The following is a 55,421-nucleotide window of genomic DNA, read 5'->3' as shown; positions in this document are numbered from 1 at the left end:
CGCAAACTCGGCCGCGCCTTAGAACGTGTTTACGATCTCGCGAGCTAAGGCGTTGCGGCTGAGAAAGCGGAATGGTCAAGCGGTACATGAGCATTTCGAAGTTGTTTTCAACACCGTATCGCCGAAGCGCAGCAGACTTTGAACAGGTTCTTACAAACGCCGCGCCTCCTGCACCCCGCTCAACTCCATCATCCGCGACAGCACCCGGCTGATGTCCTGCACCTGGCGCACCTCCACGGTGAAACGCATGCGGGCGCGAGTGTCTCGCGACAGGGTGTTGACGCCGATCAGGTTCAGCTTCTCGCGCGACAGCACGTCGGACAGATCGCGCAGCAGGCCGGGCCGGTCCATGGCGATGATTTCGATGTCGATGGGGAAGACGCTGCTGCGCTGGTCGCCCCATTCCGCGGCGATCAACCGCTCCGGCGCTTCCACCGACAGTTTTTTCAGCGTCAGGCAGCTCGTGCGGTGAATGGAAATGCCGCGCCCCTTGGTGACGAAGCCCATCACCCCGTCCGGCGGCGCCGGCTTGCAGCACTTGGCCAGCACCGTCATCAGATTGTCCACGCCCTCGATCAACACGCCGCCCGCGTCGTGGCCGCCCTTGCTGGCCTTGACCAGGCTTTCCGGCGCCACGTCCGCCGGCGGCGGCGGCGCGAAGCTGACGATGGCGTTGGACACCACGCGCGTGGTCAGCTCGCCGTGGCCCAGCGCGCCGTACACTTCCTCCAGCTTGTCGTAGCCCAGCTTCTCCGCCAACGCGCCCAGATTGGGCTGCATATGGCTGTGGCGCGCCAGCTCGCGCTCGAACAACATCTTGCCGGTTTCGCGCACGGTGTCGGCGTTGAGCAGGCGGATGTGCTGGCGGATCTTGGAAATGGCGCGATGGCTCTTCACCCAGCCGTCGTGCAGCCAGTTCACCGACGGCCCGCCCTCCTTGGCGGTGATGATCTCCACCCGCTGGCCGTTTTGCAGCGGCGTGGACAAGGGCACGATCTGCCCTTCCACCTTGGCGCCGCGGCAGCGATGGCCCAGATTGGTGTGCACCGAATAGGCGAAATCGATGGGGGTGGCGCCAAACGGCAAGGCCATCACCCGGCCCTGCGGCGTCAGCACATAAATGGTGTCGGCGAACAGCTCGGTCTTGAACGCCTCGGCCAGGCCCTCGCGGTCCGACATCTCCTCGCGCCAGTCCAGCAACTGGCGCAACCAGGAGATTTTCTCCTCATAGGCCGCGTCGCCCTTGCCGCCCTCCTTGTAGCGCCAATGCGCGGCCACGCCGAACTCAGCGTGCTCGTGCATCTCGAAGGTGCGGATCTGCACCTCCACCGCCTTGTCCTCCGGCCCGATCACCGCGGTGTGCAGGCTGCGGTAATTATTGGCCTTGGGATGGGAGATGTAGTCGTCGAACTCGCCGGGAATCGGCTGCCAGGTGCCGTGAATGATGCCCAGCGCCGTATAGCAGTCCGGCAGCCGCTCCACCAGGATGCGCACCGCGCGGATGTCGTAGAGCTCGGAGAAATCCAGCTTTTTCTTCTTCATCTTCTTCCAGATAGAGAAGATGTGCTTGGGCCGGCCGGCCACTTCCGCCTTGACGCCGGCGTTCTTCAACTCCGTGCGCAGGGTGTCCAGCAGCCGGTCGATATAGTCGATGCGCTCCAGCCGGCGCTCGTCCAACAGCTTGGCGATGCGCTTGTAGCTGTCCGGCTCGGTATGGCGGAAGCCCAGGTCCTCCAGCTCCCACTTGATCTGCCACACCCCCAGGCGGTTGGCCAGCGGCGCGAACAGATCCAGGGTCTCGGTGGCGATGCGACGGCGCACCGTCTCATCCTCCACCTCGGCCAGGTAGTGCATGGTCTGAGTGCGCCAGGCCAGCTTGATCAGCACCACGCGGATGTCGGCCACCATGGCCAGCAGCATCTTGCGCATGGTTTCCGCCTGGCGCGCGCGCTCTTCCGGCGTGGACAGCTTGTCGATGCGCGCCAGCTCGGTGATGCGGCGCACGCCGTTGACCCCCTCCACCAGCACCGCCACCGTAGGATTGAAGGTTTCGCAGAGCCAGGGCTGCCAGTCCTCGCGGTAATCCGAAGCGGCGAACATCAAGGTGGCGACGATGGCGTCCGGCAACAGGTTCAGATCCGCCACGATGGCGGCGGCGGCCACCGCGTGACTGAACAAGTCCTCGCCGGTCTGGGCCATGGTCTTGCCGCAGTACAAGGCGCGCGCCTCGTCCAAGGCGCGAGTGAGCATCGCCTGCTCTTCTCCGCTCAGCGAAGAAGACAAGCCCTCCAGCCAGCGTTGCGGATTAGCCGCGTCTGCCAGGGTGTCAGCCATCGAACGAACTACGGAAACCATATCAACCCAGTAACTCAATCAAATCGTGTTTCGACAGCGCTCGGCTACTCGGCCAAACGCAACAACAGCCGGCGCACCGGCGCCGGCACCCCGGCGTCCGGGGCGGCGGACAAGGGCAGCCACTGCCCGCTGTCCTCCATCGCCGCCTCCGCGCGCAACGCGTCCAAGCGCAGCGGCACCGGCGTAATGATCAATCGGTAATGCGTAAACACATGCTCCAGTTCCGGCCAGGCCGGCAACACGTCGCCGTGGCCGTTGCGCGCCAGCCAGTCCTCGATCTGCAACGAAGTCTCAAACTCCGGCAAGGACAGCAAACCGCCCCAAATGCCGCTGGGCGGCCGCCGCAACAGCCACACCTTGTCGCCATGGGTGGCCAGCAACATCACCGTATGGCGCGTGGGCACCGTCTTCTTCGGCCGCGGCGTCGGCAGCTCGCCGGTGCGGCCCTCGCGCGCCGCCGCGCAGCCGTCCACCATGGGACAGACGGTACAGGCCGGTTTGCCGCGGCTGCACACCGTGGCGCCCAGGTCCATCAAACCTTGAGTGTAGGCGCTCATCAGCGCCGCATCCTGCGGCAACAACGCTTCGGCCAATCGCCACAAACGCTGTTCCACCGGCTTCTCGCCGGGGAAGCCGTCGATGCCGAAGCAACGGGTCAGCACGCGCTTGACGTTGCCGTCCAGAATGGTTTCCCGCTGGCCGAAAGCGAAAGAAGCAATCGCCGCGGCGGTGGAACGCCCCACGCCGGGCAGGCGCTCCAGTTGCTGGCGCTCGGCCGGAAAGCGGCCGCCAAACTCGGCCATCACCATCTGCGCCGCCTTGTGCAGATTGCGCGCCCGGCTGTAATAACCCAGGCCGCTCCACAAGGCCAGCACGTCCTCCTGCGGCGCGGCGGCCAGCGCCGTCACGTCCGGAAAGCGGGCGAGGAAGCGCGGGTAATATTCCAGCACGCTTTTGACCTGAGTCTGTTGCAGCATGATCTCGGACAGCCAGATCCGATACGGGTCGCTGACCTGCCACGGCAGATCATGGCGTCCATGCGTTTTTTGCCAGGCGGTCAGGCGCGCGGCGAAGGAGCTGTGCAGCATCGTCTATCATCTTGAATCGAACCGGATATGGTAGCGGAAAGCCTCGCTGTCACCAAGCAGCCTCCGGACAAATAAGTTAAAATCAAAGAATTGCTTAAAAGTCTGCTTACTCAAGGAAGTTCCATGTCCAGTTTCCGTTCCCGCCAGCGTGCCAATATGCGCCGCGAATTCAATAGCCGCGACAATGAGGCCAGTTCGCCGGCAGGCGGAGACAGCCCGGCCGGCAAAAGCCCCGTGATCCAGAAGAAAGCGCCTTCGGCCGACGCCGCGCCGCGCGCGCCCTATTCCGGCCCGCGTCCGGGCAACGCCAAGCCCAATTGGCAAGACCGCGGCCCAGGACAGGGACAAGGCCCGCGCGACGGCGGCAAGCGCGGCCCCTATCAGGGACGCGACCAACAGGCCGGGCGCGACAAGCCGTATGGCAACGACCGCCGGCCGCAAGGCCAGCAGCGCTTTGAGCGCAACGAAGGCCAAGACAGCTTCAATAAGGATCGCTTCAATAAAGAGCGCGGCAACAACTGGCAGCCGCGCAGCTTCGCCCGCGACGGCGAAGAACGCCCGCAAGGCAGCGGCCCCAAGAAGCCCTTCCATCACCGCGAAGACCGCGAACCGCGCGACTACAGCCGCGACCGCGGCCCATCCGGCCGCAAGCCGCTGAACGCCGCCGCGGACGTGGAGCCGGAACGCAAACCGTATAGCCGCGACCGCGGCCCGTCCGGCCGCAAACCGCTGCATCTGGAGCGGGACGGCGAACAAGGCGCGCCGCAGGGCAAGCCGCGCTGGCAGCAACGCGACGGCGAACGCCATGTCGATCAGCCGCGCAAGCCGTTCAATCCTTCCAGCGATCGCGAACAGCGCTTCCGCCGCGACGACGCAGAACAGGCGCCGCGCAAGCCTTGGCAGGAACGCCAGCACAGCGAGCAGCGCGAAGAGGGTCCGCGCAAACTGTTCGGCAAGCCGGCCAATCGCGACAACAACTTCCGTCGCGACGACGCCGAGCAGGCGCCGCGCAAACCGTGGCAAGAACGCCAGCACGGCGACCGCGACAACCGTTTCCGCCGCGACGACGCCGAGCAAGCGCCGCGCAAGCCGTGGCAGGAGCGCGAGCACGGCGACCGCGACAACCGTTTCCGCCGCGACGACGCCGAACACGCGCCGCGCAAACCGTGGCAGGAACGCGAGCACGGCGACCGCGACAACCGTTTCCGCCGCGACGACACCGAACAAGCGCCGCGCAAACTGTTCGGCAAATCCGCCGAACACGACAACCGCAGCCGCCGCGACGACGCCGAAGCAGCGCCGCGCCAGGACCGTCCGCAAGGCGAACCGGCCGAGCGTAGCGAAGGCGGCACGCGCAAGCTGTTCAGCAAGCCGTCCTACCGCGACGACGCCGAACGCGCGCCGCGCCAAAGCTGGCAACAGGAAGAACGCCCGCGCCACGAGCGTCGCGAAGGCGAAGCCCGTCAATTGTTCGGCAAGCCGGGCGCCGGCAGCCTGAAACCGCTGGGCGACCAGCACCGCGTGGAAACCCGCGGCGAGCATCGCCACGCCGACGCGCCGCGCCACGCGCCGACCGAACGCCAGGCCCCGAGCCTGACCCAGGTGCGCGACAGCGTGCTGTCCTTGTTCGCCCCCTGCCCGCGCGGCCTGGAAGCCATCCTGGCCGACGAGTTGCGCGGCCTGGGCGCGCGCGACATCGCCACCGCCGACGGCGGCGTGGCCTTCGCCGGCGACCGCGATCTGCTGATGGCGGCCAACCTGCACAGCCGCACCGCCAGCCGCGTGCTGCTGCAACTGGCCCAGGGCGGCTACCGCAATGAACAAGACATCTACCGCCTGGCGATGAATGTGGACTGGCCGCGCTGGTTCGACGTGTCCAACAGCATCAAGCTGAAGACCGACGCCATCCGCTGCCACTTCAAGAGCCTGGACTTCATCTCGCTGAAGGTGAAGGACGCGATCTGCGACCGCTTCCGCCAGGCTCAGCTGGGCCGGCCCAATGTCGACACCCGCCACCCGGACGTGCGCGTCCACGTCTTCCTGACCGAAGACAGCGCCACCATCTACCTGGACACCAGCGGCGAACCGCTGTTCAAGCGCGGCTGGCGCCAGGAAACCGGCGACGCGCCGCTGCGTGAAAACCTGGCCGCCGGCATCCTGATGCTGACCGGCTACAACGGCAGCCAGCCGCTGCTGGACCCGATGTGCGGCAGCGGCACCTTCCTGGTGGAAGCCGCCGACATCGCGCTCAACCGCGCGCCGGGCCGCCAACGCAAATTCGCCTTCCAGAAACTGCGCGGCTTCGATTCCGCCAGCTGGGAAAAACTGCTGCTGGACGCCCAGCACGCGGAAAAACCGCTGGCCAAGCTGGCGATCAACGGCTCCGACCGCGACCAGGCCATCATCAACGTCGCCAAGGACAACCTGGAACGCGCCGGCCTCTCCGGCCTGGTGGAACTGAAGGCGATGGACGTGCTGGACGCCCGCCCCAACGGCGAAAACGGCATCCTGGTGGCCAACCCGCCCTACGGCGTGCGCATGGACGAACTGGACCAGCTGGCCGAGTGGTATCCGCTGCTGGGCGACTGGCTGAAGGCCCACTTCGCCGGCTGGCACGCCAACCTGTTCAGCGGCGACCTGCGCCTGGCCAAGCTGATCCATCTGTCGCCCAAGCGCCGCACCCCGCTGTACAACGGCTCTCTGCAATGCCGGCTGTTCGTCATCAATATGGTGGAAGGCAGCGCCCGCAAGGAAAAACCGGGCGAGCAGGCTGAAATCATCGAGCAGGACGATCACGCCGCGGAGTAACACCGCGCGCGGACAGCAAAACGGCGAGCCATGGCTCGCCGTTTTTCATGGAGCACTCCCGCGGAGTGCCCCAAGATTGAACCATGCGGTGTTTAAGCCGTTTTGAGGTCCATGGCCTCCGCCCGCTCCTCGATCGCCGCCTCCACCCATTCGTTCAAGCTCTTGGACTCGGCCGACGCCGCTGCCGCCGCCATTTCATGCAAGCGCGGCGCAATGCGCACATTGAATTTTCCCGAATAGGTTTTAAGAGGCTGCAGCCCCTTCTCGCGGCATGCGTCCAGATACACGCGCAGCGATATTTCGGCTTCTCGTTTGAGGCTTGCGACATCGCCTGCATAAAAATCCGCTCCGCCGCTCAAGCCCAGAAACTCGCCGCGAAACATGTCGATTTCCGGGTCATAGCTGATCACAGCTCGGTAGCCTTCAATCTGTAGAATATTCTTCATGGTGTCACCCCGTTGGTTTCCAGCCATTTTCTAATTGCGGCCACCGCTCCCTTGTCCGTATCCGGAGAAGGATGGGGCCGATGAAACACCCTCACCACACCGAATAAGGCAACGCAGATACGCGATCCTTCGCGCTCCTCGATCTCCGCGCCAAGCTCCAAAAACAAAGCCTCAATATCGCTCCACCGGATATTGGCGCTGACTGGACGCGTGAAGATCAACTGCAAGGTGATCAAGTGTTTTCGTTTCACACTCAATTGGTACCATAAATCAGTACCAAAATCAATGTCATCGGATAAGACCGACAACACAGCACAGCTGGACGCTGCCGCTTGACCCCACCCAGCCCATCGGCAACAATCGCCGCGTGCCGTTTCACTTAACGGCGCTTGGGCTTAGCAGCCAAATTGGAATTAGGGCGGGCGCCGCTGCTTAGCAGCCGCGTCCGGAATGCCATTGTCTTGCCATCCGGCGGGCCGTGGCGGGGAGGCCTAGTGCCTGCCGGTTCCCTTTTTCCCGGTCTGCTAACCTCGTCACGCGCCTGCCTGCCCGTTTAGCAGCGAGCAGACAAGCAGGCCACGAAAAAGGAGCGTTCCCCATGTTGGTTCTACCCTTGTTCAGCTATCCCCCGCCCCGCGACACGCCGGCCCGCGCCCCGCTTCCGGAGGCTCAGTCATGAATCCCGTCCCCAGCCTCATCGAACTAGACCGCCTGATCCAACAGCTGCACGCGCAGCGCCTCTGCGAACCCGAACTGGAACGGCTGGCGCAATGTAGCCGACACGTCCACGACATCTGTCACACCGCCTCGCTGGAGTTGGGCCAGATCAGCAGCGCGCTGGCCGGACTGCTGACGCTGCTGGACCAGTCCGAGATCGAACATCTGGCGCGCGAGCAGATGTATTGTCTGCTCGAGCCCTTCGCTCGTCGTTTGCAACAAGCTTATGAAGCCTTGCAGGAACTGAGCTGATCTCGTCAACGCCCGCCAGCCCTGCCTGGCGGGCAGACTGAGGCGGCAAGCCAAACGAATAAAACCGTCGCAATCCGGACTAACCCATTCGGCATCGCCGTGAGATAATCCCGCCCGGACGCGCGCTTAAAAATCCAGAGCCTTACGCACAGGGCCTGCGCGCCATTGACACCACTCAACGCTGCAAGCACACACCATGCAAACCTCTTTCCTGTCCGCCACCGTCCTGCTGATCCTGATCACCGATCCGCTGGGCAATATTCCGCTGTTCATCGCCGCGCTCAAGCAGGTCAAGCCGGAACGCCGCCGCCGCGTGGTCTACCGCGAATGCCTGATCGCCTTCCTGGTGCTGTCCGCCTTCATGTTCTTTGGCCGCAACTTCCTGGACCTGATGCATCTGACCGATGATTCGATGCGGGTGGCCGGCGGCGTGATCCTGTTCCTGATCGCCATCAAGATGATCTTCCCCGGCGAGGGCAGCGTGTTCGGCGGCGACAAGATGCACGGCGAGCCCTTCATCGTGCCGATCGCCGTGCCGCTGATCGCCGGCCCGTCGGCGATGGCCACCGTGCTGCTGATGTCCACCCGCGAGCCGGAGCGGATGCTGGAATGGCTGGGCGCCCTGACCATCTGCATGCTGGTGACGCTGCTGGTGTTTCTGTTTTCCGGCAAGCTGCAAAAGCTGCTGGGCGAGCAGGCGATCACTGCGCTGGAGCGGCTGATGGGCCTGGTGCTGACCGCGATCTCGATCGAGATGCTGCTGGGCGGCGTGGCGTCCTACATCAAACAATTCCACTGAGCTTCGCGCTCCTAGGCGGCCCAGCCTAACGGTAATGTTTGCGCAGCGTGTCCACCACGCCGTCGCGCTGCATATTGAGCAGCGTCTTGTTGAGCTTCAGCACGATGCGCTCATCCATTCCCGGGTTGCAGGCCAGATACATCTGCACCGTGTTGAAGCTGAACAGCAGTCGGATGGGCAGCCGGTTGGCGGAGGCGATGTAGGCGCCGCTGAACTCGCCGCTGGCCCAAAAGTCGATATGGCCGGCCACCAGCTTTCTGGCGTTCAAATCGTCCGCTCTCGCCAGCTCCAGCTTGAAACCCAGATCGGCCAGATACTGCGACATCCCCGAGCCCTTGTAGCTGCCTATGGTGAAGCCGCGCGCGTCGTCCAGCGCGGCCACCCCCGCCGGGCTGTGAGGGCCGGCGAACAGGCTCCAGGAGTTGCTGACCAGCGGCCCCACCCATTTGAACTGACTCTCCCGGCTGGGCGTGCGCGAAGTCGAGTAAACGCAGCTATTGTCTTCCTGCTGGGCGATGGCGTAGGCGCGCAGCCAGGGCAGCAACTCCATGCTGTACGGGATGCCCGCGCGCTGGAACATTTCGCGCAGGATGTCGGTGGACAAGCCGCCGATCTTGCCCTCCTCCAGCGCGATGTTGAACGGCGGGTAATCCTCGGTCAGCAAACGGATGCGGGGCGATGTCGACTCCGCCCGGCCGCAGACGGCGAGCGCGCCCAGCAACAGGGCGGCGTGGACAAAGGCGAGCTTCATGGCGGCATACCTCCCGCGGAATTCTGACGACGCGTCTTACCAAGCATAGAAGCTGACGGCTGGCCAACAGCGGCGATTTACTTCGTGTTGGGGTTATCCCGCATAGGGATATCGGCAATTCGTCCCCGCGCTTCCTCTTGCTAGCATCCGCAATCATGGGCCGTTAAGAGCCCGCTTTTGATTGCATAACAACTTCGGCCCGCCCCGAGCCGAAGTCAGACAACGCTACAGGGACCGCGATGCAGACCAAAACCCCCCTCTACCAGCGCCTTTATTTCCAGGTGCTGCTGGCCATTTTCCTCGGCGTGATGCTCGGCGCCTTCGTTCCCGATCTGGGCGCGAAGATGAAGCCGCTGGGCGACGCCTTCATCAAACTGATCAAGATGATGATCGCCCCCATCATCTTCGCCACCGTGGTGGTGGGTATCGCCAAGATGGGCGATATGAAGGAAGTGGGCCGCGTGGGCGTGAAAGCGCTGTTCTACTTTGAAGCCGTCACCACGCTGGCGCTGGTGATCGGCCTGGTGGTGGTCAATGTGCTCAAGCCCGGCGCCGGCCTCAATGTGGACCCCAGCACGCTGGACGCGCACTCGGTGGCCAAGTACGCCGCCAACGCCAAGGAGATGAGCAGCATTGATTTCCTGATGCACATCATTCCGGATACGGTGGTGGGCGCGTTCGCCAACGGCGAAATCCTGCAAGTGCTGACCTTCTCGGTGCTGCTGGGCCTGGCGCTGACCAAGATGGGCGACAACGGCAAGACCATCGTCCACATCCTGGACGAGTTCTCCCATGCTTTGTTCGGCGTGATCAATATGCTGATGAAGCTGGCCCCCATCGGCGCCTTCGGCGCGATGGCCTTCACCATCGGCAAATACGGCGTGGGTTCGCTGAAACAGCTGGGTTTCCTGATGCTCTGCGTCTACCTGACCTGTTTCGCCTTCGTCTTCGTGGTGCTGGGCACCATCGCCAAGCTCAACGGCTTCAGCCTGTGGCGCTTCCTGATTTACATCAAGGAGGAGTTGCTGCTGGTATTGGGCACCTCTTCGTCCGAGTCCGCGCTGCCGGGCATCATGAAGAAGCTGGAAAACCTGGGCTGCTCCAAACCGGTGGTGGGCATGGTGATTCCCACCGGCTACTCCTTCAATCTGGACGGCACCTCCATCTATCTGACCATGGCCGCCATCTTCATCGCCCAAGCCACCAATGTGGAGCTGACGCTGGCGGAGGAGCTGGGCCTGCTGGGCGTGCTGCTGCTCACGTCCAAGGGCGCGGCGGCGGTGACCGGCGGCGGCTTCATCACCCTGGCCGCCACGCTGGCCACGCTGGGCGGCAAGCTGCCGGTGTCCGGCCTGGCCCTGCTGATCGGCATCGACCGCTTCATGTCCGAGGCCCGCGCCATCACCAATCTGATCGGCAACGGCGTGGCCACCATCGTGGTGGCGCGCTGGGAGAAGGCGCTGGACGAAGAACGCATGCGCCGCGTGCTGGCCGGCGAGCCGGTGCTGCCGGAGGAGCCGGCCGTCGCGCCGCTGCCGGCGCAACTGGCCGCCGCGGAAGCCGCCCGGTCCTAAGCTTTTGTTTTCCCAGCCCTTACAGCCTGCGTTCGCGCAGGCTTTTTTTATGCTCTTAGCACAGCGGCGGCTTGATTTTGCCGCTGCGTGGTCCACGATAGAAGCATGGGCATTGGGAGACGAGAATGAGCGACTTCATGTTGCAATACGGCGATGAGTTGTTGCCGGTGGAGGGGGACTTTCCCGAAGTGGGCGCCTATCTGCCCAGCTTCATGCTGGTGGGCGACGGCAAGCAGGACGTGTCGCTGGAAGGCCTGGGCGGCGTGCCCAAGCTGATTTTGACCCTGCTGTCGCTGGACGAATACGAGCATGGCGGCCAATACCTGCTGCAGGAGACGCGGCGTTTCCTGGAGCGCTGGCCGCAAATCAGCCTGGCGGTGATCACCGTGGATTCGCCGTCTTCTCTGGCGCGGGCCCGGCGCGAGCACGGCCTGCCCCACGTCACCCTGCTGTCCACGCTGCGCGGCCGCGATTTCCACAAACATTACGGGGTGCTGATCCGCGAATATCCGCTCAGCGGCTACACCGCGCCCGCCCTGCTGCTGGCCGACGGCAGCAACACCATTCATTACGCCGAGCGGCTGCGCAACACCCAGGATCTGTTCGACTTCGACAAGATCAACCACTTGCTGCGCGAAGCCGAGGAACAGGCGCTGGAGGCGCAGCAGGAACTGGAGCATGAGGAGCAGTTGAAGGACGAAGGGCCGTCACAGTAAGCCCCCAATAACGACACGGGCCCGGCCTGCTTGCGCAGCGCCGGGCCCGTTCGCGTTGCAGGGGGACAACGGTTTACGGCAGCACTTCCACCAGCTTGGCGTCCACCTTGGTCGACGTCAGTTCCTTGTCCACTTCGCCGACGATGCGCAGCTTGCTGTTCTGGTCGATCTTTTGCGCCGGCAGGCGTTTCTGGCTGATCTTCACCGTCATGGTGCCGGTGGCGTCGCGGAATTCGTAACGCTTGTGGTCGATCTGACGAACGATCTTGCCTTCCAGGGTGACCGGGGTGTCGTCGGCGGCTTTCTGCGCGGCGGCCACAGTGGTGACGGCGGCCGGCACGCCGGGGCCGGCGAATTCCGCCTGGGCGGCGAAGGGCAGGGACAGCGCGGCGGCGGTGAGCAGAACGGTGATGGTTTTCATGTTTGGACTCCTAGTGTGTTGTCGATGTCTGGATTACAACACGGCAGCCTTAACCGAAACTTAAAGCCAGCTTGTCGCCCAATACGCGCCGGGAAGGCTCCAGATCCACCGCGTAGCCCTGCTTGGCCAATTGCAGCCTATCGCCGTAGTGCCGGCCTTCGGCCTGAATCCGTTGTTCAATGCCTTGCAAGGATTGCTTGAGCGCCGCGCCCAGGCGATCCAGCTTCCCATCCAGCTCCGCGCCTTGGCGATTATTGAATTGCCGGCTGCCCGCGACAATGGCGCCCCAGCGCTGGCAATCGGCGCGCAAAGCGCCCAGATCCGGATACACGCCTTGTTCCAACGCGCGATTGGAGCAGGCGGTCAGCACTTGGGCCAGCGCGGAGGCCTCCTTGGCCGGCCTGGCGTCCAGATAACGCGGGATGACGATGTCCAACGAGGCTTTGACGGGAGTGCTACGAAATAACTGCATGACGGGCTTCCTATTGGCGTTCATGAATCGATGCGCTCAAGCATAGCCCCGCGTCCGCGCCCGCCGCTTGCAAGAAGCGCCGGACAAAACAAAACCGCCCGGCAAGCGGGCGGTTTGAAAGCGGTGAAACAGGGATTAGCTGTTCAGTTCACGCGCCAGGTACAGCCAGGTTTCCACCACGGTGTCCGGGTTCAGGGACACGGTTTCGATGCCCTCTTCCACCAGCCACTTGGCGAAGTCCGGATGGTCCGACGGGCCTTGGCCGCAGATGCCGATGTACTTGCCCTGCTTGCGGCAGGCCTGGATCGCCATGTGCAGCATGACCTTGACCGCTTCGTTGCGCTCGTCGAAGGTGGAGGCGATCGGGCCGCCGGAGTCGCGGTCCACGCCCAGCGTCAGCTGGGTCATGTCGTTGGAGCCGATGGAGAAGCCGTCGAAATGCTGCAGGAACTTGTCGGCCAACACGGCGTTGGTCGGCAGTTCGCACATCATGATCAGGCGCAGGCCGTTTTCGCCGCGCTTGAGGCCGTTGGCGGCCAGGATCTCCACCACTTGCTCGGCTTCGGACAGGGTGCGCACAAAGGGAATCATCACTTCCACATTGGTCAGACCCATCACGTCGCGCACTTTTTTGATGGCGCGGCATTCCAGTTCAAAGCAATCGCGGAAGGATTCGGCCACATAGCGGGCGGCGCCGCGGAAACCGATCATCGGGTTTTCTTCGTGCGGCTCGTACAGCTGGCCGCCGATCAGGTTGGCGTACTCGTTCGACTTGAAGTCGGACATGCGCACGATGACCTTTTTCGGATAGAAAGCCGCGGCCAGGGTGGACACGCCTTCGGCGATCTTGTCCACGTAGAAGTCCACCGGGCTGGCGTAACCGGCGATGCGGTCGCTGATGGTGGCTTTCAGATCCGCCGGCAGCTTGTCGAACTCCAACAGCGCTTTCGGGTGGATGCCGATCTGACGGTTGATCACGAACTCCATGCGCGCCAGGCCCACGCCTTCGTTCGGCAGCTGCGCGAAGTCGAAAGCTAGTTCCGGATTGCCCACGTTCATCATGATCTTGACCGGGGCCTTGGGCATTTTGTCCAGTTCCAGGTCGATCACTTCCACGTCCAGCAGGCCGTCGTAGATATTGCCGGTGTCGCCTTCGGCGCAGGACACGGTCACCTGCATGCCTTCGGACAGCACCTGGGTGGCGTCGCCGCAGCCCACCACGGCCGGGATGCCCAGCTCGCGCGCGATGATGGCCGCGTGGCAGGTGCGGCCGCCGCGGTTGGTGACGATGGCGGCGGCGCGTTTCATTACCGGTTCCCAATCCGGGTCGGTCATGTCGGTCACCAGCACGTCGCCCGGCTTGACGCGATCCATCTCGGACGCGTCCTTGATGGTGCGCACCACGCCCTGGCCGATCTTCTGACCGATGGCGCGGCCTTCGCACAGCACTTGCGATTTGCTGTTCAGGCGGTAGCGGCGCAGGGTGTCCTTGCGGTCTTCCTGCGACTTCACCGTTTCCGGACGCGCCTGCAGGATGTAGAGCTTGCCGTCGTGGCCGTCGCGGCCCCATTCGATGTCCATCGGGCGGCCATAGTGCTTCTCGATGATCAGCGCGTATTCGGCCAGTTCAGCCACTTCGGCGTCGCTGATGGAGAATTGCTGGCGCTCCGCCGGGGACACGTCCACGGTCTTGACCGAGCGGCCGGCTTGCGAGGCGTCGGTGAACTCCATCTTGATCAGCTTGGAGCCCATGGTCTTGCGCAGCACCGCCGGACGGCCGGCTTTCAGCGTCGGCTTGTGCACGTAGAATTCGTCGGGGTTTACCGCGCCCTGCACCACGGTTTCGCCCAGGCCGTAGGACGCGGTGATGAACACCACGTCGTCAAAGCCGGATTCGGTGTCGATGGTGAACATCACGCCGGCCGCGCCGCAGTCGGAACGCACCATGCGCTGCACGCCGGCGGACAAAGCCACTACGTCGTGCTCAAAGCCTTTGTGCACGCGGTAGGAAATGGCGCGGTCGTTATAGAGGGAGGCGAAAACGTGTTTCATCGCATCCTTGACATTGTCAAGGCCGCGGATATTCAGGAAGGTTTCTTGCTGGCCTGCGAACGAGGCGTCGGGGAGGTCTTCTGCGGTGGCGGAGGAACGGACTGCAACGGAGATGTCGGCGCCGCCGGCATCGGCCACCATCTGATCCCAGGCCTCTTTGATATCGGCGTCAAGCTTGGCGGGGAACGGGGTATCGATGATCCATTGCCGGATTTCCTTGCCGATTCGGGCCAGTTCGCTGACATCGTCGATGTCCAGCTTGGCCAGCGCGGCGCTGATCTTTTCGGCCAGGCCGTTGTGCTGCAGAAAATCCCGGTAAGCCTGCGCCGTGGTGGCAAAGCCCCCCGGGACGCGAACCCCGGAGCCAGCCAGTTGGCTGATCATTTCACCAAGGGAGGCGTTCTTGCCGCCTACCTGCTCCACATCGGTCATGCGCAGTTTCTCGAACCAGATGACGTAGTTCTCAGCCATCACTTCACTTCCTGTGTTGGATTGGGACGATAGGGCCGCATTCTAGCCGAATTACGTGCCAGATGCGTAGCGTCTTTTGCAGCGCAACACGGGTTTTCGGCCGAACGAGGACAAGCATTGCAACAGAATCAATAAGTTGACGGACATTCCTGATGAAAATGATTGTCAAAACCGTGTAATTTACGCACTACATGATTGGCCGGCTCTCGCCGCGGGTTTCTTCGCGGCCTTTCAGAGTATAGAATCCCTTGAACCCCGGGCGCCCCAGCAATGCGCGGCAGGCGCGGTTCCGGCCTCGTTCACTCGCAATACAGGTGTTTGCATGCCCCACCATCTCCGCTCCGCCTTCTTCGTTTCCGATCGCACCGGCATCACCGCCGAATCGCTGGGGCACACGCTGCTGACCCAGTTCGACACCGTGGAATTCAAGCGCGAGACCATTCCCTTCGTCGACACCGTGGAAAAGGCGCAGGCGCTGGCCGAGGTCATCCGCCAGGTGTCGGAAACCGATCACCTGAAACCGCTGGTGTTCACCAGCATCATCAACCCGGACGTGCGCAGCGCGCTGCAGGTTGAGAACGCGGTGATGATAGATTTCTTCGATACCTTCATCGGCCAGTTGGAGCAGGAAATCGGCCAGCGCGCCTCGCTGAGCGTGGGCAAGGCCCACGGCATGGTCAACGAGGAGAAGTACGATCACCGCATCGAGGCGGTCAACTTCTCGCTGAACCACGACGACGGCGTCAAATTGAAGGATCTGCACGAGGCGGACGTGATCCTGGTGGGCGTGTCCCGTTCCGGCAAGACGCCGACCTGCCTGTATCTGGCGCTGCAATACGGCATCCGCGCCGCCAACTACCCGCTGACGCCGGAAGACCTGGGCAGCCCGACCTTGCCCAAGCTGCTGCTGCCGTTCAAGGACAAGATCTTCGGCCTGACCATCGATCCGGCGCGCTTGCATCACATCCGCTCCGAGCGCCGGCCGGACTCCAAATACGCCAGCATGGACAATTGCCGCCGCGAGGTGAACGAGGCCGAATCTATGTTCCGCCACCACGGCGTGCCCTTCATCAGCACCACCCACAAGTCCATCGAGGAAATCGCCTCCACCATCATGCATAAGGCGGCGCTGGGCCGACGCTTCTAAGCACCTGTTCACTGCCTGCCGCGCTTCGTGAGACGCGGTGCGGTGGGCGCCGCTTCGAAATGCTCACGTAGCACCGATACATTCCGCTTCCTCAGCGGTTTTCCCTTGTCTCGCTTCTTGCTCGCGAGACTTTGAACCGACGCAAAGCCCAGCCTTCAAGCTCCGAAAACAGCCGGCATCGTCCGGCTTTTTTCATGCCGTCGCGCTACTTCGCCCACAGCCAATATCCATATAGCACTTTGTTTATTATCACTTTTTTACAATTCAGGCCGGAACATATAGCAAGCAAGCGCTCTCCAACAGGCATCTTGAATCCACTGCCGGACTATTCCGATGCATATCGTCGCCATCGCCGCCCCGCCCAGATCCGCCGTCTCGCCGTTGAAGGAAGTGGGCGCCGTCGCTGCCAAGACCGACAGCCGCGCCGCCGCCAGCGACCCGCGCAAGGAGATGGCGGAGTTCCTAGCCCCTCATCCGCAATCTCCCGCGCTCAACGGGGACGCCCCGCCCCGCGGCGAGTCTTTCGAGCGGCTGCTGCGCCAGGCCCAGAGCGCGGTCGGACGCAAGGACGCTTCCCCTTATTCCGAAGACCCGATGCCGCCGGCCGGCAGCCTGCTGCACGTGGTGGCGTGAACGCGGCACTTGACGCTGCTTTGCCCGCCGTGCTCTGATAAAGCCCATGAACTACGCAACCGCATCCGCAACCTTCTTTTGGTGGTGGCGCCTGAACTAAGGCGGCGCCGGCGTTTGCATACCCAAAACCCGGAAGCTGCCGATACGGCGGCATAGGGTTTCCAGCAGTACTCCTCCCCCCGGATCGGCAGTTTCCAACAAGCTCAAGCTTACTGGAGACCACTGTTATGAATCTGGACAGCATCACAGCCAAAGACATCATCCTGACCGGCGACCGCACCACCGGACAATTGCATCTGGGCCACTACGTCGGCTCGCTGCGCAACCGCGTGATCCTGCAAGACCGTTGCCGCCAGTTCCTGCTGCTCGCCGATGCCCAGGCGCTGACCGACAATATGGGCAACTATCTGAAGGTCCGCGACAATGTGCTGCAAGTGGCGCTGGATTATCTGGCGGTGGGCATAGACCCGGAGAAAAGCACCATCTTCATCCAGAGCCTGGTGCCGGAGCTGACCGAGCTGTCTTCCTACTATCTCAATCTGGTCACCGTGGCGCGTCTGGAGCGCAATCCCACCATCAAGGACGAGATCAAGCAGCGCGGCTACGAGCGCGACATCCCCGCCGGCTTCCTCACCTACCCCGCCGCCCAGGCCGCCGACATCACCGCCTTCAAGGCCAGCATCGTGCCGGTGGGCGAAGACCAGATTCCGATGATTGAGCAGACCAACGAGATCGTGCGCCGCTTCAACGGCAGCGTGGATCGGGCGGTGCTGGTGGAAGCGCGGGCGGTGGTGCCGGAGCAAGGCTCGCGTCTGCCCGGCATCGACGGCAAGGCCAAGATGTCCAAATCGCTGGGCAACACCATCACTTTGTCCGCCACGCCGGACGAGATCCGTCAGGCGGTGAAGATGATGTACACCGACCCCAATCACCTGCGCGTGGCCGATCCGGGCCAGGTGGAAGGCAATGTGGTGTTCACCTATCTGGACGTGTTCCATTCCGACACGGAGCAGGTGGCGGAATGGAAGGAGCATTATCGCCGCGGCGGCCTGGGCGACACCGTGATCAAGAAGCAGTTGGAAGAATGCCTGCAGACCTTGCTAGAGCCGATCCGCGCCCGCCGCGAGCAGTACGCGCGCGATCCGGCGGCGGTGATGGCGATGCTGAAGACCGGCACCCAGCGCGCGCGCGAAGTGGCGGCAGCCACGCTGGCCGAGGTCAAGGCAGCGATGGGCTTGAACTACTACTAAGAGCCTTTTTACGATCTGCTGCGCGTCGGCGAGACCGCGTTGAAAACACACTCTTTAAGAGGAGAGCACCGCATGGAACAAGTCTACCAATGCCAAAATCTGGAAGAGGTGCGCGGCCAGATCGACCGCATCGACCGCGCGCTGGTGGCGCTGATCGCCGAGCGCGGCCTTTACGTGCGCCAGGCGGCGGCGTTCAAGCACAGCCGGGAAGAAGTGGAAGGCGGCAAACGCGTCGATCAGGTGATGCGCCGCGTCGAGCGTCTGGCCGGCGAACTGGGCGCCGACGCGGCGCTGACCGCGGCGGTCTACCGCACGATGATAGAGTACTTCATCGCCGATGAAATGGCGGCCTTCCGCGCCAAAGCGGCTGCCGATTGAGGCGGAGGCCGGCTTTCCCTACAATCGCTTCCATCCGCTGACCGCCGGCCGCCCTCCGCGGCCGGCGTTTTTCCCGCGGCCGGAGAACCTGAATGAACAAGATTGCCCTGTTGCTGCTCGCCTGCCTGACCGCGCCCGCGATGGCCGAGGAAGTGGGCGAGGTGTCCACCACCTTCAAGCTGCTCAGCCCCAACGACAAGGTGGTGGTGGAAGCTTTCGACGACCCGGCGGTGCAAGGCGTGGCCTGCTATATCTCGCGCGCCAAGACCGGCGGCTACAAGGGCGCGCTGGGCCTGGCCAAGGACCCGTCCCGCTTCTCGGTGGCCTGCCGCCAGGTGGGCGCGATCAAGTTCTCGCGGCCGCTGCCCAAGCAGGAGCAGGTGTTCAAGGAAGGCGCGTCCTTCATCTTCAAGCATGTGCGGGTGGTGCGCATCGTCGACGCCAAACGCAATACCCTGACCTACCTCAGCTATTCCGACAAGCTGCTGGACGGCAGCCCGGACAATGCGCTGACCGCGGTGGCGGTGCTGGATCAAAAGATCCCGCTGCAACCCTGAAATAAAAGCGATTGATTATTAACGATTTCTTTGCATGACGGGCATCAGCTAAACGGCAGCTCAACGCGCAAGCCGTCATAGCCGACCTCCACGCCGGGCGGACATTCGGCGCTGAGCGCGCCGAATTCCAGCCGGTGGGTCATATGGATCAGCACCGTGCGTTTGGCGCCGATGCGCTCGGCCCAGGCAAAGGATTGCCGCACGCCGAGGTGGGACGGATAGGGGTCGTGGTTCAGGCAGTCCAGGAACAAGAGCTTCAGCCCCTGCAACAAGGGCAGGCTGCTGTCAGGGATGTCCGACACGTCGGTCAGCCAGGCCATGTCGCCGACGCGCCAGCCGAGGCAAGGCCAGGAGCCATGTTGCAAGGGCACGGGCGTCAGCGTGACGCCGCCGCAGTCCACCGGCCCATCCACCTGCTGCGGCAGCAGCACCGGCTTGTCCCACATCTTGGACGGCGGCAGCAGCGCGTAGTCGAAACGGCTCTTGATATTGTCCAGGGTGAAGGCGTTGCCGTAGAGCGTGATCGGCCCCTTCTTCACGTAGCAGAAGGCGCGCAGGTCGTCGATGCCGTTCAGGTGGTCGGCGTGCGGATGGGTGTACAGCACCGCGTCCACCTGGCTCAGGCCTTCGCGCAGCGCCTGCTGCCGCAGGTCCGGCCCGGTGTCGATCAACAGCCCCTGGCCGGCCGCCTTGATATAGGCGCTGGCGCGGGTGCGGCGATTGCGCGGATCCGGCGAACGGCAGGTAACGCAGTCGCAGCCTATGGCCGGCGTGCCGGAACTGGAGCCGCAGCCCAGGATGGTGACTTCAAGCGAACCCAATGGCGTTTCCCAAGTAATAAGGCATCAGCGGCAGCGCTCGGGGCGCTCCGCCTTCTCGCGCACCCAGCCGCCGTCGCAGCGGACATTGCCGTCGGCGTCTTGCTGGCAGCCGCCGCGCGGCTGCTTGGCGCAATACGGATTGCCGTCGCGCGACAGCAGGCAGGCGCCGGGGCCGGCGTAAGTGACGCCGTTGGCGCGCACCACGCCGCCGCCCGGATAAGGCGAGCACAGCACGTTGCCGAATTCATCGATCGCGCATTCGCCCTTGCCGCACATCGCCTGTCCGCGCTGCACCAGGGCGATGCCGCCGTCTTCGGAACAATAACTGCGTCCGTTCAGATTGACGCAATTGGCCCAGGCCTGGGCCGATATCAATATGGCCAGCAAGGCCAGCCCGGACAGCAAGATTCGCTTCATGCGCTTTCTCCGCTTCAACGGCTGGCCTTGGAGAACAGCCGGAAAAAGTTATCGCTGGTGACGCGCGCCACCTCTTCCACCGCCATGCCGCGCAGCTCGGCGATGTGCGCGGCCACATGGCGGACATAGGCCGGCTCGTTGACCTTGCCGCGATACGGCACCGGCGCCAGATACGGAGAATCGGTTTCGATCAGCATCCGATCCAGCGGCACTTTCTGCGCAACTTCCTTGACCTGGGCCGCGTTCTTGAAGGTCACCACGCCGGAGAAGGAAATGTAGAAGCCCAGCTCCAGCGCGGCTTGCGCCACCTCCCAGGTTTCGGTGAAGCAATGCATCACGCCGCCGCACGCCTCGGCGTTTTCTTCCCGCATCAGGCGGATGGTGTCCTCGGCGGACTCGCGGGTGTGGATCACCAGCGGCAGGCCGACGCGCTTGGCGGCGCGGATATGGGTGCGGAAGCGTTGATGCTGCCATTCCAGATCGCCCTTGCACCAGTGGTAGTCGAGTCCGGTTTCGCCTATGCCCACCACCCGCGGGTGCGCGGCCAACGCCACCAGTTCGTCCTCGCTGTACTCTTCCGCCTCCGGGTCGTCCGGATGCACGCCCACGGTGGCGTATAGATTGCCGTGGCTCTCCGCGAGTTCCAGCACTTGCGGATATTTGGGACGGCTGACGCCGATCACCAGCGCGTGGCTGACCTGGTTGGCCTGCATATTGGCCAGCACTTCCGGCATGCGCGCGGCGAGGTCGGGAAAATTGATATGGCAGTGGGAGTCGATAAACATATTTGCGTCAATCAGGCTGCGGCGCGCGGATGCGCGCCGCTAAAACAATCACATGGTATGAGTGGGCCGACTGGAGTTGAGCACGCCGCTGAGCAGGGCCTCGATCTTGTCCTTGGCCTGCTTGCCGGCGTCGCCGGCGACGAACTCGACGCCGACGCCCTGCACCCGGCTGTTGTTGGCGCCGGCCGGCGTCAGCCACACCACCTTGGCTTGCACCGCGATGCGCTGCGGGTCGTCCATCAGGGTCAGCAGCAGGAACACCTCCTCGCCCAGCTTCATTTCCTTATTGGTGGGAATGAAGATGCCGCCGTGGCGCACAAAGGGCATGTAGGCGGCGAACAGCGCGCTGCGCTCCTTGATGTGCAGGGACAGCACCCCGGGACGGTTGGGATTCAGGTCCGGGCGAGTGGCGGAATTGTCCATACTTGGCTAACCCTCTGTGTCAGGCGGCCTTGCCGCTGGCGAATATCTTCAGATAGTCCATCAGCACCGCTTCCAATTGCAAGCGCGTGTTCAAGGTATGCTGGCCGAACGGCGCCAGTTGGTTGAGTGTCTGCTGACACGCCATCAATTGCGCGATGTCGGCGCGCGCCGCCAGTTGCTGCAAGGCGCGCTCCTGATCTGGATAATAGCGGACCAAACCGGCCAGTCTCAAACTCGCCAGATCATGCAGCCACTTCATCAGCCAGCCTATGGGCAGCAACAGCGGCAGTTTCTGCTTGTCCACCGCCTCCGCCAGCTGCAACACATTGGCGAAGCTGGGCTGGCCCAGACCCTGGACGAACTGGCTGCGCAGCTTGGCCAAAGCCGGATCGTGGTCGAACAGCGGCGCGCCGCCGTTATGAGCCAGTTCCAGTTCCGCGTCCGCCACGCCCTGCTCGCGCAGCCAGGCCAGCGCCTGGGCCTGGTGCGGCCGCGTCAGCGGAAACTGGCGGCAACGGCTGCGTATGGTGGGCAGCAAGCGCTGCGGCGCATGCGCCACCAGCAGGAACAGCACCTCGGCCGGCGGCTCTTCCAGGATTTTGAGCAAGGCGTTGGCGGCGGCCGGATTCAGGCTTTCCGCCGGTTCCACCAGCACAATGCGCCGGCCGGCGCGATGCGCGCTCAGGTGGGCGAAATCGATCACATCGCGCACCGCCTCGATCTTGATCACCGGCAGCTTGCGGCTGACTTTCTTGCCCTCGGCGCCCTCCTTGCCTTCCTCGTCCTCGTCGCCCAGCGGCGACAAGCGGCGGAAGTCCGGGTGGGTGCCGTGCCGATACCAGCGGCAGGCCTCGCATTCGCCGCAAGGCTGGTGGCCGGCCTGCGGGCGTTCGCACAGCAGCGACTGGGCCAGGTGTTCGGCGAACTCCAGCTTGCCGATGCCGGCGGCGCCGGTGAACAGCCAGGCATTGGGCAGGCGTTCGCGCTCGGCGTTCAGCCGGGTCCAATCGCCTTCTTGCCAGGGCAGCAGCATCACGCGGCCTCCAGCAGTTTTTTCAGGCAGGCCGCGATGTCGACCTGGATCTCGGCGATGGAGCGGCTGGCGTCCAGCACCGCGAAACGCGGCTGGCCGGCGGCGCGGCGCAAATAGGCTTCGCGCACGCGCACGTGGAAATCGGCCTTCTCCTGCTCGAAGCGATCCAGCTGCCGGGTCTTGGACATGCGCTCGGCCGCCACTTCCAGCGGCAGGTCGAACAGCAGGGTCAGGTCCGGCTGCAAACCGTGCTGCACCCATTGTTCCAGTTCGGCGATGCGCTCGAACGGCACGCCGCGACCGCCGCCCTGGAAGGCGAAGGTGGAATCGGTGAAGCGGTCGGACACCAGCCACTGGCCGGCGGCGAGCGCGGGCTCGATCACGCTGTGCAGCAATTGCTGGCGCGAAGCGAACACCAGCAGGGTTTCCGCGTCCAGCGAGGCCTCGGTGTCCACCGCCAGCAGCAGCTCGCGGATTTTCTCGCCCAAAGGGGTGCCGCCCGGTTCGCGGGTGAATACGGCGTCGACGCCGTGTTGCGCCAGCCAATCGCGGATGAAGGCCAGATGGGTGCTTTTGCCGGCGCCGTCTATGCCTTCCAGGCTGATGAAGCGGCCGCGTTGCTGCTCTAGCGCCATTACTGTCCTTTCTTCAAGATATATTTGCGCACCGCCTGATTGTGTTCGTCCAGCGTTGCGGAGAAATGCGAAGTGCCGTCGCCGCGAGCGACGAAATACAAGGCCTTGGTTTCGGCCGGATTGGCCGCCGCGTCCAGCGCCGCCTTGCCGGGCAAGGCAATGGGCGTGGGCGTCAGGCCGGCGCGGGTATAAGTGTTGTAAGGCGTGTCGCGGCGCAGATCGGCCTTGCCTATCTTGCCCTGGTACAGGCTGCCCATGCCGTAGATCACCGAGGGATCGGTCTGCAAGCGCATGCCCTGCTTCAAGCGGTTGACGAACACCCCCGCCACCATTGGACGGTCGGCGTCTTCGCCGGTTTCCTTCTCAATCAGGCTGGCCATGATCAGCAGCTCGTAAGGCGTGCGGTAAGGCAGCTCCGGTTTGCGCGCCGCCCAGGCCGCTTCCAGCCGCTGCTGCATCGCGCCGAAGGCCTGGCGGTAGAGCTCCGCGTCCTCGGTGTCCGGCGAAAACAGATAGGTGCTGGGGAAGAACAGGCCTTCCGGCTTGGCGTCGCCGAAGCCCAGCCGCCGCATGATCTCCTCGTCGCTCCAGTCCTTGGCCGTATGCTTGATGTCGGGGTTGCGGTCTATCGCCTGGCGGAATTGGCGGAAGGTCCAGCCCTCGATCACCGTCAGGCTGGCCTCGTCCGGGTGGCCGTCGGCCAGGCGGTTCAGGATGTCCAGCATCGATGCCTGACCGTCGAAACGATACAGGCCGGCCTTGATCTTGCGGTCCACGCCTTGCAGGCGGGCCAGGGCCACCATCACCTGACGGCTGCGAACCACGCCCTCCTGCTCCAGTCCCCGCGCCACTTGGCTCAGGGTGCGGTTGGGCCCCACGGTCAGCTTGTAACCGGCTTCCGGCAGGCCAACCGGAATCAGGACCACCCAAACCAGCCAGGCACAGCCCAGCGCAAGGCACAGCAAGAACAGGCGAAACAGAGTTTTCATCATTTGACGGGAAGCATGAGACAGCGCAGCGGGACGATCGCGCATGATACCAGACAAGCCGGCCTGACCGACATGTCAGGCCCGCCCCCCGCAATCAAGCAAAGTTTGCGCCAAATCAACTGTCCACCTTTCCATTTTGCATAGTTTTGCTCGCGTTCTATACCTGATTAAATGGACTGCTTAAATGATGCGAGTCTTTTCATGAAGCCATTCTTCAATCTGGGATGCGCATTGGTGGCCTGGACGGCGCTGGCCAGATTGGCGGCAGTCCGGCAGACCGACAGGGATTTATGGCGCCTGCCGATGGACGCTTTCCGACAAGGAGGGCATCCGCAGCAATTGACTTACCAGCAATCCCCCGCTGCGCTGAACGGCTACCACGCGCTGATCGTGGAGCCTTTGCTGCTGTTGAACCGCCAGCAGGACGGCGGCTGGCAGCTGCTGCAAACCGCGGAACAGGAAAACGCCAACCAGATCATGCGCCGCCAGGTGGCCGCGCTGCTGCAGGCCTGGCCTATCGCGCTGACCGACGTGGCCACCGCCGGCGTGCTGCGCTTGCGCATCGCGGTGGCCGCGCGTCAGTCTCGGATTGCCCAGGACAGCCAGCCGCTGAACAGCAGCCACGTGGCGCTGCAACTGCCTTGCATGGCTTCCAATATAGAACCCTATCTGCAACTGGTGTCCTCGGTGTCCCAATTGGAAGACGCGCTGGGACGGGGCGTGGTCGCCGGCGGCGTCACCATGCAGTCGCAAGCCGAAGCCGCCTCCGGCGACGAAGACGACGGCTGGCGGCAGCTGCTGACCCAGGACTGGTCCCCGCTGCTGCGCCAACAACTGGCGCCGGCGACGCGACGCGGCGCGGCCTCGACGACGCGATAAGCCGCATGAAGACAGTCCGCCCCGTCACAAAGTCGCAACAATATAGAGGGAACGCCGCTTGGCGGCCGCAGTCCATCTCCCACGCAATCTCCACTGAGCCCGCACGATGAAACCATTCTTTAAACTCGCCTGCGCGCTGATGGCTTCCGCCTTGCTGGCCAATATCGGCCACGCCGGGGAGCCGCCGGAGAATCTGGTCCTGCTGCCCAGCGAAGCCTTCCATCCCAACCCTGAGCATGCCGGCCAGGTGCTGTACCTGCAGCCCGGCGTCGATCTGAAACGCTATCACGGCATCCTGATCGAGCCGCTGATTTTCCTGGGCCGCCAAGCGGACGGCCAATGGCTGGCGACGGCGGCGGACGAGCACAACCGCCTAGACGCCTGCTACCGCAACAGCCTGGCCCGGGCGCTCTGCCGCGAGGGATTGCCGGTGGCCGCCGCGCCCGGTCCGGGCATCGCCCGGCTGCGCGTGGCGGTGGGCGACATGCTCAGAGAGCTGGCCGGCCCCAAGGAACGGCGCCCCGTGAAGACCGCCCTCAATCTGGCGCGCTTCGCCGACGACATCGATCCCTATCTGGCCCAGGTGTCCACCGTGGGCCAGCTGGAAGACTCCGAATCCGGGCTGCTGCTGGCCGGCGGCGTCAATCTGCTGGGCAAGGACATGGACCTCGCCAACGCGCAACCGTCCAATGCGGAATGGCTGCAACAGCGCGTCGACCTTTGGAGCAGCCACCACGCGCGGCAGATGGCCCAGCATCTGGCGGCGGCTACGTCGTTTGGGGAGTAGGCTAGCGCCCAGGCTGGCGGCATAATGGTCGCCTCATCTTCTTGTCAGAAAGCCGACCATGCCGCGCAAACTACTGAGTTTCTTGCTGTTGTTGTCCCCGCTGTTCGCCGCCGCCGACACCGTCACCGTGGCGGTCGCCAGCAATTTCCAGCAGACGCTGGACAAGATCGCGGTGGAGTTCAAGGCCGCCAGCGGCCATGACATCAAGGCCAGCGGCGGCGCTTCCGGCAAGCTCACCGCGCAGATCCGCCAGGGCGCGCCCTTCGACGTGTTCCTGTCCGCCGACGACGAACGCCCGGCCGAGCTGCTGCGCGACAAGATAGGCAAGCCCGACAGCCGCTTCACCTACGCCATCGGCAAGCTGGCGCTGTGGAGCAAACAGCGCGACGACGCCGGCGAAGCCGCGCTGCGCGGCGGCAACTTCAACAAGCTGGCCATCGCCAACCCGGCGGCCGCGCCCTATGGCCGCGCGGCGATGGAAACCCTGACCGCGCTCAAGCTCGTCGACGCGCTCAAACCCAAGTTCGTCACCGGCGACAATATCAGCCAGACCATGCAGTTCGCCCAGGTCGGCGGCGCCGACTTCGCCTTCGTCGCTTACGCGCAGCTGCTGGAACAAGGCATCTCCGACCGCTACTGGCTGGTGCCGGCCAAGCTGCATCAGCCGATACGCCAGGACGCGCTGCTGGTGCGCGACACGCCGGCGGCCAGGGCCTTCCTCGCCTTCCTCAAGGGCGACAAGGCGCGCGCGCTGATCAAGAAAGCGGGCTACGACTTCGCGCAATGATGGCTTCCGAATGGGCGGCCATCGCGCTGACGCTGCGGCTGGCCGCCATCAGCACCCTGATCCTGCTCCTGCTGTGCGTGCCGCTGGGCTGGTGGCTGTCGCGCACGCGTTCGCGCCTCAAGCCGGTGATAGAGGCCGGCGCGACGCTGCCGCTGGTGCTGCCGCCCACGGTGCTGGGCTTCTATCTGCTGGTCGCCTTCGGCCCGCACGGCCCCATCGGCCAGCTGACCGCCTGGTTGGGCTGGCCCGGCCTCGCCTTCACTTTTCAAGGGCTGATCATCGCCTCGGTGCTGTACTCCTTGCCCTTTGTGCTGCAACCGCTGATCGTCAGCTTCAACGCGGTGCGGCGCGAGGAAATCGAAACCGCGATGGTCTTGGGCGCCAACCGCTGGCAGCGGCTGACCCGCGTCATCCTGCCCAGCTGCCGCTCCGGCGTGCTGGCCGCCGCCAGCATGGGCTTCGCCCACACCGTGGGCGAATTCGGCGTGGTGCTGATGATAGGCGGCAATATCGAAGGGGAAACCCGGGTCATTTCCATCGCGCTGTACAACCACGTGGAACAGGCCGACTACGCCAGCGCCCACCGTCTGGGCCTGCTGCTGGTGCTGTTCGCCTTCTCCACCCTCGCCCTGGTCTACCGCCTCAACGCGCGCCAGCGCCGCTACGACTAAGACCCGCTCGCAAAATTCCGGATCCTGCCTTGCGCCCGACGGGCGCTGCCTGCGTCGGCGCGCCTTGGCTCAGCTTCCCCAAGAGGCTCTCTTAGCGGTTCTTAAGGGGCCGCGAATCCGGCCGCGTTTACTGACAATGCTGACATCTATCGATGCAAACCGTTACATGACGTCAACAAAACGCAGTGTTCATGCGCTATAACTTGGAGTATCGTTTTTCTCGCCCGTCATGGGCCCGACAACCTGTGCTACCAAGGATGAATCATGCGCAAATACCTGATGATCGCTGTTCTGGCCCTGACTTCCGCCAACCTGGCGCTGGCTGACGCCGCCTGCGACGCCAAAGCCGCCGAGAAGAAACTGGCCGGCGCCGCCAAAAGCAGCTTCCTGAAGAAATGCGAGAAAGACAGCGCCGCGGCCAACGCCCAGAAAGCCTGCGACGTCAAAGCCGCCGACAAGAAACTCGCCGGCGCGGCCAAGGCCAGCTTCGTGAAGAAATGCGTGAAGGACGCGGCTCCGGCCAAGTAAGCCCCCTCCCCGGCGGCCTGTCCGCCGGGACAGCCCGCTCGCCGGCAAGTCCCTGATTTTTCGCCTACACTGAGATGTGGCAACAGGGATTCTGCGGGTGAGCCATGGCAAACAATATCCTTGGAAATTACAATCCGCTGTTATCGCTTTTCGGCAATAACAACCAACTCTTGAGCGGTTTATTGGGCTCCTCGCCCATTGTGCCGCTGATCCGGAGCAGCAACAGCTCGCCAAGCGCCGGCACCGATCCCAATGTGGTGCTGATTTCCGGGCTGGGCCAATTGCTGTCCAGCCTGAACATCTTCCAAGACAGCCTGCAACAGATCTATTCCCCGTACGCGGTCAACAACTCCATCAGCGGCAGCAGCAGCAATCCGTCGGTGGCCAGCGTCTCCACCGCCGCCGGCGCGCAAAACGGCAATTACAGCGTATCCGTCTCGCAACTGGCCCAGGCTCACAGCGCGGTCACCGCCTTCACGCTGCCGGACACCAGCAGCACCACGGTGGGCAGCGGCAGCCTGACCATCAAGACCGGCAGCTACGCCTACACATCGTCCACCTCGGCCAGCAGCTTCACGCCCAGCGGCAGCTCGGCCACGCTCTCCATCAGCAACGGCACGCTGTCCAGCATCGCCACCGCCATCAACGGCTCCGGCGTCGGCATGGTGGCCAATATCGTGCAGAACGCCTCCGGCAATTATCAATTGCAGATCAGCGCCGCCCAGACCGGCGCCAGCAACAATTTCCAGATCCTGGTCAGCGACAACGACGGCAACAACACGGATCAGAACGGCTTGTCGCGCTTGGCTTTCGACCAGACCCAGGCGGTGGGCAGCGGGCAGAATCTGACCCAGACCCAGGCCGCGCAAAACGCCAACTACCTGATCAACGGCGCCTCCGGCTCCAACGCCGGCAATAGCGGCATCTCGCTGGGCGCCTCGGTATCCATGGACTTGCTGTCCACCGGCAGCACCAATATCTCGGTCAAGCTGGATCTGAACGGCCTCAACGGGCAGGCGCAATCGCTGGCCGACGCCTTCAACACCCTGCAAGGCAGCCTGAACGCGCTGCTGGTCAGCGGCGGCCTGCTCAGCCGCGACCCCATCGCCAAGCAATTGGCCAACAGCATGAACCAGCAGGCCGGCGCCAGTTACAGCAACGGCAGCTCGCTGCTGGTCAAGCTGAACCAGATCGGCCTCAATTTTCAATATCCGCAGCAGTTCGGCCAGATGGGCAGCCTCAGCCTGAGCAACAACAGCCTGCAAAGCGCTTACAGCGGCGACTCCCAGGGCGTGGCCAATCTGCTCTACACCGCCGCCCGGGCGCTGAACTGGCTGGCCAACAGCTACGCCTCCTATGGCAACGGCACCATTCCGCAAACCCTGACCGCCTTGCAGAAAATGCAATTCAGCCTGCAGCTGCGGCAGTCGGCCACCCCGACGTCCAACACCGTCCCCGCCAACCTCGCCTCCTTGACCGGCAACCAGTCCGGCACCATCCAGCTGAGCGCGCAGCAGATCAGCGCGCTATCGCTGTACGCGATGGTTTACTCTCTGGGCGCGCCCTATGCGGTCAACTCCCAGATTCTGAACAACGGCCTGGGCCTGTCCGGCAACGGCAACAGCGGCAACGGCATCTCCACTTATGCATGATTGATATTTGCTATTTGTTTTTCATCTAGCATTGCCTGCGCCGTATTGTCTCGTTAAAATTCATCGGATGATTGGATGAATAAGGAGGCCGCATGCTGGCGCTGCCCTATAAACGCTCGCTGGTCGACATCGCCGTGGAAAACATCGCCAAACGTCTGGCAGACGGCGACTGGCCGATAGGCGCTCGCATTCCCACCGAACCGGAACTGGCGGAGCAGCTGGGCGTCAGCCGCAACACGGTGCGCGAGGCGGTGCGGGTGCTGCTCTACGCCGGCCTGCTGGAGGTGCGCCAGGGCGACGGCAGCTATGTGCGCGCCACGGTCAACCCCGGCGAGGCGATGCGCGCCATCAGCCGCGCCAGCCTGCGCGAGCACTTGGAAGTGCGCTGCATGCTGGAGGAAAGCGCGGCGCGGCTGGCGGCCGGCCGCTGCCCGGAAGCGGATCTCAGCGCGATAGCGGACGCGCTGGCACGGCGCGGAGAACGCCTGCCGCAGGAGCCGCTGGAGGACTTCATCGAGCGGGATCTGGAATTTCATCTCGCCATCGCCAACGCCAGCGGCAACCAGGCTTTGGCCGAGCTCTACGCCTATTTTTCGCGCGCGGTGCGCCAGCACGTGCAGCAATCCATCCTGGACGAGGCCTTGCCGGACCCGGACCTCGCCGCCCACCAGGCCATTTACGAAGCCATACGCCAGCGCCGGCCGGACGAGGCGGCGCGCGCCGCCGCCGCCATCACCCGCCCCTTGCTGGAGGCGCTGGACCGCTTGCTGAATCGCTCCAACACGGAGTAAGCCCGATTTGAGCCGGCCCCCAGGCGCGGGGAGCCGGCTCCGACAACAACAAAAGCGCAGAAGGAAAACCCATGTCCACACCCAAATCCATGCCGGATCATCTGCCGGTTGAAGACACGCTGATCGACGCCGAGATCGACGACGCCGGCGTGCAAAGCCAGCGCCCCGCGCTACACCGTCCCTGGCTCTTGCTGCTGGGCCTGATCCTGGTCGGCGTCAATCTGCGGCCGGCGCTGTCCAGCCTGTCCCCGGTGCTGCACGACGTCGCCGCCAGCCGCGGGCTCAGCGGCCTGATGGCCGGCCTGCTCACCACGCTGCCGGTCGCTTGCCTAGGCGTGTTCGGTCCGCTGGCGCCGCGGCTGGCCCGCCTCTGGGGCAGTGAAAAGACCATCGCGCTGATTCTGGTGACCCTGGCGCTGGGCATTTTGCTGCGCACCCAGTTCGGCCAATTCGGCCTGTTCGCCGGCTCGGCGCTGGCCGGCGCCAGCATAGGCATCATCGGCGTGCTGCTGCCCGGCATCGTCAAGCGCGACTTCCCCGCCCAGGTCAGCCTGATGACCGGCGTCTACACCATGGCGCTGTGCCTGGGCGCGGCGCTGGCCGCCGGCCTGACCGTGCCGGCGATGCGCTGGATGGGGAACAACTGGCAGGGCGCGCTGGCGATCTGGGCGAGCCCGGCGCTGCTGGCGCTGTTGGTGTGGTGGCCGCAGACGCGGAGCCGGCAGGCGTCCCACCACGGCCAATGGCTGGTGCGCGGCCTGCTGCGCGACCCTCTGGCCTGGCAGGTGACCTTGTTCATGGGCCTGCAGTCCTCGATGGCCTACATCGTGTTCGGCTGGCTGCCGTCCATTCTGATTGACCGCGGCGAGACCGCGCTGCACGCCGGCCTGCTGCTGTCCATCTCCATCATGGTGCAGGTGCTGTCCTCGCTGCTGGTGCCGGCCCTGGGACAGCGCTGCCGCGACCAGCGGCCGCCGATCGCCGCCACCGTGGCGCTGGTGATCAGCGGTCTGCTGGGCATGCTGTTCGCGCCGACCGACAGCCTGCTGTTCTGGGCAGTGCTGCTGGGCCTGGGCCAGGGCGGCCTGTTCAGCATGGCGCTGAGCCTGCTGGCGCTGCGCTCGCCGGACCCCCATGTCGCCGCCCATTTGTCCGGCATGGCTCAGGGCGTCGGCTACGCGCTGGCCTCGCTCGGCCCGCTCAGCGTGGGCCTGATCCGCGACCAGACCCACGCGCTGTGGCCGCTGGGCCTGTTGTTCTCGCTGATCTCCGCCGCCACCTTCGCCATGGGCATGCTGGCCGGGCGCAAGCGTCTGGTGCAGGTGGAGTCGCGTCCGCTCTAAGAACCTGTTTACGATCTGCTACGCGTCGTGGAGCGTTACACGGTGAGTACGGCTTCAAAATGCTCATGTACCGTGTGTACACTCCGCTTTTTCAGCCGTTTTCGCCTTGTCTCGCCCTTGCTCGCGAGATCGTAAACCGGTTCTAAGCCATCCGCGGACCAAACAAAACCCCGGGCAAGCCCGGGGTTTTGTTTGGAGTGGAACGGCTCAGCCCTTGGGCCTGCCGACGATGCCGTAACGCCGCCACAAGTCCGGCAGGCTCTCCTTGCCCAGCGGAATGGCGCTCTTGCCCAAGGCCAGCCGGTCCGGCAGCGAGTCCATGTCGCCGTCCCAGCCCGGCGCCCCTTCTTCCAGCACCGCGGCCAGGTCGCGGTCGTCCACCGCCGCCAGCTCGCCGCCGATCTCGATCAGCAACATGCCCTCCGGCGTCAGCCAGGCGGAGCGCGCCGGCACGTCGTCGTCGTAGGGCAGCGTGCGCCAGCCCGACGGAGTGCGCCGCGCCACCAGCGGCGCGGCGTCCAGCGTCACATAGACTTTCTGCGGCCCGTTCTGCACATAACAGCGCCCCAGCCCGTCGCGGCTGTAATTGCGGCCGAAAAACTCCACCATCGCCTCGTGCTGCAGACGTTCGTCCTTGATCCACCACTGGCCGCGCGCATCCAGCCGCAGCCAGCCGAACACGGCGGGCACGTTCGGCCACTTGGCCATTGCCGCCTGTACTATCGCATCCATCATGCGTCTCCTTGCGGGCTTGCTCCCGCTTGATTCTCAGCTTTGACCACTACACTCAGATCGCTCTCAACACCGCCATCGGCGACGTTCTGGTCACCCGCCCCACGAGCGGCCAACCGGCCACCACCACCACCAGCGCGCCGCTGGCGACGCCGGCGGGCAACAGCCACGGATTGAACACCAAGGGCAGATTGAACAATTTGACCGAAGCCAAAGCGCCGATGCCCATGGCGCCCAAGGCCGCCAATAAACCGGAAAACGCGCCCAACCAGGCCAGCTCCGCCAGCACCACGCTGCGCACCTGCCGCCGCGACGCCCCCAGCGCCCGCATCAGGCCGACATCGAACAGCCTCTCGTCGCGAGTGGCCGCCAGCGACGCCCACAACACCAGCACGCCGGCGGCCAGGGCCAGGCCGAACATGGCCTCGATGCCGCGCGACAGCTTGTCCATCATCGCCCTCACCTCGCTCAGGATCGCCCCGACATCGATCACGGTCAGATTGGGAAACTCGCCCACCAGGCGGTTGACGAAGTCCTCGTCCGCCGCCTCCAGCCGGAAGCTGGTGATCCAGCTGGCCGGCTGCTGGCTGAACTGGCCCGGCGTGCCGATCACGAAGAAATTGACGCGGAAGCTGTCCCACGGCACCTCCCGCAAACTGCTCACCTTGGCGCGGTAAGCGGTGCCGGCCAGATCGAAGACCAGCGTGTCCCCCAGCTTGATGCCCAAGGTGGCGGCCAGCTCGCGCTCCACCGAGAACTGCGGCGGAATCCGTTTCTGAGGCAGCCACCACTGGCCCGCCGTCAGCTTGTTGCCCGGCGGCAACTCGTCGCGCCAGGACAGGTTGAACTCCCGCTCGGCCAGCCGACGCGCGCGTTCGTCCTCGTAAGCCGACGGCCGCACCGGATGCTCGTTGATCGCGATCAGCCGCGCCCGCACCATGGGCGCTAGCTCCGGCGCCGCGCGTCCCTCCACCGCGAAGGCGTTGCGCACGCCGTCGAGCTGGTGGCGCTGGATATTGATGACGAATTTATTCGGCGCGTCCGCCGGTACGCTGCGCTGCCAGGCGCCGATCAGGTCGTCGCGCACAATGGTCAGCGTCAGCAAGGCCATCAGGCCCACCGACAAGGACACGATCTGGATCACCGCCAGCCAGTGGCGGCGCGCGATATTGGCGATGCCGAAGCGCCAGCCCACCCGGCGTCCGCGCGGCAGCCGCCGCATCAGATAGACCACGCCCAGCGCCAGCGCGCCCACGGCGGCGAAGAAGCCCAGCATGCCGGCCAGCAGCCAGCCGGCCACCGCCAGATCGCCCACCTGCCAGGCGGCCAGGCCCAGCAAGGCCACCAGGGCCAGCAAGGGCGCCAGCACGCCCTGGCGGGTCGGCGTCAATTCATCGCGCAGCACCGCGGCCGGCGGCACGTCGCGTATGCCCATCAAGGGCGGCAGAGCCAGGCCGGCCAGCAACACCAGCGAGGCCAGCGGCCCCACCAGCCAGGTCAGCCAGCCCGGGTCCGGCAGTATTTCGCCGACATAGCCGCTGGCCAAGCGCATCAAGGCCAGCTGCACGCCGAAGCCGCCGGCGGTGCCCAAGGCGCCGGCCAGCAGGCCCAGCAAGAGGAACAGGCTGACGAACAGCCCCCACACCTCGCCCGCCGTCAGGCCCAGGCAGCGCAGCACCGCCACCTGCTGCCAATGGCGCGCCAGATAGCGGCGGACCACCAGCGCCACCGCCGACGCCGCCAGCGCCACGGTCAACATCGCGGTCAGGCCCAGGAAACGCCGCGCGCGCTCCAGCGCGGTGCGCACTTCCGGCCTCGCCTCCTCGACGTTTTCCAGCCGCGCGTCCTTGGGCTTGGCCTTGTCCAGCCACTGGCGGAAGTCGGCGACGCCGCGGTCGTCGCCGGCGAACATCAGGCGCCAGCGCGCGCGGCTGCCTTCCTGGATCAGGCCGGTGGCGGCCAGGTCGGCGCGGTTGAACATCAGCCGCGGCACGAAGTTGTACAGGTCCATCGCGCCGTCCGGCTCGCGGACGATTTCGCCGGCCAGCCGCAGTTGCGCGCCGCCGACGCCCAGGGTGTCGCCCAGTTTCAGCTTCAAGCGCCGCATCAGGCGGGCGTCGGCCCAGGCGGTGCCCGCGGCCGGCCGCAAGCTGCCGGTTTCCACGCGGCCATCGGCCAGGCGCACGCTGACTTCGCCGCGCAAGGGGTAGTTGTCGCTGACCGATTTATACGTGGCCAAAGCCGCCTGGCCGCCGGAAAACACCATGGAGGGAAAGCTGATGTTGTCGGCCAGCCGCAGACCGCGCTTTTCCGCCTCGCGGCGGATGGGTTCCGGCGCCGGCTGATTGCCGTTGAGCACCAGGTCGGCGGCCAGCAGCTGCGTGGCCTGGGTGGTCAGCGCGCGTTCCACGCGATCGGAGAAAAAGGCCACGCTGCTCATCGCCATCACCGCCACCACCAGGGCCAGGGCCAGGATGGTCAGTTCGCCGGACACCAGTTCGCGGCGGATGAAGCGCAACACCAGGGTCAAGCGGCCGGCCAGAGTCATGAGCGCGCCCCGTTGAGCTTGCCTTCCACCAGCCGGTAGATGGCGTCGCAGCGGCTGGCCAGCTCGGTGTCGTGGGTGACCAGCACCAGGGCGGTGCCCTGTTCGGCGTTGAGCTGGAACAGCAGATCGATGATCTGGCGGCCGCTGTGCGGGTCCAGATTGCCGGTGGGTTCGTCGGCGAACAAGAGGCCGGGATGAATGACGAAGGCGCGCGCCAAGGCCACCCGCTGCTGCTCGCCGCCGGACAGATGGCGCGGATAATGGCCCAGCCTATGGCTGAGGCCGACGCGGTCCAGCATCTGCCGCGCCGCTTCGCGCGCGTCGGCGCGGCCGGCCAGCTCCAGCGGCAGCATCACGTTTTCCAGCGCGGTCAGTTGCGGCATCAGCTGGAAATTCTGGAACACGAACCCCACCTTGTCTCTGCGCAGCAGCGCGCGCGCGTCTTCGCTCAAGCCGGACAGCGCCTGGCCGAACAAGGACACCTCGCCGCCGGACGGATGATCCAGCCCCGCCAACAGGGACAACAAGGTAGACTTGCCGGAGCCGGAAGCGCCGACGATGGCCACGCTCTCGCCCGGATACAAGGTCAGCGTGGCGCTGCGCAGGATATTCAGCGGCTCGCCGTGGAAATGCACCTGCTTGGCCAGCTCGCTGGCCGCCAACACCGCCTGGGTTTCAATTGGATTCATTTATGCGCTCGATACTAAGCAAAGTTCTACTTTCCGCCGGCCTGTGCCTGCTGATGCTGCCGGCGTCCGCCGCGACGATACTGGTCTTCGGCGACAGCCTGTCAGCCGGTTACGGCCTCTCTCCCGGCCAGGGCTGGGTCAGCCTGCTCGCCAAGGAGATGGGGGCGAAGCACCGCATCGTCAATGCCAGCATTTCCGGCGAAACCACCGCCGGCGGCCTGGCCCGCCTGCCGGACGCGCTGGCGCGCCATCGCCCGGACATCGTGGTGCTGGAATTGGGCGCCAACGACGGCCTGCGCGGCCTGCCGCTGGAGCAAATGCGCGGCAACCTGTCCAAGATGATCGCCTTGGCCAAACAAAGCAAGGCCAAGGTGGTGCTGGTGGGCATGGCCCTGCCCCCGAACTATGGCCCGCAATACGGCGCCGAGTTCCGCAAAGCCTACGCCGACCTGGCCAGGCGCGAGCGCCTGTCCTTCGTTCCGCTGCTGGTGGCCGGATTCGAGGCCGATCTATCCAAGTTCCAGCCGGATGGTTTGCACCCGGTCGCCGCCGCCCAGCCCGCGATGATGCGCACGGTCAAGGCCAAGCTGCCGCTGAGCTGAAAAGCCGCAGCGTCACGGGCGGACGGATATTCATGGTGTTGACTTTCTTCGTTGCAACGCAGCAAGATAAGTCAAAAGCATAATCATATCCTGGATTCTTATGAGCCGCCCGCCCCCTTCCCCCTGGCTGAAACGCCTGCTGTCCCCCTATCGCGGCCTGCCCGCCACGGTCTACATCCAGGTGCTGTGCAGCCTGATCAACAATATCGGCGGCATCTCCAAACTATTCCTGCCGCTCTATCTGCGCGAGAGCTACCAGCTGGGCTATGCGCAGATCGGCCTGACCATGGCGGCCTACGGCGCCGGCGCGCTGCTGGGTTCCCTCAACGGCGGCTCGCTGTCCGACCGCTTCGACGGCCGCAAGCTGGCCACGCTGTTCCTGTCCGTTTCCGCCCTGTGCCTGCTGTTGCTGGCGCTGGCCATCCCGCTATGGCTGTTCGCGCCGGTCTTGCTGGTCTCCGGTTTCGCCGACGGCGCTTTCCGGCCGGTCAATCTGCGCCTGGCGCTGGAGCCCTGTCTGCCGCGGCAGCGCGCGGTGGCCCAGGGCATGTTGCGGGTGGCCTTCAACCTGGGCGTCGCCGGCGCCGGTTTGCTCAGCGGCTCGCTGGCCGCCATCGGCTATGGCTGGGTTTACGCCGCCAACGCCGCCGCCACGCTGAGCGCGGCGCTATGGCTGGCCTGGGCCTACCGCCGCGCCGGCGCGGCCCACGCAGAGCCGCCGCGGGCCGGCGAAGACGCCGGCGGCCGCCCAGGCCCCTGGCGCGACGCGCCCTTTCTGCGCATGTTGCTGGGCATGGTGCTGATGACCGCGGTATTCGACCAGATCTATGTGACGCTGGGACTGTTCCTGCGCGAGCATTACCAGCTGGGGCCGCAATGGGTGGGTTATCTGTTCACGCTGAACGGCCTGATGGTGGTGGCGCTGCAGATCGCCATCAGCCGCCGCATTCTGGATTGGGGCCTGCTGGCCAGCACCCAGGCCGGGGTGCTGCTGACCGGTTTCGCCTTCCTGTGGCTGACCCTGGGTCAGGGTCCGCTGTGGGCGGTGCTGATGATGGCGACGCTGACGCTGGGCGAACTGCTGGTGTCGCCCTGCTACGCCATGCTGGTGATGCACCGCTCGGAAGGCCGGCTTCGCGGCCGCTATCTGGGGCTGTACAACGCGGTGTGGCAGGGCCGCACCCTGTTCGCCCCGGCGCTGGGCACCTGGCTGTACGGCGCCGTGGGCGGCATTGCGCTATGGTGGCTGTGCGCCGCCGCCGTCTGTCTGTCGGCGCTGATCCAGCAGCCGGCGCTGCGCGCCATGCTCGCTAATGAGCCCGAGCCGGCGCCCCCAAACCCGTACAAGCTCTCGCAAGCCCGCGCGAGACAAGGCGAAAACAGCTGAAGAAACGGCATGCACAGGCGGCGCGCGAGCTGGCCGGAGCGGCGCTCACGAAACGCGGCGGGCCTTGATCAGCTGCTCAGCCGGCCTGGCCCCGCTCCGGCTCCGCGTTCCACAGGCATACCCGGTTGCGGCCGGACGCCTTGGCGCGGTACAAGGCGGCGTCCGCCTGCAACAAGGCCTGCTGGCTGCCGTTCAGCGGCGGCTGGCCCGCCACGCCGATGGACACCGTCTGCGCATAGCCCTCCGGCAAGCCGTCCAACTGGGCCTGCGCCAGGCGCAGCCTGACCGCCTCCATTCTTTCCGCCAAGCCCTCCGGCGCCAAGCCCGGCGCCAGCACCACGAACTCCTCGCCGCCATAGCGCGCCAGCGTCATCCAGGCCTCCAGACAGGAGGCGATGTGCTTGGCCGCCTGCTGCAGCACCTGGTCGCCCACCAAATGGCCGAAACGGTCGTTCACCTGCTTGAACTCGTCCAGATCCAACATCGCCAGGCTCCAGGGGCCCGCGTCGGACTGATCCAGCTCCGCCATGCGGCAGCGCAAGGCCCGCTGGTTCAAACAGCCGGTCAGCACGTCGGAGTCCGCCAGCAGATGCATCTGCTCCGCCGCCTGCTGCAGCATCTGTCTGCGCTGTTCCAGCAGTTCCCGCTTGGCCGCGCTTTCCGCGTACAGATCTTGCAGCCGGCGCAGCACCACCGCATTGCGCTCGCGCAGCCTCACGGTGTCGCGCAGCAGGGGGTTGAAGCTGGACAGGAACTCCCATTGCACCAGGATGAAGATCACCGCGCCCACCAGCAAGGCGCTGTACAGCAAGGTGCCCTCGCAATGGAAGCGGTAGAGCGGATACACCCAGTAGCCGACAAAGAAGGTCAGGTGCAGATCGCGGCACGGCGCCAGCAGCAGGCATACCGCGGCGAAGCCGCCGGCCAGCCACAGCACGACCACGATGCGGTAGGGCCCTTCCTCCTGCGGAAACATGAACCACATCATCATGCTCCACACCAAGGCGCTGAACAGCATCAGTTGCCGCAGCGCCTGGTAATGCCGGAACACCTGGTCCTGGGTATGCGCGTAACGGCGAAAGCGGTAGACCAGGCGCGCGAACAGCAGCTGCATCAGCAGGAACATGCCCACCCAGCACAGGATGCGCCAGCCGGGCGCGTGCCCGTACATCAGCACGCCAAACAGGGGAATGGCGATGAAGGACTGCAGGATAGAGAGCTGAAGCATGGAGACGAACTGGCGCACCAGCTCCGCCTCCAGCTGCGGGTGCGCGGCCTGCCAGGGAAACGGCATCAGAATGCCCAGTCTTCGCCTCACGCCCCGGCCTCTCTCGCCAGGCAGACGCGGTCGCGCCCTTGCGCCTTGGCCTGGTACAAGGCCTTGTCCGCCTGTTGCAGCAAGCCCAGCGGGTCCACGCCCGGCCGCCAGGCGGCCACGCCGCAGGACAAGGTCACCGGCAAGTCGCCGGTCCAGCGCCGCCAGTCCCAGCCGCCCACCTTGTCGCGCAGCGTTTCCATGCGCCGGCTCAATTCGGCGCCGCTGCAGGCCGGCGCCAGCAGCAGGAACTCCTCGCCGCCGTAACGGCCGAACAGCTCGCCGTCCGCCAGGGCCTGCTGCGCCAGCTCGCACAGCTGCTGCAACACTTCGTCGCCGCGCGCATGGCCGCAGCTGTCGTTGACGCGCTTGAAATGGTCCAGGTCGATGATGGCGATGGCGAAAGGCGCGCCCTGGGTTTCCGAAAGCTCCAACAGGCGCTCCATTTCCCGCATCAGGGTTCGCATGTTCAGCACCCCGGTCAAGGGATCGCGCGAGGCCAGTTCGCTGATGCGCTCCACGGCGCCGTCCAGTTCTATGTTTTGCCGCTCCAGTATCGCGTTGTAGCTGTCCAGCTGCGTCTGCTCCAGCGTCAACTCGCGCATCAGGCTGGCGTTTTCGGCGCGCTGCCCCATGGATTCCAGCGCGAAGCGATGCAATAAGGCGGTGAACAGCGTCAGCGACAGGCAATAGATGATGCCGGAAGCGCCCACCCAGCGCAGCACCGCTTCCGGCGAGAGAAACATGCGCAGCAGCAGCAGGCCCCAGAGCGGGCCGACGAAGCCGTAAAACAGCTCCCGGCGCGCGGACAGCATCGCGCCTTGCACCGCGCTGACCGCGATGCCCCACAGCACCACGATCAGGCTGTAAGTCAGATCGTCGCCGGGCATCAGAATCCAGGCGGCCAGGCCCCAGCCCGCGCCCGCGGCGACGATCTGCGCGGAAAAACGCCTATGCAAGGCGGCGATCTGCCAGGCGTCGTGCTCGGGGCAGCGGCAAGCCCGCCACGTGGTGCCCCACAGGCTTAGCAGCAGCAGGCTGAAAAGCAATAGCCACAGCAAGGCGGCCACCAGCGGCGCCCGCCCCCATTCCAGACCGGTCAGCAGGGCCGCGCCCAATAAGGCGTGCGGCACGGACAGGTGGGTGGAGCGCATCGCATGCAGCATGGTGAAGCTGTCCAGCTGGCTGATCGGCAAAGACATGGCTTGGGCCTGTCCTATTTTGGAAACTTATTGTTAGTTATAGCGAGCAATGCGCCAAACCGGCCAAGGCCGCGCAAGAAAAAGCCCCGCGGGCCAAGGCGCGCGGGGCAGGGTCGGACGCAATCCGTTAAAGACGGATTACAGGTCCTTGGCGTTTTCGGCCAGGTAGGAAGCCACGCCTTCGGCGCTCGGCTTCATGCCTTTCTTGCCCTTGTTCCAACCGGCCGGGCACACTTCGCCGTGCTCTTCGGTGAATTGCAGCGCGTCAACCATGCGCAGCATTTCGTCGACGTTGCGGCCCAGCGGCAGGTTGTTCACCACTTGGTGCTGCACCACGCCGGAACGGTCGATCAGGAAGGAGCCGCGGAAAGCGACGCCGCCATCGGCTTCAACGTCGAAGGCCTTGCACAGTTCGTGCTGGATGTCGCCCACCAGGGTGTAGCCAACTTGGCCGATGCCGCCTTTTTCCACCGGGGTGTTGCGCCATGCGGCGTGGGAGAACTGGCTGTCGATGGACACGCCGATCACTTCCACGTTCTTGGCTTTGAAGTCCGCCAGGCGGTGATCGAAAGCGATCAGCTCGGACGGGCACACGAAGGTGAAGTCCAGCGGGTAGAAGAACACTACCGCGTACTTGCCGGCGGTAGCTTGCTTGAAGGAGTAGTTGTCAACGATCTGACCATCGCCCAGCACGGCGGAGAAGGTTTTCGCGCCATCGAAGAAGGGGGCTTGTTTGCCAACGAGTACGGCCATTGCGGATCTCCTTAAAGGTCTTGGTATGACTGCGCTTCCCTGTTCGGGCATCGGGAAACGCGGCGGAATGCGAGGCTTTATAAAACAGGGCCGCCGACATCGGCAAATTGTAAATCCATATCGTTGCGATAAAGTTTTGCAATGTCGGCCCGGCAGGCGCTCGCTTACAAGTATGAGGCCGCTATTAGATTGGGCCAAAAGCGCAAGGTTCAAGCCGACGTCTCCGGCCGGCCCGGAATAAAAAACGGCCGCTGCATGGGCAGCGGCCGTCGGCATCGCGTCAAACCGGCATCAAGCGGACGGCTCGGCCTTCTGGCGCAGACGCAGGTTCAGTTCGCGCAGTTGCTTGTCGTCCACCGCGTTGGGCGCGTTGGTCAGCAGGCACTGGGCGCGCTGGGTTTTCGGGAAGGCGATCACGTCGCGGATGGACTCCGCGCCGCACATCAGCGTCACCAGACGATCCAAGCCGAAGGCCAGGCCGCCGTGCGGCGGCGCGCCGAACTTCAGGTTGTCCAGCAGGAAGCCGAACTTGTTCTGCTGCTCTTCCGGGCTGATCTTCAGCGCGCCGAACACTTTTTCCTGGATCTCGGCGCGGTGGATACGGATGGAGCCGCCGCCGATTTCCCAGCCGTTCAGCACCATATCGTAGGCGCGCGCCAGGCAGGCGCCCGGATTGGTGGCCATCAGGTCCTCGTGGCCCTGCTTCGGGCTGGTGAACGGATGGTGGCAGGCGGTCCAGCGGTCGTCGTCCTCGTCGTGTTCGAACATCGGGAAGTCCACCACCCACAGCGGGCGCCATTCCTTGACGAAGTAGCCGTTGGCCAGGCCGTGCTCGTGGCCGATCTTGATGCGCAGCGCGCCGATGGCCTCGTTCACCACCTTGGCCTTGTCCGCGCCGAAGAAGACGATGTCGCCGTTTTGCGCGCCGGTGCGCTCGATGATGGCTTTCAGGCCGTCAGCGGACAGGAACTTGACGATGGGCGACTGCAGGCCTTCTTCGGTGGGCTTGCTGGCGTCGTTGACCTTGATGTAGGCCAGACCCTTGGCGCCGTAGATGCTCACGAACTGGGTGTAGTCGTCGATTTCCTTGCGGCTGAGGCCGGAACCGCCCGGCACGCGCAGGGCCACCACGCGGCCGCCCGCCATGTCGGCCGCGCCGCGGAACACCTTGAACTCTTCCGACTTCATCACATCGGTCAGTTCGGTGAATTTCAGGTCTACGCGCATGTCCGGCTTGTCGGAGCCGTAGTAGAACATCGCGTCGGCGTAAGTCATGCGCGGGAACTGCGGCAGTTCCACGCCCAGCACGTCGCGGAAGATCTCCTTGGTCATGCCCTCGGTGATGTCCATGATCTGGTCCTCGTTCAGGAACGAGGTCTCGATATCGATCTGGGTGAATTCAGGCTGACGGTCGGCGCGCAGGTCTTCGTCGCGGAAGCACTTGGTGATCTGGTAGTAGCGGTCGAAGCCGGCCACCATCAGCAATTGCTTGAACAGCTGCGGCGATTGCGGCAGCGCGAAGAATTCGCCCGGGTGCACGCGGGACGGCACCAGGTAGTCGCGCGCGCCTTCCGGCGTGGAGCGGGTCAGCATCGGGGTTTCGATGTCGATGAAGCCCTGCTTGTCCAGATGGTTGCGCACGCCCATCGCCACCTTGTAGCGCAGACGCAGGTTTTTCTGCATCGCCGGACGGCGCAGATCGATCACGCGGTTGGTCAGGCGCACGTTCTCGGACAGGTTCTCGTCGTCGATCTGGAACGGCGGCGTGGCGGCGGCGTTGAGGATCTCGATGTCCTTGGCCAGGATTTCGATCTCGCCGGAAATCATCTTGCTGTTGGCGGTGCCGGCCGGACGCTCGCGCACGATGCCGGTGATGGACAGCACGTATTCGCCGCGGCTGCTGTCGGCCAGCTGGAACGCTTCCGGGGTGTCCGGATCGATCACCACCTGCACCAGGCCTTCGCGGTCGCGCAGGTCGATGAAGATCACGCCGCCATGGTCGCGGCGGCGGTGAGCCCAGCCCTTCACGGTAACGGTCTGGCCGAGGTATTTCTTGTCAATAAGTCCGCAATAGTCGGTACGCATTTGGGTAAACCCTTTTATTCAAATTCGGTGAGGCTTCCCCGCCCGGGGGAAAGAAAGGCGTTAAGGGCTAGACAGGGTGTCGGTCTAGCCCTGCCGATTATGTTCGTCGTTCAGACGCGGACGCTGGGCGGCCGGCGGCGGGTTCGGCGCCACCATGCCCATGGAGATCGCGTATTTCAACGCTTCGTCCACGCTCATGTTCAAGGCGCGGGTGTCCTTCTTGGCCACCATCACGAAATAACCCGAGGTCGGGTTGGGGATGGTGGGCACGTAGACCCCGATGAACTCGTCGTCGGACAGCGATTCGGACACGACTTCAGGCAGCGGGCCGGTTTGAAACGCCACCGTCCACATGCCGGAATGAGGGAACTGCACCAGCAGCGCCTTTTTGAAGGCCTGGCCGGAGTCGGACAACAGCGTGTCGCTGACTTGCTTGACGCTGTTGTAAATGCTTTTCACCACCGGGATGCGGGACAGCAGCGCGTCCCACATGTCCAGCACGCGCTGACCCAGCACATTGGCGGCCAGCATGCCGGTGCCCAACAGAATCAGCACCGACAGCACCACGCCCAGGCCCGGCAGATGGAAGCCGAGCAAGGCCTCCGGCTGCCATTCCTGCGGCAACAGGTTCAGCGTCTGGTCCAGCGAAGTGACGATCAGGTTCAACACCCACAGCGTCACGGCCAAGGGCAGCCACACCAGCAAGCCGGTGACGAGATAGCCCTTAAGCGTCATTTTGATTTGCGGCGTCATCGAGGTTTACGCGCACCCACAGCCGGTGCCGCAGCTATGACCGCCGCCGCTGTCCGAAGACGCGGAGGAGGAAGAGCCGGACGCGGACGCGCCGCCCTTGAAGTCCGTGGCGTACCAGCCGGAACCCTTCAGCTGGAAGCCGGCCGCGGACAGCTGCTTGCGGTACTCCGCGCTGCCGCAGGCCGGGCATTGCGCGACAGGCTCGTCGCTGAGTTTTTGCAGATGCTCTTTGGCGACGCCGCAGGCGCCGCAACGGTATTCGTAGATTGGCATAGCTTTGCTTCCCCACCAGTAATCATGATGGCATAATAAACCGAACTCATGCTGCACTGCACTATCCGAGCGTGAACTTACGCTCGGCATGCCTAGTCGGACAGATGCGGACGAACGCCCCCAAGATCAAGCCTTCGTTCCCGCCAAATCGTCGATTATATCCGACTGAATCGTCAATACAAAAATCCCTTTGCTTCATTAGCCCGCAATACTGCCCTGCAACCCTACAAATCCCGGAGGTCACATGGTTTACCAAGAGGGTCAGATGGAAAGCATTCGCAACATTCTTGCCGGCAAGAAAGGCCTGATCGTAGGCATCGCCAACGAGAACAGCATCGCCTACGGCTGCGCCAGCGTGCTGCGCGACCTGGGCGCGGAGTTCGCCGTCACCTACCTGAACCAGAAAGCGGAAAAATACGTGCGTCCGCTGGCCGACCAGCTGGGTTCGCCGCTGGTGCTGCCGCTGGACGTGGAACAGCCGGGGCAAATGGAAGCGGTGTTCGAGGCCATTCGTCAGCAATGGGGCAAACTGGATTTCGTCATTCACTCCATCGCCTATTGTCCGATGGACGATCTGCACGGCCGCGTCACCGACTGCTCGCTGGAAGGCTTCCAGCAGGCGATGCGCGTGTCCTGCTACTCCTTCATCGAAATGGCGCGTCTGGCCGAACCCTTGATGAGCCAGGGCGGCAGCCTGATCACCATGAGTTATTACGGCGCCGACAAGGTGGTGGAGAACTACAACATCATGGGTCCGGTCAAGGCGGCGCTGGAAAGCGTGTCGCGCTACCTGGCCAGCGAGCTGGGCGCCAAGAATATCCGCGTGCACGCGGTGTCCCCCGGCCCCTTGCGCACCCGCGCCGCCTCCGGCATCGCCCACTTCGACCAGTTGATCGAGGACGCCATCGCCCGCGCGCCGCAAAACCGCCTGGTGGAAATCGAGGACGTGGGCACCACCTGCGCCTTCCTGATCTCCGAAGCCGCCCGCGGCCTGACCGGCCAGACCATCTATGTCGATGGCGGCCATCACATCAAGGCCTGAGGGAACACGCCATGACACGCGACGAACACGCTTTTTCCGACATCCTTCAACAGGCCGTCGGCCTGGGGCCGCTGCCGATGGCGGTGACCCACCCCTGCAGCCGCGAGGCGCTGTTGGGCGCGGTGGAAGCCGCCGACCACGGCATCGCCACCCCCATCCTGGTGGCCCCCGCCGCCAGGCTGGCCAAGCTGGCCGACGAACTGGAAGTGGACCTGAGCCGCTTCGAGCTGGTCGACGTGCCGCACAGCCACGCCGCCGCCGAACAGGCGGTGAGCCTGGTCCGCGACGGCTACGCAGACATCCTGATGAAGGGCAGCCTGCACACCGACGAATTCATGGGCGAAGCGCTGGCGCGCGGCACCGGCATCCGCACCGACCGCCGCATCAGCCACGTCTGGATCATGAAGGTGGAAACCTATCCGCGCTATCTCTTCATCACCGACGCCGCGATCAATATCGAACCGGACCTGCTGACCAAGCGCGACATCTGTCAGAACGCCATCGACCTGACCCAGGCGCTGGGCATACGCCAGCCCAAGGTGGCCATCCTGGCCGCGGTGGAAACCATCAATCCGGCGATGCGCTCCACGCTGGACGCCGCCGCGCTGTGCAAGATGGCGGACCGCGGCCAGATCACCGGCGCCATCCTCGACGGCCCGCTGGCTTTCGACAACGCCATCTCGCGCGAAGCCGCCGACAGCAAGGGCATCGTCTCGCCGGTGGCCGGCGATCCCGACATCCTGCTGGTGCCGGATCTTGAGGCCGGCAATATGCTGGGCAAGCAGCTGACGTATCTGGCCGCCGCGGCCTCCGCCGGCATCGTGATGGGCGCGCGCGCGCCCATCGTGCTGACCAGCCGCGCCGACGACGCCAACGGCCGCCTCGCCTCCGCCGCCGTGGCCAATTTGCTGGCGCACAAACGCCGGCAAAGCGGACAGCGGACATGAGCCGGGTGCTGCTCGCCGTCAACGCCGGCTCCTCCACGCTGAAATTCCGCGCCTTCGCGCCGGACGGCCGCCAATTGCTGGCGCGCGGCATGGTGGACCGCTTCGGCCAGGCCAAGCCGGAGCTGCAATTGCTGGATGGCAAGGGCCAGACGCTGAGCCGCCACGCGCTGGACGACGGCAGCCGCGGCAGCGCCATCGCCGCGGTGATCAACAGCCTGGCCGATCAGCAGCTGGAACCGCTGGCCGTGGTGCACCGCGTGGTGCACGGCGGCGGCCGTTTCACCGCCGCCATGCGGCTGGACGCCGACATCCGCGCCCAGCTGGAGGACTACGTGGCGCTGGCGCCGCTGCATCAGCCGGTCAGCCTGTCGGTGATCGCCGCCTTCGAGGAATACGACGCCCGTTTGCCGCAGTTCGCCTGCTTCGACACCGCCTTCCACGCTCAACAGCCGGAAGTGGCCACCCGCTTCGGCATCGCCCGCCACTGGCATGATGAAGGCGTCCGCCGCTACGGCTTCCACGGCCTGTCCTACGCCGCCATCGCGCGGCGGCTGCCGGAACTGGGCCTGGAGCGCGCCAAAGTGGTGGTCTGCCACCTGGGCAGCGGCGCCAGCGCCTGCGCGCTGGACGCCGGCCGCAGCATGGCGTCCAGCATGGGCTTCTCCGCGGTGGACGGCTTGATGATGGGCAGCCGCCCCGGCTATATCGATCCGGAAGTCATTCTCTACTGGCAGGAACAGGCCGGCATGAGCGTGGCCGAGGTGAGGCGCGAGCTGTACAAGAACTCCGGCCTGCTCGGCGTCTCCGGCCTGTCCTCAGACATGCGCGAACTGCTGGCCAGCGATTTGCCGGCGGCGCGCGAGGCCATCGAGCTGTTCTGTTACCGGGTGGCGCGGGAAGTGGCCAGCCTGGCGGCGGCGATGAAGGGGTTGGACGCGGTGGTGTTCACCGCCGGCGTGGGCGAGCACTCGCCGGAAGTGCGCGGCCGGGTGCTGCAACAGCTGGCCTGGCTGGGCTTTGAAGCCGACCAGGCCGCCAATCTGGCCCAGGCGCGGCGGCTGACCACCGCCGCCAGCCCGCGCGCGGCCTATGTGCTGCCTACCGACGAGGAAGGCGAAATGGCGCGCCAGGCGGCCGCGCTGCTGCAATAAGCGCAGGGCCCGCCCATGGGCGGGCCTACTACCTGTTCACAATCTTTCCAACAGCCGCGCAGCGAACTCCAAAGCTGGCGAGACTCACTCCAGCCAGTCGCTCATCGTCAGCCCCACGCCCAGCGCGCGGGTGCGCACGTTGTAATCGATCAGGCTTTCGCCGTAACCGTCGAAAGCCTGCACATAACCGCGCAGCTTGCCCTTCACCGGGAAACTCCAGTCCAGTTGCAGTCCATGCTTGCCGCTGTCGAAATTGGGCCGCCACATGGCGCTGAAAGTCTGGCCGCGGTACTGGTAGATCGCCTGCAGATCCCCGTGCCCCATGTATTTGACGATGTCGGGATTGTCGTCCTTGTCGCCGGACTCCGGCAGCCTGGCCCACCAGCGGCCTTGCAGCGTGAACGGACCGTTGTCCAGCGCCGCCATCGCGTACACCCGGTTCCAGCTGCGCGACAAGGGATTGGCGCGGCCGTTGGATTGATGCAACAAACCCAGGCCGCCCATGCGCAGCCGGGTGTCGCCCCAGGCCCAGGCGGACGGCAAGGGGAAGGTAAGAATCAGTTCCGGCTCGTAGTCGGTGCCGCGGAACGGCGCGGAATGCGCCTGGTTGTAGATTTGCCAATGCGATTGCTGGGTGTAGGCGAACCACAGGTTCAGCGGGGTATCGAAAATGTCTTCCCACACCTTGGTCTTGAACGACAGCTGGAATTTGGCCTCGGTCTTGTCCAGTTCCCCGCCCGGCGTCTGGCTGGGCGGCCGGGTCGGCGACTGCGGCTCGTTATTGGGCTTGGCCATCTGCCAGACCGGCAAATAGTAATTGGGGCGGTATAAGCGAAACCCGAAGGTGTCGCCGCGCGAGCGCCCGTCCAGATCCCAGGCTTCGGCCAGCCGGCTGGGAGCCGGCGCGGCATCCGGCTCGACGCCGGCGGCCGGAAGCGGGCGCTCCGGAGGCGCGGCGGCGGCGGAAGACGGCGCTGCGGGCGCCGCAGCGGCGGGCACAGCGGCCGCCAGCCCGTCGTAGCAGGCCAGACGCAGCCTGGCGTCCGCCAGGCGACCGCAATCGGCCAGTTGCTGCGGCAGTTCCGCCGCCAGGGTCTGCGCCGCGCACAAAGCCAGCGCCCAAGCCGTCCATCCCGACATAGCCATGCCTCCAGCGAGGGAAATCGATGCGCCAGACACACAAAAGGCTCCGCGATGCGGAGCCTTTGCGTATTCTTCAGCGCTGGGCTGTGATCAGGCCATGGCCTTGATCTGAGCCGACAGACGGCTCTTGTGACGAGCGGCCTTGTTCTTGTGGAACACGCCCTTGTCAGCAATGCGGTCAATCACTTTTTCGGAAGTCTGGAACACTACCTTGGCAGCGGCTTTATCGCCTGCTTCAACTGCCTTGAGCACTTTCTTAACTGCGGTACGGAACGCAGTACGCAGGCTGGCGTTGTGCGCGCGCTGCTTAAGGGCTGTGCGTGCACGCTTGCGAGCTTGTGCGCTGTTAGCCATGAATCTTTCTCCTGATGAGCGGAATCTGAAACCCGCGATTCTAAGCCCTAAACTCAGGTTTTGCAACAATAAACCTGGCGGCGTACACTAGCGGGCTTGCTCAACGCTAGATAAACCACCCGCAACATGAATCTGCTCAAGGCTCTGGCTGCTGTCAGCAGCATGACCATGGTGTCCCGCATCCTGGGTCTGGTCCGCGATACCATCATCGCCCGCGTTTTCGGGGCCGGCATGGCCGCCGACGCCTTCAACGCCGCCTTCAAGATTCCCAATATGCTGCGCCGCCTGTTCGCCGAAGGCGCGTTTTCGCAGGCTTTCGTGCCCATTCTCGGCGAATACAAGAACCAGCGCAGCGAAGAGGAAACCCGGGAATTCATCGCCAAAATCACCGGCGTGCTGGGCTCGGTGCTGCTGCTGGTCACCGCCGTGGGCATGCTGGCCGCGCCGCTGATCATGTGGATATCCGCGCCCGGCTTTTACCGCGAGCCGGCCAAGGCCGCCTTGTTCGCCGACATCCTGCGCGTGTCCTTTCCTTATATCTTCTTCATTTCGCTGTCCTCCATGACCGGCAGCGTGCTCAACAGCTGGGGCAAGTTCTCGATTCCGGCTTTCACGCCCACCTTCCTCAACCTGAGCTTCATCGTGTTCGCGCTGTTCTTCAGCAGCCGCTTCGATCCGCCCATCATGGCGCTGGCCTGGGCGGTCTTCGTCGGCGGCCTGGTGCAACTGGTGTGGCAGCTGCCCTTCCTGAAGCAGATAGGCATGCTGGCGCGCCCGGTGTTCGCCTTCCGCGACCCGGCGGTCTGGCGCGTGATCCGGCAAATGGGGCCGGCCATCTTCGGCGTGTCGGTGGCGCAGATCTCGCTGCTGATCAACTCCACTTTCGCCTCCTTCCTGCCCACCGGCAGCGTGTCCTGGATGTATTACGCCGACCGGCTGATGGAGTTCCCGTCCGGCGTGCTGGGCGTGGCGCTGGGCACCATCCTGCTGCCCTCGCTGTCCAAACACGCCGCCACCCGCTCCGACGGGGAGTTCAGCGTGCTCTTGGACTGGGGCATCCGCCTGTCCCTGCTGCTGGCGGTGCCGGCCACGGTGGGCCTGGGCCTGTTGTCCGGCCCGCTGCTGGCCACCCTGTTCACCTACGGCAAATTCACCGCCCACGACGCGCTGATGTCGCAGCAGGCGGTGATCGCCTACTCCTTCGGCCTGCTCGGCCTGATCCTGGTCAAGGTGCTGGCGCCCGGCTTCTACGCGCGCCAGGACATCAAGACCCCGGTGCGCATCGCGCTGATCACCCTATGCCTGACCCAGCTGATGAACCTGGCCTTCGTGTTTCCGCTCAAGCACGCCGGCCTGGCGCTGTCCATCGGCCTCGCCTCCTGCCTCAACGCCGGCCTGCTGCTGCGCGCGCTGCTCAAGCGCGGCATCTACCAGCCCTCGGCCGGCTGGGGCGGCTTCCTCAGCAAGATGGCCGTGGCCATCGCGGCCATGGCCGCCACGCTGCTGGCGCTGCAATGGCTGCTGCCCGTCCACTGGCACGGCCCGGCCTGGCAACGCGTGGCCTGGCTGAGCCTGCTGGTGTCGGCCGGCGCGGCCGTCTATTTCGCCGCGCTGTTCGCGCTCGGCTTCCGCCCGCGCGACTTCATGCGCCGCGAGCGCTGAGATGTCGGCCGGCCCGCGCGCTCCTCTTCTGACGCCGGCCGACCGTCAGACCGCCGGCGTGCTGCTGGTCAGCTGCCTGTGCCTGACCTTGCTGTACTACCCCGCCAACCGTTACTGGATGATGGACTGGCTGCTGCAATGGTGGCCGGCGCTGGGCTTGTCCTTCCGCCAGCAGGTGGTGCACAACCCGGACACCGATCTCTACCGCGCCGCCTACTGGGCGCTGGCCAGCATCGCCAGCTACTGCCTGCTGCCGCTGCTGGCCATCCGGCTGCTGGATCGCCGCCCGCTGGCCGACTTCGGCCTGGCCTGGCCGGACCGCGCCACGCTGAAGACGGACCTGAAGCTGTTCCCGCTGTTCTACGCCCTGATGCTGCCCTTGGTATGGTGGGCGTCCGGCCAGCCGGGCTTTTTGAAGATCTACCCCTTCTTCCGGCTCAGCCCCGGCGAGAGCTTATGGCCGCACTGGCTGCTGTGGGAGCTCTTGTATTTCGCCCAGTTCGCCGCGCTGGAATTCTTCTTCCGCGGCTATATGGTGCACGGCCTCAAACCGCGGCTGGGCGTCAGCGCCGTCTTCGTGATGGTGCTGCCCTACTGCATGATCCATTTTGAGAAACCGCTGCTGGAGAGCCTGGCCGCCATCGTAGCCGGCGTCGCGCTGGGCGCGCTCAGCTACCGCTACCGTTCCATCTGGCTGGGCATCGCGCTGCATTGCAGCGTGGCGCTGACCATGGACTTGATGGCGCTGTGGCGCAAGGGCCTGCTTTAAAAAGCGGCTCACGATCTGCCGCCTCTTTGAAAATCGATATAATTCAAGCCATGAACACTCAAGCCATGTCCCCGGAGCAATCCCCTCTGGGCAAAACCGTCAGCTATCAGGATCATTACGATCCCCATCTGCTGTTTCCGATCCCGCGCCAGGCCAAGCGCGACGAAATCGGCGTGGACGCCGCCGCGCTGCCCTTTGCCGGCGTGGACATCTGGACCGGTTTCGAACTGTCCTGGCTCAATGCCCGCGGCAAGCCTCAGGTGGGCATCGCCGCCTTCCGCATCCCGGCCGACAGCCCGAACCTGATCGAATCCAAATCCTTCAAGCTCTATCTGAACAGCTATAACCAGACCCGGATGGCCGGCCTGGACGCGCTGCGCCGCCAGCTGGCCGCGGACCTGTCCGCCGCCGCCGGCAAGCCGATAGGCGTCGACATCATGCTGCCGCAGCAGTTCGGCGGCGAAACCGTGGCCGAACTGGCCGGCGACTGCATCGATGATCTGGACATTGAGGTGGACAACTACGCGCCCTGCCCGCAGATCCTACGCGCCGACGCCGGCGACATTGTCAGCGAGATCCTGTGCAGCCATCTGCTGAAATCCAACTGCCTGGTCACCGGCCAGCCGGACTGGGGCAGCGTGCAGATCCGCTACACCGGCCCGCGGCTGGACCGCGAGGCGCTGCTGCGCTACCTGATAGGCTTCCGCCAGCACAATGAATTCCACGAGCAATGCGTGGAGCGCATCTTCACCGATCTGCTCCGCGCCTGCGCGCCGAGCCGCCTCACCGTCTACGCGCGCTACACCCGCCGCGGCGGACTGGACATCAACCCCTTCCGCAGCAATTGCGGCGAGATGCCGGTGGGCAACACCCGTACCGCGCGGCAATAAGACCCTTTCTGAGCGGGAAAAGCGAACAGGCCGGCGAATGCCGGCCTTTTTGTCGTTCTGGAAACGATGATCAATGGATCTTAGAGCCTGTTTACGATCTCGCGAGCTAGGGCGAGACAAGGCAAAAACGGTTGAAGAAGCGGAATGTACAGGTGGTACATGAGCATTATGAAAGCGTTTTTAACGCCCTTGTCTAACTATTCCGCCGACGCGTAGCAGATCGTAAACAGGCTCTTAAGGATAGAACCAATAAAGGCTATACCCCATCGCATGCACCTTGCCGGCGTCCAGCCGCATGGTGACCTTGACCTCGCTATTGGAATTGAAGTGGCCGAGCTTGAAATCGTCCGGCTTCAAATACTCCTTGGGCGCGAACACCTTGCGGATCAGCACCTGGTCGTCCGAGTCCTTCAGCGTCACTTCCAGCATCGGATAGGCCTGGGAGTAAGTGGCGTGGTTCTTCAGCGTGGCGGACAGCTGGATCAGATTGGGGAAATCCGGGACGAAGGCCAGTTCCGACCACTCCGTGCGCACGCGGGCGATATCGGTGGGCCAGGGCACGGCGCAGCCTACGGCGCCGCACAGGTTTTCCAGCGTCGGGCGCAGTTCCGGCACTTCCGCGGCGATGCGGGTGCGGTTGAAATACACCAATTGACCGGCCAACACCAGCACGCCTATCGCCGAGGCGACGACGGCCAGGAAGGTCAGCGCCGGATGGCGTCTTCGCGGCGATTCGTCCGGCTCGTCTTCGCCGTGGCTGGACGGCGGCTCGACGCGCGCCTCCGGCGCCGGCTTGGCGGGCGGCTCTTCGAACTTGGGTTCCGGAACCGCTGCCGGCGCAGGCTCCGCCACCGGCTCCGGCGCGGGGCGGCGGCGGTTGCCGAACACCTCCGGCGCGGGTTCCGCCGCGGCAGGCGGCTCGGCGTCAAAGGGGTTGCCCAGCGGCGCGCTGACATGACGATTCTGCATCGCCTCCGCCAGTGCGCGCTGGAACTCCTCGACATCGGCGCGCGCGGCCGGGGCTTCCTCCGCCTCCGCCATCGGCGGCGGCATCAGCAGTTCGTCCGGCGGCGCTTCCGTCGCGCTGGAACCCGGATCGAAATCCGGCACTTCCAGCTCGAAATCGTCCAGCGCCTCGCTCTGCCGAGCCTGAGTCTGGACGGGCGGCGGCGCCGCGGCGCGCGGAGGTTCCGCCGGCGGCGCTTCCGCCGCGACGAAATGCTCGGTGGCGTTGAACACATGCGAACAGCGCCCGCAGCGCACCAAGCCATTGGCGGCCGCTAATTGGGCATCATTGACCTTGAAGCGTGTCTGGCAATTGGGGCACTGTGTCGTATATGTCATACCGTGGGGCGTCGGGTTCCTGTCAGTCTGGTCCATCCTTCGTCGAACACCGGAGCGTCCATCTGGAACCACTGTTCATAGATGGCCGACAGTTCTTCGGCTTGTTCGGCGAGAATGCCTGAAAGCACGATTCTACCACCGGTTTTGACGTGGCTCGCCAGCAACTGGCCCAACATGCGCAGCGGATTGGCCAGAATATTGGCCAGTACCACGTCGTAGACCGCTTCCGGGTTCTGGTCAGGCAGACAGAAGTCCGCCTTGACCTGGTTCTGTTCCGCGTTGTCCTGGCTGGCCCGCACCGCCTGCGCGTCGATGTCCACGCCCAAGGCGGAGGCCGCGCCCAGCTTGAGCGCGGCGATGGCGAGAATGCCGGAACCGCAGCCGTAGTCCAGCACGCTTTCGCCGCCTTGCAGCTGGGCGTCCAGCCATTGCAGGCACAAACGCGTGGTCGGATGGCTGCCGGTGCCGAAGGCCAGGCCCGGATCCAGTTGCAGATTGACCGCGTTCGGCGCCGGCGGCTCGTGCCAGGTCGGCGTGATCCACAGCCGGTCGGAAATCCGGATCGGGTCGAACTGCGACTGGGTCAGACGCACCCAGTCCTGCTCTTCCACCCGCTCCACATTGTAGCTGGGCAGGGCCAGACCGCAGGCGTTGGCGGCGGCGGCAATCAGCAGCGCCACGTCGGCCGCTTCATCAAACAGCGTGATGATGCGGCTGCGGCTCCACAGCTTGTCCACCGGCTCGCCGGGTTCGCCGAAAATCGGCTCTTCGCGCTCGGTGCCGGCAAAAGCGTCTTCGATCGCGGTGGACAGCGCGCCGGCGTCCATCAGCGCGTCGGCCAGACGCTCGGCGACGGTTGACTCGGCGTCAATGGTGGCTTGCAGCCATGCCATCACGCGCCCCCTTTTTTCTGCTGCGACAAACGCTGCTCCAGATAGTGAATGCACGTGCCGCCGCGCTGGAAGGCCGCGTCCATGAACAGTTCCTGATGCAGCGGGATATTGGTCTTGATGCCGGAAATGGAGATTTCCGACAGCGCCACCCGCATCCGCGCCATCGCCTGCTCGCGGGTATCGCCAAAGGCGATCAGCTTGCCCACCATGGAATCGTAATGCGAAGGCACGGTGTAGCCCTGGTAAATATGCGAATCGATGCGGATGCCCGGGCCGCCGGCCGGGTGATAGCTTTCGATCTTGCCCGGGGACGGCACGAAGGTGAACGGATCCTCGGCGTTGATCCGGCACTCCATCGCATGGCCGCGCAACACCACGTCCTTCTGTTTGTAGCGCAGTTTCTCGCCGGCGGCGATGCGGATCTGCTCCTGCACGATGTCGATGCCGGTGATCATCTCGGTCACCGGGTGCTCAACCTGCACGCGGGTGTTCATCTCGATGAAGTAGAACTCGCCGCGCTCGAACAGGAATTCAAAAGTGCCGGCGCCGCGGTAGCCGATGCGGCGGCAGGCTTCGGCGCAAGCTTCGCCAATCTTCTGGCGCTGCTTGTCGGTGATGCCCGGCGCAGGCGCTTCCTCGATGATCTTCTGGTGGCGGCGCTGCATCGAGCAGTCGCGCTCGCCCAGATAGATGGCGTTGCCGTATTCGTCGGCCAGAATCTGGATTTCGATGTGGCGCGGCTCTTCCAGGAATTTTTCCATGTAGACGGTGGGATTGCCGAAAGCCGCGCCGGCTTCGGTGCGGGTCATCTGCACCGAATTGATCAGCGCGCCCTCGGTATGCACCACGCGCATGCCGCGACCGCCGCCGCCGCCGGCGGCCTTGATGATCACCGGGAAACCGATCTTCTTGGCGATCTTGACGATCTCGGCCGGATCGTCCGGCAAAGCGCCTTCGGAGCCCGGCACGCAGGGCACGCCCGCTTCTATCATCGCGTTCTTGGCCGACACCTTGTCGCCCATCATGCGGATGGTGTCCGGACGCGGACCGATGAACACGAAGCCGGACTGCTCGACGCGCTCGGCGAAGTCGGCGTTTTCCGACAGGAAGCCGTAACCCGGGTGGATGGCCTGGGAATCGGTCACCTCGGCGGCGGCGATCAGGGCCGGCACGTTCAGATAGCTCTTGCCGCTGGGCGCCGGGCCGATGCAGACCGATTCGTCGGCCAGCTTCACGTACTTGGCTTCGCGATCGGCCTCGGAATGCACCACCACGGTCTTGATGCCCATCTCGCGGCAGGCGCGCTGGATGCGCAGGGCGATTTCACCCCGGTTGGCAATCAGAATTTTTTCAAACATGGAATTCTCCGCTGGCGGATTCCGCGGCCGGCGTCGTCGCCGGCGGGGGCCGCCAATGCTGTCGTGGCAAACGACAAGGGCACAGACGCTGCGCCGTGCCC

55 protein-coding genes are annotated in these 55,421 nt (G+C 64.7%); 26 read left to right on the top strand and 29 right to left on the bottom strand.

Annotated elements, in window-relative coordinates:
* Positions 1 to 150: 150 nt before the first annotated feature.
* Complete coding sequence (locus tag ACODRW_RS02430) at positions 151 to 2,355, bottom strand: RelA/SpoT family protein (protein ID WP_337882884.1); 2,205 nt, start codon at positions 2,353 to 2,355, stop codon at positions 151 to 153.
* A gap of 44 nt (positions 2,356 to 2,399) precedes the next feature.
* Positions 2,400 to 3,440: an A/G-specific adenine glycosylase gene (mutY, locus tag ACODRW_RS02425; RefSeq protein WP_227108541.1), complete on the bottom strand. Its 1,041-nt coding sequence runs from the start codon at positions 3,438 to 3,440 to the stop codon at positions 2,400 to 2,402.
* Positions 3,441 to 3,566: 126 nt separating this feature from the next.
* Between mutY and ACODRW_RS02420 the strand changes: the two genes are divergently transcribed.
* The gene (locus ACODRW_RS02420) at positions 3,567 to 6,251 is read left to right on the top strand and encodes a THUMP domain-containing class I SAM-dependent RNA methyltransferase (protein ID WP_488905114.1); all 2,685 of its coding nucleotides are present in this window, start codon (positions 3,567 to 3,569) and stop codon (positions 6,249 to 6,251) included.
* A gap of 92 nt (positions 6,252 to 6,343) precedes the next feature.
* On the opposite strand, the gene ACODRW_RS02415 is transcribed toward ACODRW_RS02420, so the two are convergent.
* A complete protein-coding gene (locus ACODRW_RS02415; protein ID WP_081544270.1) occupies positions 6,344 to 6,697 on the bottom strand; it encodes a type II toxin-antitoxin system HicB family antitoxin in 354 nt (117 codons plus the stop codon).
* The gene (locus ACODRW_RS02410; protein WP_259043236.1) at positions 6,694 to 6,933 is read right to left on the bottom strand and encodes a type II toxin-antitoxin system HicA family toxin; all 240 of its coding nucleotides are present in this window, start codon (positions 6,931 to 6,933) and stop codon (positions 6,694 to 6,696) included. Before ACODRW_RS02410 ends, ACODRW_RS02415 begins: the two co-directional genes overlap by 4 nt.
* 439 nt (positions 6,934 to 7,372) lie before the next feature.
* On the opposite strand from ACODRW_RS02410, the gene ACODRW_RS02405 reads away from it, so the two are divergent.
* Both ACODRW_RS02405 and ACODRW_RS02400 read left to right on the top strand, forming a co-directional pair.
* Positions 7,373 to 7,666, top strand: a complete 294-nt coding sequence (locus ACODRW_RS02405; protein ID WP_158274225.1) for a DUF1484 family protein — start codon at positions 7,373 to 7,375, stop codon at positions 7,664 to 7,666.
* A gap of 196 nt (positions 7,667 to 7,862) precedes the next feature.
* A complete protein-coding gene (locus ACODRW_RS02400) occupies positions 7,863 to 8,465 on the top strand; it encodes a MarC family protein (protein WP_019100349.1) in 603 nt (200 codons plus the stop codon).
* 25 nt (positions 8,466 to 8,490) lie between these two features.
* Here the strand turns inward: ACODRW_RS02400 and ACODRW_RS02395 are convergent, their stop codons facing one another.
* A complete protein-coding gene (locus ACODRW_RS02395; RefSeq protein ID WP_488905113.1) occupies positions 8,491 to 9,216 on the bottom strand; it encodes a substrate-binding periplasmic protein in 726 nt (241 codons plus the stop codon).
* A gap of 239 nt (positions 9,217 to 9,455) precedes the next feature.
* On the opposite strand from ACODRW_RS02395, the gene ACODRW_RS02390 reads away from it, so the two are divergent.
* The gene (locus tag ACODRW_RS02390) at positions 9,456 to 10,790 is read left to right on the top strand and encodes a dicarboxylate/amino acid:cation symporter (protein WP_227106888.1); all 1,335 of its coding nucleotides are present in this window, start codon (positions 9,456 to 9,458) and stop codon (positions 10,788 to 10,790) included.
* A 125-nt stretch (positions 10,791 to 10,915) separates the two neighbouring features.
* Positions 10,916 to 11,506: a thiol peroxidase gene (locus ACODRW_RS02385; protein ID WP_199225794.1), complete on the top strand. Its 591-nt coding sequence runs from the start codon at positions 10,916 to 10,918 to the stop codon at positions 11,504 to 11,506.
* A gap of 73 nt (positions 11,507 to 11,579) precedes the next feature.
* On the opposite strand, the gene ACODRW_RS02380 is transcribed toward ACODRW_RS02385, so the two are convergent.
* From ACODRW_RS02380 to ppsA, 3 genes are all read right to left on the bottom strand, one after another.
* Positions 11,580 to 11,927: a NirD/YgiW/YdeI family stress tolerance protein gene (locus tag ACODRW_RS02380; protein WP_488905112.1), complete on the bottom strand. Its 348-nt coding sequence runs from the start codon at positions 11,925 to 11,927 to the stop codon at positions 11,580 to 11,582.
* Positions 11,928 to 11,976: 49 nt separating this feature from the next.
* Positions 11,977 to 12,399, bottom strand: coding sequence for a hypothetical protein (locus ACODRW_RS02375; RefSeq protein ID WP_146176563.1), 423 nt, complete (start codon positions 12,397 to 12,399; stop codon positions 11,977 to 11,979).
* Positions 12,400 to 12,534: 135 nt separating this feature from the next.
* Positions 12,535 to 14,922 (bottom strand): phosphoenolpyruvate synthase, encoded by a 2,388-nt coding sequence (ppsA, locus tag ACODRW_RS02370; RefSeq protein WP_107798125.1) that lies wholly within the window; start codon positions 14,920 to 14,922, stop codon positions 12,535 to 12,537.
* 322 nt (positions 14,923 to 15,244) lie between these two features.
* Here ppsA and ppsR point away from each other — a divergent pair, with 322 nt between their 5' ends.
* From ppsR to ACODRW_RS02345, 5 genes are all read left to right on the top strand, one after another.
* Complete coding sequence (ppsR, locus tag ACODRW_RS02365; protein WP_048415701.1) at positions 15,245 to 16,069, top strand: posphoenolpyruvate synthetase regulatory kinase/phosphorylase PpsR; 825 nt, start codon at positions 15,245 to 15,247, stop codon at positions 16,067 to 16,069.
* Between the two features lie 333 nt (positions 16,070 to 16,402).
* Positions 16,403 to 16,702, top strand: a complete 300-nt coding sequence (locus tag ACODRW_RS02360) for a hypothetical protein (RefSeq protein WP_486636534.1) — start codon at positions 16,403 to 16,405, stop codon at positions 16,700 to 16,702.
* A 227-nt stretch (positions 16,703 to 16,929) separates the two neighbouring features.
* The gene (gene trpS, locus ACODRW_RS02355) at positions 16,930 to 17,952 is read left to right on the top strand and encodes a tryptophan--tRNA ligase (RefSeq protein WP_488905111.1); all 1,023 of its coding nucleotides are present in this window, start codon (positions 16,930 to 16,932) and stop codon (positions 17,950 to 17,952) included.
* A gap of 72 nt (positions 17,953 to 18,024) precedes the next feature.
* Entirely contained in the window at positions 18,025 to 18,330 is a 306-nt protein-coding gene (locus tag ACODRW_RS02350) for a chorismate mutase (protein ID WP_107798122.1), read from the top strand.
* Positions 18,331 to 18,422: 92 nt separating this feature from the next.
* Positions 18,423 to 18,887 (top strand): CreA family protein, encoded by a 465-nt coding sequence (locus ACODRW_RS02345; protein WP_107798121.1) that lies wholly within the window; start codon positions 18,423 to 18,425, stop codon positions 18,885 to 18,887.
* A gap of 44 nt (positions 18,888 to 18,931) precedes the next feature.
* Here the strand turns inward: ACODRW_RS02345 and ACODRW_RS02340 are convergent, their stop codons facing one another.
* The 7 genes from ACODRW_RS02340 to mltG are packed head-to-tail and all read right to left on the bottom strand — an operon-like array spanning position 18,932 to position 23,993.
* Positions 18,932 to 19,708: an MBL fold metallo-hydrolase gene (locus ACODRW_RS02340; protein WP_488905110.1), complete on the bottom strand. Its 777-nt coding sequence runs from the start codon at positions 19,706 to 19,708 to the stop codon at positions 18,932 to 18,934.
* Positions 19,709 to 19,732: 24 nt separating this feature from the next.
* A complete protein-coding gene (locus ACODRW_RS02335; RefSeq protein ID WP_474455652.1) occupies positions 19,733 to 20,125 on the bottom strand; it encodes a hypothetical protein in 393 nt (130 codons plus the stop codon).
* Positions 20,126 to 20,139: 14 nt separating this feature from the next.
* Complete coding sequence (locus ACODRW_RS02330; protein WP_227106878.1) at positions 20,140 to 20,910, bottom strand: TatD family hydrolase; 771 nt, start codon at positions 20,908 to 20,910, stop codon at positions 20,140 to 20,142.
* Between the two features lie 48 nt (positions 20,911 to 20,958).
* Positions 20,959 to 21,333, bottom strand: a complete 375-nt coding sequence (locus ACODRW_RS02325; protein ID WP_048416050.1) for a PilZ domain-containing protein — start codon at positions 21,331 to 21,333, stop codon at positions 20,959 to 20,961.
* A 19-nt stretch (positions 21,334 to 21,352) separates the two neighbouring features.
* Positions 21,353 to 22,366 carry a DNA polymerase III subunit delta' gene (locus ACODRW_RS02320; RefSeq protein ID WP_488905109.1) on the bottom strand — a complete coding sequence of 338 codons (1,014 nt, stop codon included), beginning with the start codon at positions 22,364 to 22,366 and terminating at the stop codon, positions 21,353 to 21,355.
* Complete coding sequence (tmk, locus tag ACODRW_RS02315) at positions 22,366 to 23,001, bottom strand: dTMP kinase (protein WP_488905108.1); 636 nt, start codon at positions 22,999 to 23,001, stop codon at positions 22,366 to 22,368. Before tmk ends, ACODRW_RS02320 begins: the two co-directional genes overlap by 1 nt.
* Positions 23,001 to 23,993, bottom strand: coding sequence for an endolytic transglycosylase MltG (gene mltG / locus ACODRW_RS02310; RefSeq protein ID WP_107798116.1), 993 nt, complete (start codon positions 23,991 to 23,993; stop codon positions 23,001 to 23,003). Before mltG ends, tmk begins: the two co-directional genes overlap by 1 nt.
* Positions 23,994 to 24,191: 198 nt before the next feature.
* Between mltG and ACODRW_RS02305 the strand changes: the two genes are divergently transcribed.
* The 8 genes from ACODRW_RS02305 (at position 24,192) to ACODRW_RS02270 (ending at position 31,428) form a co-directional block, all read left to right on the top strand.
* On the top strand, positions 24,192 to 24,869 hold the full coding sequence (locus ACODRW_RS02305; RefSeq protein WP_488905107.1) for a DUF3313 family protein: 678 nt from the start codon (positions 24,192 to 24,194) through the stop codon (positions 24,867 to 24,869).
* Between the two features lie 106 nt (positions 24,870 to 24,975).
* Positions 24,976 to 25,656: a DUF3313 family protein gene (locus ACODRW_RS02300; RefSeq protein WP_107798114.1), complete on the top strand. Its 681-nt coding sequence runs from the start codon at positions 24,976 to 24,978 to the stop codon at positions 25,654 to 25,656.
* A 58-nt stretch (positions 25,657 to 25,714) separates the two neighbouring features.
* Positions 25,715 to 26,443: a molybdate ABC transporter substrate-binding protein gene (modA, locus tag ACODRW_RS02295; RefSeq protein WP_107798113.1), complete on the top strand. Its 729-nt coding sequence runs from the start codon at positions 25,715 to 25,717 to the stop codon at positions 26,441 to 26,443.
* Positions 26,440 to 27,114 (top strand): molybdate ABC transporter permease subunit, encoded by a 675-nt coding sequence (modB, locus tag ACODRW_RS02290; RefSeq protein ID WP_107798112.1) that lies wholly within the window; start codon positions 26,440 to 26,442, stop codon positions 27,112 to 27,114. The genes modA and modB overlap by 4 nt, the downstream gene beginning before the upstream one ends.
* 264 nt (positions 27,115 to 27,378) lie before the next feature.
* On the top strand, positions 27,379 to 27,642 hold the full coding sequence (locus tag ACODRW_RS02285) for a hypothetical protein (protein WP_107798111.1): 264 nt from the start codon (positions 27,379 to 27,381) through the stop codon (positions 27,640 to 27,642).
* Positions 27,643 to 27,812: 170 nt separating this feature from the next.
* On the top strand, positions 27,813 to 29,294 hold the full coding sequence (gene fliD, locus ACODRW_RS02280) for a flagellar filament capping protein FliD (protein ID WP_488876971.1): 1,482 nt from the start codon (positions 27,813 to 27,815) through the stop codon (positions 29,292 to 29,294).
* Between the two features lie 92 nt (positions 29,295 to 29,386).
* On the top strand, positions 29,387 to 30,085 hold the full coding sequence (locus tag ACODRW_RS02275; protein WP_488905106.1) for a FadR/GntR family transcriptional regulator: 699 nt from the start codon (positions 29,387 to 29,389) through the stop codon (positions 30,083 to 30,085).
* A gap of 71 nt (positions 30,086 to 30,156) precedes the next feature.
* Entirely contained in the window at positions 30,157 to 31,428 is a 1,272-nt protein-coding gene (locus ACODRW_RS02270) for a CynX/NimT family MFS transporter (protein WP_253313788.1), read from the top strand.
* A 207-nt stretch (positions 31,429 to 31,635) separates the two neighbouring features.
* Here ACODRW_RS02270 and ACODRW_RS02265 read toward each other — a convergent pair whose 3' ends face one another.
* Genes ACODRW_RS02265 through ACODRW_RS02255 form a run of 3 tightly spaced genes read right to left on the bottom strand, consistent with a single transcriptional unit; the run spans position 31,636 to position 35,397 of the window.
* The gene (locus ACODRW_RS02265) at positions 31,636 to 32,160 is read right to left on the bottom strand and encodes a DUF2946 family protein (protein ID WP_227106865.1); all 525 of its coding nucleotides are present in this window, start codon (positions 32,158 to 32,160) and stop codon (positions 31,636 to 31,638) included.
* Between the two features lie 55 nt (positions 32,161 to 32,215).
* Positions 32,216 to 34,708 carry an ABC transporter permease gene (locus ACODRW_RS02260; protein WP_488905105.1) on the bottom strand — a complete coding sequence of 831 codons (2,493 nt, stop codon included), beginning with the start codon at positions 34,706 to 34,708 and terminating at the stop codon, positions 32,216 to 32,218.
* A complete protein-coding gene (locus ACODRW_RS02255) occupies positions 34,705 to 35,397 on the bottom strand; it encodes an ABC transporter ATP-binding protein (RefSeq protein ID WP_048414370.1) in 693 nt (230 codons plus the stop codon). Before ACODRW_RS02255 ends, ACODRW_RS02260 begins: the two co-directional genes overlap by 4 nt.
* A gap of 2 nt (positions 35,398 to 35,399) precedes the next feature.
* On the opposite strand from ACODRW_RS02255, the gene ACODRW_RS02250 reads away from it, so the two are divergent.
* Positions 35,400 to 35,999 carry an arylesterase gene (locus ACODRW_RS02250; protein WP_107798106.1) on the top strand — a complete coding sequence of 200 codons (600 nt, stop codon included), beginning with the start codon at positions 35,400 to 35,402 and terminating at the stop codon, positions 35,997 to 35,999.
* Positions 36,000 to 36,099: 100 nt separating this feature from the next.
* Positions 36,100 to 37,386 carry an MFS transporter gene (locus tag ACODRW_RS02245; RefSeq protein WP_488905104.1) on the top strand — a complete coding sequence of 429 codons (1,287 nt, stop codon included), beginning with the start codon at positions 36,100 to 36,102 and terminating at the stop codon, positions 37,384 to 37,386.
* A 76-nt stretch (positions 37,387 to 37,462) separates the two neighbouring features.
* Here ACODRW_RS02245 and ACODRW_RS02240 read toward each other — a convergent pair whose 3' ends face one another.
* From ACODRW_RS02240 to ACODRW_RS02215, 6 genes are all read right to left on the bottom strand, one after another.
* A complete protein-coding gene (locus ACODRW_RS02240) occupies positions 37,463 to 38,704 on the bottom strand; it encodes a GGDEF domain-containing protein (protein ID WP_146176562.1) in 1,242 nt (413 codons plus the stop codon).
* Positions 38,701 to 39,903: a GGDEF domain-containing protein gene (locus tag ACODRW_RS02235; RefSeq protein ID WP_488905103.1), complete on the bottom strand. Its 1,203-nt coding sequence runs from the start codon at positions 39,901 to 39,903 to the stop codon at positions 38,701 to 38,703. Before ACODRW_RS02235 ends, ACODRW_RS02240 begins: the two co-directional genes overlap by 4 nt.
* A 138-nt stretch (positions 39,904 to 40,041) precedes the next feature.
* Entirely contained in the window at positions 40,042 to 40,656 is a 615-nt protein-coding gene (locus ACODRW_RS02230) for a peroxiredoxin (protein ID WP_107798102.1), read from the bottom strand.
* A gap of 291 nt (positions 40,657 to 40,947) precedes the next feature.
* Positions 40,948 to 42,741, bottom strand: coding sequence for an aspartate--tRNA ligase (gene aspS, locus ACODRW_RS02225; RefSeq protein ID WP_488905102.1), 1,794 nt, complete (start codon positions 42,739 to 42,741; stop codon positions 40,948 to 40,950).
* A gap of 84 nt (positions 42,742 to 42,825) precedes the next feature.
* Positions 42,826 to 43,494: a DUF502 domain-containing protein gene (locus tag ACODRW_RS02220; protein ID WP_081550658.1), complete on the bottom strand. Its 669-nt coding sequence runs from the start codon at positions 43,492 to 43,494 to the stop codon at positions 42,826 to 42,828.
* Positions 43,495 to 43,500: 6 nt separating this feature from the next.
* Complete coding sequence (locus ACODRW_RS02215; RefSeq protein ID WP_107798100.1) at positions 43,501 to 43,767, bottom strand: FmdB family zinc ribbon protein; 267 nt, start codon at positions 43,765 to 43,767, stop codon at positions 43,501 to 43,503.
* Positions 43,768 to 44,032: 265 nt separating this feature from the next.
* Here ACODRW_RS02215 and fabI point away from each other — a divergent pair, with 265 nt between their 5' ends.
* Genes fabI through ACODRW_RS02200 form a run of 3 tightly spaced genes read left to right on the top strand, consistent with a single transcriptional unit; the run spans position 44,033 to position 46,907 of the window.
* Positions 44,033 to 44,809, top strand: coding sequence for an enoyl-ACP reductase FabI (gene fabI, locus ACODRW_RS02210; RefSeq protein WP_107801628.1), 777 nt, complete (start codon positions 44,033 to 44,035; stop codon positions 44,807 to 44,809).
* Positions 44,810 to 44,820: 11 nt separating this feature from the next.
* Positions 44,821 to 45,756, top strand: a complete 936-nt coding sequence (locus ACODRW_RS02205) for a phosphate acetyltransferase (RefSeq protein WP_235084438.1) — start codon at positions 44,821 to 44,823, stop codon at positions 45,754 to 45,756.
* On the top strand, positions 45,753 to 46,907 hold the full coding sequence (locus ACODRW_RS02200; protein WP_235084440.1) for an acetate/propionate family kinase: 1,155 nt from the start codon (positions 45,753 to 45,755) through the stop codon (positions 46,905 to 46,907). Before ACODRW_RS02205 ends, ACODRW_RS02200 begins: the two co-directional genes overlap by 4 nt.
* 84 nt (positions 46,908 to 46,991) lie before the next feature.
* On the opposite strand, the gene ACODRW_RS02195 is transcribed toward ACODRW_RS02200, so the two are convergent.
* On the bottom strand, positions 46,992 to 48,047 hold the full coding sequence (locus ACODRW_RS02195) for a phospholipase A (RefSeq protein ID WP_227106847.1): 1,056 nt from the start codon (positions 48,045 to 48,047) through the stop codon (positions 46,992 to 46,994).
* Positions 48,048 to 48,140: 93 nt separating this feature from the next.
* Positions 48,141 to 48,404: a 30S ribosomal protein S20 gene (rpsT, locus tag ACODRW_RS02190; RefSeq protein WP_048409254.1), complete on the bottom strand. Its 264-nt coding sequence runs from the start codon at positions 48,402 to 48,404 to the stop codon at positions 48,141 to 48,143.
* A gap of 126 nt (positions 48,405 to 48,530) precedes the next feature.
* Here rpsT and murJ point away from each other — a divergent pair, with 126 nt between their 5' ends.
* From murJ to queF, 3 genes are read left to right on the top strand one after another with little or no spacing between them, the layout of a single operon-like run.
* A complete protein-coding gene (gene murJ, locus ACODRW_RS02185; protein ID WP_488905101.1) occupies positions 48,531 to 50,066 on the top strand; it encodes a murein biosynthesis integral membrane protein MurJ in 1,536 nt (511 codons plus the stop codon).
* Between the two features lies 1 nt (position 50,067).
* Positions 50,068 to 50,835, top strand: coding sequence for a CPBP family intramembrane glutamic endopeptidase (locus ACODRW_RS02180; protein WP_488905100.1), 768 nt, complete (start codon positions 50,068 to 50,070; stop codon positions 50,833 to 50,835).
* A 50-nt stretch (positions 50,836 to 50,885) separates the two neighbouring features.
* Entirely contained in the window at positions 50,886 to 51,725 is an 840-nt protein-coding gene (gene queF / locus ACODRW_RS02175; RefSeq protein WP_488905099.1) for an NADPH-dependent 7-cyano-7-deazaguanine reductase QueF, read from the top strand.
* Positions 51,726 to 51,959: 234 nt separating this feature from the next.
* On the opposite strand, the gene ACODRW_RS02170 is transcribed toward queF, so the two are convergent.
* The 3 genes from ACODRW_RS02170 to accC are packed head-to-tail and all read right to left on the bottom strand — an operon-like array spanning position 51,960 to position 55,320.
* Positions 51,960 to 53,069, bottom strand: coding sequence for a DUF3426 domain-containing protein (locus ACODRW_RS02170; RefSeq protein ID WP_107798094.1), 1,110 nt, complete (start codon positions 53,067 to 53,069; stop codon positions 51,960 to 51,962).
* The gene (prmA, locus tag ACODRW_RS02165) at positions 53,066 to 53,962 is read right to left on the bottom strand and encodes a 50S ribosomal protein L11 methyltransferase (protein WP_107798093.1); all 897 of its coding nucleotides are present in this window, start codon (positions 53,960 to 53,962) and stop codon (positions 53,066 to 53,068) included. Before prmA ends, ACODRW_RS02170 begins: the two co-directional genes overlap by 4 nt.
* Complete coding sequence (accC, locus tag ACODRW_RS02160) at positions 53,962 to 55,320, bottom strand: acetyl-CoA carboxylase biotin carboxylase subunit (RefSeq protein ID WP_235084448.1); 1,359 nt, start codon at positions 55,318 to 55,320, stop codon at positions 53,962 to 53,964. The genes prmA and accC overlap by 1 nt, the downstream gene beginning before the upstream one ends.
* Positions 55,321 to 55,421: the final 101 nt, after the last annotated feature.

The sequence above is a fragment of the Chromobacterium sp. FG89 genome (assembly GCF_057808735.1).
Note: the sequence above shows the minus strand (reverse complement) of the source record. Positions and strands in the feature narration are given on the sequence as shown.

Coding starts and splice junctions, on each gene's coding strand:
- ACODRW_RS02430 (WP_337882884.1), bottom strand. CDS start 2,355: ATGGTTTCCGTAGTTCGTTCGATGGCTGACACCCTGGCAGACGCGGCT.
- ACODRW_RS02420 (WP_488905114.1), top strand. CDS start 3,567: ATGTCCAGTTTCCGTTCCCGCCAGCGTGCCAATATGCGCCGCGAATTC.
- ACODRW_RS02415 (WP_081544270.1), bottom strand. CDS start 6,697: ATGAAGAATATTCTACAGATTGAAGGCTACCGAGCTGTGATCAGCTAT.
- ACODRW_RS02405 (WP_158274225.1), top strand. CDS start 7,373: ATGAATCCCGTCCCCAGCCTCATCGAACTAGACCGCCTGATCCAACAG.
- ACODRW_RS02400 (WP_019100349.1), top strand. CDS start 7,863: ATGCAAACCTCTTTCCTGTCCGCCACCGTCCTGCTGATCCTGATCACC.
- ACODRW_RS02395 (WP_488905113.1), bottom strand. CDS start 9,216: ATGAAGCTCGCCTTTGTCCACGCCGCCCTGTTGCTGGGCGCGCTCGCC.
- ACODRW_RS02390 (WP_227106888.1), top strand. CDS start 9,456: ATGCAGACCAAAACCCCCCTCTACCAGCGCCTTTATTTCCAGGTGCTG.
- ACODRW_RS02385 (WP_199225794.1), top strand. CDS start 10,916: ATGAGCGACTTCATGTTGCAATACGGCGATGAGTTGTTGCCGGTGGAG.
- ACODRW_RS02380 (WP_488905112.1), bottom strand. CDS start 11,927: ATGAAAACCATCACCGTTCTGCTCACCGCCGCCGCGCTGTCCCTGCCC.
- ACODRW_RS02375 (WP_146176563.1), bottom strand. CDS start 12,399: ATGCAGTTATTTCGTAGCACTCCCGTCAAAGCCTCGTTGGACATCGTC.
- ppsA (WP_107798125.1), bottom strand. CDS start 14,922: ATGGCTGAGAACTACGTCATCTGGTTCGAGAAACTGCGCATGACCGAT.
- ppsR (WP_048415701.1), top strand. CDS start 15,245: ATGCCCCACCATCTCCGCTCCGCCTTCTTCGTTTCCGATCGCACCGGC.
- ACODRW_RS02360 (WP_486636534.1), top strand. CDS start 16,403: ATGCATATCGTCGCCATCGCCGCCCCGCCCAGATCCGCCGTCTCGCCG.
- trpS (WP_488905111.1), top strand. CDS start 16,930: ATGAATCTGGACAGCATCACAGCCAAAGACATCATCCTGACCGGCGAC.
- ACODRW_RS02350 (WP_107798122.1), top strand. CDS start 18,025: ATGGAACAAGTCTACCAATGCCAAAATCTGGAAGAGGTGCGCGGCCAG.
- ACODRW_RS02345 (WP_107798121.1), top strand. CDS start 18,423: ATGAACAAGATTGCCCTGTTGCTGCTCGCCTGCCTGACCGCGCCCGCG.
- ACODRW_RS02335 (WP_474455652.1), bottom strand. CDS start 20,125: ATGAAGCGAATCTTGCTGTCCGGGCTGGCCTTGCTGGCCATATTGATA.
- ACODRW_RS02330 (WP_227106878.1), bottom strand. CDS start 20,910: ATGTTTATCGACTCCCACTGCCATATCAATTTTCCCGACCTCGCCGCG.
- ACODRW_RS02325 (WP_048416050.1), bottom strand. CDS start 21,333: ATGGACAATTCCGCCACTCGCCCGGACCTGAATCCCAACCGTCCCGGG.
- ACODRW_RS02320 (WP_488905109.1), bottom strand. CDS start 22,366: ATGCTGCTGCCCTGGCAAGAAGGCGATTGGACCCGGCTGAACGCCGAG.
- tmk (WP_488905108.1), bottom strand. CDS start 23,001: ATGGCGCTAGAGCAGCAACGCGGCCGCTTCATCAGCCTGGAAGGCATA.
- mltG (WP_107798116.1), bottom strand. CDS start 23,993: ATGATGAAAACTCTGTTTCGCCTGTTCTTGCTGTGCCTTGCGCTGGGC.
- ACODRW_RS02305 (WP_488905107.1), top strand. CDS start 24,192: ATGAAGCCATTCTTCAATCTGGGATGCGCATTGGTGGCCTGGACGGCG.
- ACODRW_RS02300 (WP_107798114.1), top strand. CDS start 24,976: ATGAAACCATTCTTTAAACTCGCCTGCGCGCTGATGGCTTCCGCCTTG.
- modA (WP_107798113.1), top strand. CDS start 25,715: ATGCCGCGCAAACTACTGAGTTTCTTGCTGTTGTTGTCCCCGCTGTTC.
- modB (WP_107798112.1), top strand. CDS start 26,440: ATGATGGCTTCCGAATGGGCGGCCATCGCGCTGACGCTGCGGCTGGCC.
- ACODRW_RS02285 (WP_107798111.1), top strand. CDS start 27,379: ATGCGCAAATACCTGATGATCGCTGTTCTGGCCCTGACTTCCGCCAAC.
- ACODRW_RS02275 (WP_488905106.1), top strand. CDS start 29,387: ATGCTGGCGCTGCCCTATAAACGCTCGCTGGTCGACATCGCCGTGGAA.
- ACODRW_RS02270 (WP_253313788.1), top strand. CDS start 30,157: ATGTCCACACCCAAATCCATGCCGGATCATCTGCCGGTTGAAGACACG.
- ACODRW_RS02265 (WP_227106865.1), bottom strand. CDS start 32,160: ATGGATGCGATAGTACAGGCGGCAATGGCCAAGTGGCCGAACGTGCCC.
- ACODRW_RS02260 (WP_488905105.1), bottom strand. CDS start 34,708: ATGACTCTGGCCGGCCGCTTGACCCTGGTGTTGCGCTTCATCCGCCGC.
- ACODRW_RS02255 (WP_048414370.1), bottom strand. CDS start 35,397: ATGAATCCAATTGAAACCCAGGCGGTGTTGGCGGCCAGCGAGCTGGCC.
- ACODRW_RS02250 (WP_107798106.1), top strand. CDS start 35,400: ATGCGCTCGATACTAAGCAAAGTTCTACTTTCCGCCGGCCTGTGCCTG.
- ACODRW_RS02245 (WP_488905104.1), top strand. CDS start 36,100: ATGAGCCGCCCGCCCCCTTCCCCCTGGCTGAAACGCCTGCTGTCCCCC.
- ACODRW_RS02235 (WP_488905103.1), bottom strand. CDS start 39,903: ATGTCTTTGCCGATCAGCCAGCTGGACAGCTTCACCATGCTGCATGCG.
- ACODRW_RS02230 (WP_107798102.1), bottom strand. CDS start 40,656: ATGGCCGTACTCGTTGGCAAACAAGCCCCCTTCTTCGATGGCGCGAAA.
- aspS (WP_488905102.1), bottom strand. CDS start 42,741: ATGCGTACCGACTATTGCGGACTTATTGACAAGAAATACCTCGGCCAG.
- ACODRW_RS02220 (WP_081550658.1), bottom strand. CDS start 43,494: ATGACGCCGCAAATCAAAATGACGCTTAAGGGCTATCTCGTCACCGGC.
- ACODRW_RS02215 (WP_107798100.1), bottom strand. CDS start 43,767: ATGCCAATCTACGAATACCGTTGCGGCGCCTGCGGCGTCGCCAAAGAG.
- fabI (WP_107801628.1), top strand. CDS start 44,033: ATGGAAAGCATTCGCAACATTCTTGCCGGCAAGAAAGGCCTGATCGTA.
- ACODRW_RS02205 (WP_235084438.1), top strand. CDS start 44,821: ATGACACGCGACGAACACGCTTTTTCCGACATCCTTCAACAGGCCGTC.
- ACODRW_RS02200 (WP_235084440.1), top strand. CDS start 45,753: ATGAGCCGGGTGCTGCTCGCCGTCAACGCCGGCTCCTCCACGCTGAAA.
- ACODRW_RS02195 (WP_227106847.1), bottom strand. CDS start 48,047: ATGTCGGGATGGACGGCTTGGGCGCTGGCTTTGTGCGCGGCGCAGACC.
- rpsT (WP_048409254.1), bottom strand. CDS start 48,404: ATGGCTAACAGCGCACAAGCTCGCAAGCGTGCACGCACAGCCCTTAAG.
- murJ (WP_488905101.1), top strand. CDS start 48,531: ATGAATCTGCTCAAGGCTCTGGCTGCTGTCAGCAGCATGACCATGGTG.
- ACODRW_RS02180 (WP_488905100.1), top strand. CDS start 50,068: ATGTCGGCCGGCCCGCGCGCTCCTCTTCTGACGCCGGCCGACCGTCAG.
- queF (WP_488905099.1), top strand. CDS start 50,886: ATGAACACTCAAGCCATGTCCCCGGAGCAATCCCCTCTGGGCAAAACC.
- ACODRW_RS02170 (WP_107798094.1), bottom strand. CDS start 53,069: ATGACATATACGACACAGTGCCCCAATTGCCAGACACGCTTCAAGGTC.
- prmA (WP_107798093.1), bottom strand. CDS start 53,962: ATGGCATGGCTGCAAGCCACCATTGACGCCGAGTCAACCGTCGCCGAG.
- accC (WP_235084448.1), bottom strand. CDS start 55,320: ATGTTTGAAAAAATTCTGATTGCCAACCGGGGTGAAATCGCCCTGCGC.